At 63.5% G+C, this 54,666-nt stretch carries 61 protein-coding genes and 1 pseudogene (1 of these 62 running past the window's edge); 9 read left to right on the forward strand and 53 right to left on the reverse strand.

Annotated features, from left to right (window positions below; genetic code table 11):
- The 10 genes from shn_RS17890 to shn_RS17935 all read right to left on the reverse strand — a co-directional run.
- On the reverse strand, positions 1-530 hold the 5' portion of the coding sequence (locus tag shn_RS17890; RefSeq protein ID WP_064331610.1) for a cation-translocating P-type ATPase. Its footprint begins 1,636 nt before the window's first position; only the first 530 of its 2,166 coding nucleotides appear in the window; its start codon is at positions 528-530; its stop codon lies off the left edge, out of view.
- A 5-nt stretch (positions 531-535) separates the two neighbouring features.
- Complete coding sequence (locus tag shn_RS37080; protein ID WP_064331611.1) at positions 536-1,570, reverse strand: c-type cytochrome; 1,035 nt, start codon at positions 1,568-1,570, stop codon at positions 536-538.
- Positions 1,567-2,814 (reverse strand): c-type cytochrome, encoded by a 1,248-nt coding sequence (locus shn_RS35095; RefSeq protein WP_084438131.1) that lies wholly within the window; start codon positions 2,812-2,814, stop codon positions 1,567-1,569. The genes shn_RS37080 and shn_RS35095 overlap by 4 nt, the downstream gene beginning before the upstream one ends.
- Positions 2,811-3,431: a cbb3-type cytochrome c oxidase subunit II gene (locus shn_RS17905; protein WP_064331612.1), complete on the reverse strand. Its 621-nt coding sequence runs from the start codon at positions 3,429-3,431 to the stop codon at positions 2,811-2,813. Before shn_RS17905 ends, shn_RS35095 begins: the two co-directional genes overlap by 4 nt.
- Positions 3,428-5,002: a cbb3-type cytochrome c oxidase subunit I gene (locus tag shn_RS17910; protein ID WP_064331613.1), complete on the reverse strand. Its 1,575-nt coding sequence runs from the start codon at positions 5,000-5,002 to the stop codon at positions 3,428-3,430. Before shn_RS17910 ends, shn_RS17905 begins: the two co-directional genes overlap by 4 nt.
- Before the next feature lie 128 nt (positions 5,003-5,130).
- Positions 5,131-6,192 (reverse strand): GGDEF domain-containing protein, encoded by a 1,062-nt coding sequence (locus shn_RS17915; RefSeq protein WP_084438132.1) that lies wholly within the window; start codon positions 6,190-6,192, stop codon positions 5,131-5,133.
- Between the two features lie 185 nt (positions 6,193-6,377).
- Positions 6,378-7,589, reverse strand: coding sequence for an IS256 family transposase (locus tag shn_RS17920; RefSeq protein WP_064332381.1), 1,212 nt, complete (start codon positions 7,587-7,589; stop codon positions 6,378-6,380).
- 268 nt (positions 7,590-7,857) lie between these two features.
- Positions 7,858-8,769: a c-type cytochrome gene (locus tag shn_RS17925; RefSeq protein ID WP_064331615.1), complete on the reverse strand. Its 912-nt coding sequence runs from the start codon at positions 8,767-8,769 to the stop codon at positions 7,858-7,860.
- Complete coding sequence (locus tag shn_RS17930) at positions 8,766-10,106, reverse strand: cytochrome c (RefSeq protein WP_064332687.1); 1,341 nt, start codon at positions 10,104-10,106, stop codon at positions 8,766-8,768. The genes shn_RS17925 and shn_RS17930 overlap by 4 nt, the downstream gene beginning before the upstream one ends.
- Positions 10,107-10,201: 95 nt before the next feature.
- Positions 10,202-10,729, reverse strand: coding sequence for a thioredoxin family protein (locus shn_RS17935; RefSeq protein WP_064331616.1), 528 nt, complete (start codon positions 10,727-10,729; stop codon positions 10,202-10,204).
- Between the two features lie 125 nt (positions 10,730-10,854).
- Between shn_RS17935 and shn_RS17940 the strand changes: the two genes are divergently transcribed.
- On the forward strand, positions 10,855-11,562 hold the full coding sequence (locus shn_RS17940) for a L,D-transpeptidase (protein ID WP_064331617.1): 708 nt from the start codon (positions 10,855-10,857) through the stop codon (positions 11,560-11,562).
- Positions 11,563-11,572: 10 nt separating this feature from the next.
- A complete protein-coding gene (locus shn_RS17945) occupies positions 11,573-12,325 on the forward strand; it encodes an alpha/beta fold hydrolase (protein ID WP_168168927.1) in 753 nt (250 codons plus the stop codon).
- Here shn_RS17945 and shn_RS17950 read toward each other — a convergent pair.
- The 7 genes from shn_RS17950 to shn_RS17980 form a co-directional block, all read right to left on the reverse strand.
- Positions 12,277-12,966: a cyclopropane-fatty-acyl-phospholipid synthase family protein gene (locus shn_RS17950; RefSeq protein ID WP_064331619.1), complete on the reverse strand. Its 690-nt coding sequence runs from the start codon at positions 12,964-12,966 to the stop codon at positions 12,277-12,279. The genes shn_RS17945 and shn_RS17950 overlap by 49 nt on opposite strands.
- Positions 12,967-13,050: 84 nt before the next feature.
- Positions 13,051-13,710, reverse strand: coding sequence for a L,D-transpeptidase (locus shn_RS17955; RefSeq protein ID WP_064331620.1), 660 nt, complete (start codon positions 13,708-13,710; stop codon positions 13,051-13,053).
- Positions 13,711-13,813: 103 nt separating this feature from the next.
- On the reverse strand, positions 13,814-14,617 hold the full coding sequence (locus shn_RS17960; RefSeq protein ID WP_064331621.1) for a TlpA disulfide reductase family protein: 804 nt from the start codon (positions 14,615-14,617) through the stop codon (positions 13,814-13,816).
- The gene (gene dsbD, locus shn_RS17965; protein WP_245337323.1) at positions 14,614-16,446 is read right to left on the reverse strand and encodes a protein-disulfide reductase DsbD; all 1,833 of its coding nucleotides are present in this window, start codon (positions 16,444-16,446) and stop codon (positions 14,614-14,616) included. The genes shn_RS17960 and dsbD overlap by 4 nt, the downstream gene beginning before the upstream one ends.
- A gap of 157 nt (positions 16,447-16,603) precedes the next feature.
- Entirely contained in the window at positions 16,604-17,386 is a 783-nt protein-coding gene (dsbG, locus tag shn_RS17970; protein ID WP_064331623.1) for a thiol:disulfide interchange protein DsbG, read from the reverse strand.
- A 114-nt stretch (positions 17,387-17,500) separates the two neighbouring features.
- Positions 17,501-18,679, reverse strand: a complete 1,179-nt coding sequence (locus tag shn_RS17975) for a murein L,D-transpeptidase (protein WP_064331624.1) — start codon at positions 18,677-18,679, stop codon at positions 17,501-17,503.
- Entirely contained in the window at positions 18,679-19,278 is a 600-nt protein-coding gene (locus shn_RS17980) for a DsbA family protein (RefSeq protein WP_064331625.1), read from the reverse strand. Before shn_RS17980 ends, shn_RS17975 begins: the two co-directional genes overlap by 1 nt.
- Positions 19,279-19,414: 136 nt before the next feature.
- On the opposite strand from shn_RS17980, the gene lnt reads away from it, so the two are divergent.
- On the forward strand, positions 19,415-20,677 hold the full coding sequence (gene lnt / locus shn_RS17985) for an apolipoprotein N-acyltransferase (RefSeq protein ID WP_064331626.1): 1,263 nt from the start codon (positions 19,415-19,417) through the stop codon (positions 20,675-20,677).
- On the opposite strand, the pseudogene shn_RS35100 reads toward lnt, so the two are convergent.
- Positions 20,668-21,734, reverse strand: a pseudogene (locus shn_RS35100) (IS630 family transposase). The gene lnt and the pseudogene shn_RS35100 overlap by 10 nt on opposite strands.
- 139 nt (positions 21,735-21,873) lie before the next feature.
- On the opposite strand from shn_RS35100, the gene shn_RS35105 reads away from it, so the two are divergent.
- Entirely contained in the window at positions 21,874-22,116 is a 243-nt protein-coding gene (locus tag shn_RS35105) for a hypothetical protein (protein WP_245337420.1), read from the forward strand.
- Here the strand turns inward: shn_RS35105 and shn_RS18000 are convergent, their stop codons facing one another.
- A complete protein-coding gene (locus shn_RS18000) occupies positions 22,117-23,295 on the reverse strand; it encodes an aromatic amino acid transaminase (protein WP_245337421.1) in 1,179 nt (392 codons plus the stop codon).
- Positions 23,181-24,245, reverse strand: a complete 1,065-nt coding sequence (locus shn_RS35110; RefSeq protein ID WP_206362186.1) for a DMT family transporter — start codon at positions 24,243-24,245, stop codon at positions 23,181-23,183. Before shn_RS35110 ends, shn_RS18000 begins: the two co-directional genes overlap by 115 nt.
- Positions 24,246-24,359: 114 nt before the next feature.
- Here shn_RS35110 and shn_RS18005 point away from each other — a divergent pair, with 114 nt between their 5' ends.
- A complete protein-coding gene (locus shn_RS18005) occupies positions 24,360-24,824 on the forward strand; it encodes an Lrp/AsnC family transcriptional regulator (RefSeq protein ID WP_064331629.1) in 465 nt (154 codons plus the stop codon).
- A 41-nt stretch (positions 24,825-24,865) separates the two neighbouring features.
- On the opposite strand, the gene shn_RS18010 is transcribed toward shn_RS18005, so the two are convergent.
- From shn_RS18010 to blh, 5 genes are all read right to left on the reverse strand, one after another.
- On the reverse strand, positions 24,866-25,207 hold the full coding sequence (locus tag shn_RS18010) for a carboxymuconolactone decarboxylase family protein (RefSeq protein WP_064331630.1): 342 nt from the start codon (positions 25,205-25,207) through the stop codon (positions 24,866-24,868).
- Between the two features lie 71 nt (positions 25,208-25,278).
- A complete protein-coding gene (locus shn_RS18015; protein WP_064331631.1) occupies positions 25,279-26,058 on the reverse strand; it encodes a sulfite exporter TauE/SafE family protein in 780 nt (259 codons plus the stop codon).
- A 3-nt stretch (positions 26,059-26,061) separates the two neighbouring features.
- On the reverse strand, positions 26,062-26,490 hold the full coding sequence (locus shn_RS18020) for a YeeE/YedE family protein (protein WP_064331632.1): 429 nt from the start codon (positions 26,488-26,490) through the stop codon (positions 26,062-26,064).
- Positions 26,487-26,906, reverse strand: a complete 420-nt coding sequence (locus tag shn_RS18025; RefSeq protein WP_145926029.1) for a YeeE/YedE family protein — start codon at positions 26,904-26,906, stop codon at positions 26,487-26,489. Before shn_RS18025 ends, shn_RS18020 begins: the two co-directional genes overlap by 4 nt.
- Positions 26,906-28,207, reverse strand: coding sequence for a bifunctional sulfur transferase/dioxygenase Blh (blh, locus tag shn_RS18030; protein WP_064331634.1), 1,302 nt, complete (start codon positions 28,205-28,207; stop codon positions 26,906-26,908). Before blh ends, shn_RS18025 begins: the two co-directional genes overlap by 1 nt.
- An 83-nt stretch (positions 28,208-28,290) precedes the next feature.
- Here blh and shn_RS18035 point away from each other — a divergent pair, with 83 nt between their 5' ends.
- Complete coding sequence (locus shn_RS18035) at positions 28,291-29,535, forward strand: FAD/NAD(P)-binding oxidoreductase (protein WP_064331635.1); 1,245 nt, start codon at positions 28,291-28,293, stop codon at positions 29,533-29,535.
- A 13-nt stretch (positions 29,536-29,548) separates the two neighbouring features.
- Here shn_RS18035 and shn_RS18040 read toward each other — a convergent pair whose 3' ends face one another.
- On the reverse strand, positions 29,549-30,190 hold the full coding sequence (locus shn_RS18040; protein ID WP_064331636.1) for a DsbA family protein: 642 nt from the start codon (positions 30,188-30,190) through the stop codon (positions 29,549-29,551).
- Positions 30,191-30,324: 134 nt separating this feature from the next.
- Between shn_RS18040 and shn_RS18045 the strand changes: the two genes are divergently transcribed.
- The 3 genes from shn_RS18045 to shn_RS18060 are packed head-to-tail and all read left to right on the forward strand — an operon-like array spanning position 30,325 to position 33,375.
- Positions 30,325-30,990, forward strand: a complete 666-nt coding sequence (locus shn_RS18045; RefSeq protein WP_064332688.1) for a response regulator — start codon at positions 30,325-30,327, stop codon at positions 30,988-30,990.
- A complete protein-coding gene (locus shn_RS35115; protein ID WP_084438144.1) occupies positions 30,987-32,435 on the forward strand; it encodes an ATP-binding protein in 1,449 nt (482 codons plus the stop codon). The genes shn_RS18045 and shn_RS35115 overlap by 4 nt, the downstream gene beginning before the upstream one ends.
- Entirely contained in the window at positions 32,425-33,375 is a 951-nt protein-coding gene (locus tag shn_RS18060) for a LysR family transcriptional regulator (RefSeq protein ID WP_206362187.1), read from the forward strand. The genes shn_RS35115 and shn_RS18060 overlap by 11 nt, the downstream gene beginning before the upstream one ends.
- 53 nt (positions 33,376-33,428) lie before the next feature.
- Here shn_RS18060 and shn_RS18065 read toward each other — a convergent pair whose 3' ends face one another.
- From shn_RS18065 to shn_RS18190, 27 genes are all read right to left on the reverse strand, one after another.
- On the reverse strand, positions 33,429-33,647 hold the full coding sequence (locus shn_RS18065; RefSeq protein ID WP_064331640.1) for a DUF2274 domain-containing protein: 219 nt from the start codon (positions 33,645-33,647) through the stop codon (positions 33,429-33,431).
- Positions 33,648-33,649: 2 nt separating this feature from the next.
- Complete coding sequence (locus tag shn_RS18070; RefSeq protein ID WP_064331641.1) at positions 33,650-34,807, reverse strand: TrbI/VirB10 family protein; 1,158 nt, start codon at positions 34,805-34,807, stop codon at positions 33,650-33,652.
- On the reverse strand, positions 34,804-35,787 hold the full coding sequence (trbG, locus tag shn_RS18075; protein WP_064331642.1) for a P-type conjugative transfer protein TrbG: 984 nt from the start codon (positions 35,785-35,787) through the stop codon (positions 34,804-34,806). Before trbG ends, shn_RS18070 begins: the two co-directional genes overlap by 4 nt.
- Positions 35,784-36,473: a conjugal transfer protein TrbF gene (gene trbF / locus shn_RS18080; protein WP_064331643.1), complete on the reverse strand. Its 690-nt coding sequence runs from the start codon at positions 36,471-36,473 to the stop codon at positions 35,784-35,786. The genes trbG and trbF overlap by 4 nt, the downstream gene beginning before the upstream one ends.
- The gene (trbL, locus tag shn_RS18085) at positions 36,470-37,831 is read right to left on the reverse strand and encodes a P-type conjugative transfer protein TrbL (RefSeq protein ID WP_064331644.1); all 1,362 of its coding nucleotides are present in this window, start codon (positions 37,829-37,831) and stop codon (positions 36,470-36,472) included. The genes trbF and trbL overlap by 4 nt, the downstream gene beginning before the upstream one ends.
- Before the next feature lie 3 nt (positions 37,832-37,834).
- Entirely contained in the window at positions 37,835-38,122 is a 288-nt protein-coding gene (trbK-alt, locus tag shn_RS18090; RefSeq protein ID WP_064331645.1) for a putative entry exclusion protein TrbK-alt, read from the reverse strand.
- A gap of 20 nt (positions 38,123-38,142) precedes the next feature.
- Positions 38,143-38,907, reverse strand: a complete 765-nt coding sequence (trbJ, locus tag shn_RS18095) for a P-type conjugative transfer protein TrbJ (protein WP_064331646.1) — start codon at positions 38,905-38,907, stop codon at positions 38,143-38,145.
- Positions 38,904-41,360: a conjugal transfer protein TrbE gene (gene trbE, locus shn_RS18100; protein ID WP_064331647.1), complete on the reverse strand. Its 2,457-nt coding sequence runs from the start codon at positions 41,358-41,360 to the stop codon at positions 38,904-38,906. The genes trbJ and trbE overlap by 4 nt, the downstream gene beginning before the upstream one ends.
- Positions 41,361-41,374: 14 nt before the next feature.
- Positions 41,375-41,656, reverse strand: coding sequence for a VirB3 family type IV secretion system protein (locus shn_RS18105; RefSeq protein ID WP_064331648.1), 282 nt, complete (start codon positions 41,654-41,656; stop codon positions 41,375-41,377).
- Positions 41,656-42,066, reverse strand: a complete 411-nt coding sequence (locus tag shn_RS18110; protein WP_371328570.1) for a TrbC/VirB2 family protein — start codon at positions 42,064-42,066, stop codon at positions 41,656-41,658. The genes shn_RS18105 and shn_RS18110 overlap by 1 nt, the downstream gene beginning before the upstream one ends.
- Positions 42,063-43,043, reverse strand: coding sequence for a P-type conjugative transfer ATPase TrbB (gene trbB / locus shn_RS18115; protein ID WP_064331649.1), 981 nt, complete (start codon positions 43,041-43,043; stop codon positions 42,063-42,065). The genes shn_RS18110 and trbB overlap by 4 nt, the downstream gene beginning before the upstream one ends.
- A 189-nt stretch (positions 43,044-43,232) precedes the next feature.
- Positions 43,233-43,661 carry a hypothetical protein gene (locus tag shn_RS18120; RefSeq protein ID WP_064331650.1) on the reverse strand — a complete coding sequence of 143 codons (429 nt, stop codon included), beginning with the start codon at positions 43,659-43,661 and terminating at the stop codon, positions 43,233-43,235.
- Between the two features lie 5 nt (positions 43,662-43,666).
- Entirely contained in the window at positions 43,667-45,652 is a 1,986-nt protein-coding gene (locus tag shn_RS18125) for a conjugal transfer protein TraG (RefSeq protein ID WP_064331651.1), read from the reverse strand.
- A 24-nt stretch (positions 45,653-45,676) separates the two neighbouring features.
- Positions 45,677-47,416: a VirD2 family relaxase/mobilization nuclease gene (locus shn_RS18130; RefSeq protein WP_064331652.1), complete on the reverse strand. Its 1,740-nt coding sequence runs from the start codon at positions 47,414-47,416 to the stop codon at positions 45,677-45,679.
- A 243-nt stretch (positions 47,417-47,659) separates the two neighbouring features.
- Entirely contained in the window at positions 47,660-48,424 is a 765-nt protein-coding gene (locus shn_RS18135; RefSeq protein WP_064331653.1) for a lytic transglycosylase domain-containing protein, read from the reverse strand.
- Positions 48,425-48,760 (reverse strand): DUF736 domain-containing protein, encoded by a 336-nt coding sequence (locus shn_RS18140; RefSeq protein WP_064331654.1) that lies wholly within the window; start codon positions 48,758-48,760, stop codon positions 48,425-48,427. It lies immediately after the preceding gene.
- A gap of 45 nt (positions 48,761-48,805) precedes the next feature.
- The gene (locus tag shn_RS18145; protein ID WP_064331655.1) at positions 48,806-49,351 is read right to left on the reverse strand and encodes a S26 family signal peptidase; all 546 of its coding nucleotides are present in this window, start codon (positions 49,349-49,351) and stop codon (positions 48,806-48,808) included.
- On the reverse strand, positions 49,348-49,866 hold the full coding sequence (locus shn_RS18150) for a DUF2840 domain-containing protein (RefSeq protein WP_064331656.1): 519 nt from the start codon (positions 49,864-49,866) through the stop codon (positions 49,348-49,350). The genes shn_RS18145 and shn_RS18150 overlap by 4 nt, the downstream gene beginning before the upstream one ends.
- Positions 49,863-50,117 (reverse strand): hypothetical protein, encoded by a 255-nt coding sequence (locus shn_RS18155; protein WP_064331657.1) that lies wholly within the window; start codon positions 50,115-50,117, stop codon positions 49,863-49,865. Before shn_RS18155 ends, shn_RS18150 begins: the two co-directional genes overlap by 4 nt.
- On the reverse strand, positions 50,114-50,872 hold the full coding sequence (locus tag shn_RS18160) for a site-specific DNA-methyltransferase (RefSeq protein ID WP_064331658.1): 759 nt from the start codon (positions 50,870-50,872) through the stop codon (positions 50,114-50,116). Before shn_RS18160 ends, shn_RS18155 begins: the two co-directional genes overlap by 4 nt.
- Positions 50,869-51,522, reverse strand: a complete 654-nt coding sequence (gene parA / locus shn_RS18165) for a ParA family partition ATPase (protein ID WP_064331659.1) — start codon at positions 51,520-51,522, stop codon at positions 50,869-50,871. The genes shn_RS18160 and parA overlap by 4 nt, the downstream gene beginning before the upstream one ends.
- Positions 51,519-52,700, reverse strand: a complete 1,182-nt coding sequence (locus shn_RS18170; protein WP_064331660.1) for a replication initiator protein A — start codon at positions 52,698-52,700, stop codon at positions 51,519-51,521. Before shn_RS18170 ends, parA begins: the two co-directional genes overlap by 4 nt.
- A gap of 18 nt (positions 52,701-52,718) precedes the next feature.
- On the reverse strand, positions 52,719-53,000 hold the full coding sequence (locus tag shn_RS18175) for an AlpA family transcriptional regulator (RefSeq protein ID WP_064331661.1): 282 nt from the start codon (positions 52,998-53,000) through the stop codon (positions 52,719-52,721).
- A gap of 141 nt (positions 53,001-53,141) precedes the next feature.
- Positions 53,142-53,570: a DUF2285 domain-containing protein gene (locus shn_RS18180; RefSeq protein ID WP_064331662.1), complete on the reverse strand. Its 429-nt coding sequence runs from the start codon at positions 53,568-53,570 to the stop codon at positions 53,142-53,144.
- A 120-nt stretch (positions 53,571-53,690) separates the two neighbouring features.
- Entirely contained in the window at positions 53,691-54,020 is a 330-nt protein-coding gene (locus tag shn_RS37085; RefSeq protein WP_371328571.1) for a transcriptional regulator domain-containing protein, read from the reverse strand.
- The gene (locus shn_RS18185; protein ID WP_064331663.1) at positions 54,020-54,307 is read right to left on the reverse strand and encodes a DNA -binding domain-containing protein; all 288 of its coding nucleotides are present in this window, start codon (positions 54,305-54,307) and stop codon (positions 54,020-54,022) included. Before shn_RS18185 ends, shn_RS37085 begins: the two co-directional genes overlap by 1 nt.
- A gap of 89 nt (positions 54,308-54,396) precedes the next feature.
- Positions 54,397-54,654: a helix-turn-helix transcriptional regulator gene (locus shn_RS18190; protein WP_064331664.1), complete on the reverse strand. Its 258-nt coding sequence runs from the start codon at positions 54,652-54,654 to the stop codon at positions 54,397-54,399.
- Between the last annotated feature and the right edge of the window lie 12 nt (positions 54,655-54,666).

Raw genomic sequence — 54,666 nt, forward strand, 5'->3', positions numbered from 1 at the left:
GAGCCCGACGCGAGCGAGACAATGGAGAGAACGAAGGCGCCGCCGGCGCCGAGCGCGATCAGCAGGTCCATGCCGGGCGCGCGCAGGCGGATTGATCGAAACGCCATCCAGAAAATGCCGGCTCCTGCCCAGAAAACGACAGGCAGTGCCAGAAGGCCGGAGCCCAAAGCGATCCACCAGGCAACCACCGGATCGAGAACGGAAACATAGAGCACGACAGCGAGCGCCATCGACCACATGCCCGACATGACGGCGACGGCAAGGCGCAGAGACAGGCGGCTTATGTCGGCGGACAGGATCGCCGAGAGTTCCTCAGGCTTGTGACGATCGATCAGCCTATATCCGGCCCGTGATACAGCTTCGGCGATGTCGTCGACGGACAGCCGCTGCGCATCCCATTCGACCAGCATCGAAGCCGTGAGGTGATGCACCCCGACGGCGGTGACCCCTTCAAGCCGACCGATCTGGCGTTCCAGCCCGCGCGCGCACCCGCCGCAGGCCATGCCGCTGAGGCCGACGAGGCGACGCATAGCGTTCAGTCCACGGCGCCGACCGGGCGATCCGGATCCGGCGTGCCCACACCGAGCAGCACCCCGTTGACGGTCTGACCGTAGTAAATCTGATCGCCGTCGTGGTATTGCTTGCGTGTTTCCTCGATCGTCTTGCCCTTCTGGCGCGGGTCCTTTGGCCGCTCGAAACTGTCGATATAGGCCGCGACGTCCCAGGCCTCCTGATCGGTCAGGCGTCCGGGTTGCGACAGCGGCATGTTGTGCTTGATGAAGGCTGCGGCAGTGTCGATGCGTGCCATGCCCGCGCCCCAGTTGTAGGAATTCGCTCCCCAGAGAGGCGGGAAGACATAGCGCCCATTGATGTCCTTCTGACCCTGCCCGTCACCGCCATGGCAGACGGCGCAATTGGCGGCGAAGACCTGCGCGCCGCGTTCGGGGGAATAGCCGGCCTCGGTCTTGGCGACCTTGCCGAAGCCGACTCCTTCGAGCTCCTTGTTCGTCGGCGCGTTGGTCGCGAGCCAGAAGAAGTAGCTTTCAAGGTCGCGATAGATGTCGTCGCCATGCGGCGGTGGACCGCCCTTGACCGAATGCTGGGCGTTCATCGAATAGGTGAAGCAGCCCTGGACGCGGTCCTCCATGGTGTTGATCTGTTTGTTCTTGGACCGGTATTTCGGGTACTGAACCCAGGCGGCCCACATCGGCGCCGAGAAAGGTTGGCGGCCGGCGCCGAGATGGCAGTTGGAACAGGACAGGCCGTTGCCGACATATTGCGAGGCATTGGTCGAGGTGTTCATGAAGATTGCCTGCCCGCGGCGGACAGCCGCTCCGAACTGATCGTTCGGAATCTGCTCGTCTGTCGGAGGCTGGAAGAAGTCGGCGGTCGCGTGACCTTGCGTATCCTGCGCCGCCTGCCGACCTGGAATGAAGCCACTCTCATAGGCGAGCGCGCCGAGCGCGGCAACGATCAGGCCGGCGCCGGCCGCATGGATCCACATTCGCGCAACGCGCCCCTTTTGGGGATCGGCTGGTTTGGCTGGTGGGCTTTGTTCTGGCTCCGTCATGGCCGTTCTCCAATCCTGGCAATCTGGGCGTCTTCTCCTGCCGGCACGGGGGGAAGCGAGGCGAGATAGTCTGCGACCGCTCTGCGATCGGCATCGGACAGCGCTCGGGAAATCCGTCCCATCAGGTCGAGCGATGAATTGTTGCGATGTCCACCGACCCAGGCCGCGAGCTGGCTTGCCGTGTAGGAGGCGTGCTGGGCGGCGAGCGCTGGAAACTCCGGCGAGACCCCGAAGCCCGAGGGTCCGTGACAGGAGAAGCAGGCTGGCACGTTGCGGCTCCAGTCGCCGTGCAGCGCCAGCGCTTCGCCGCGCGCGAGATCGCCGCCGAGTTCCGGCTTGGCGTTCGAAGGTACGCGCAGGCCGGCATAATATTCGCCGAGCTGGCGCTTCTCTTCGTCGGTCAGCGACGCCACAACGATCTTCATGGATTCGTTCTGGCGACGTCCGCTATGGAAATCGTCGATTTGCTTGACGACGTAATCGGCGGGAAGGCCCGCAAGACGCGGGACGTTTTCCTTGCCCTGTCCGAGATCGCCGTGACAGCTCGCGCAGGCCCATTGCTCTCCGCGCCCTGTGAAGATCATCGCGGAGACCTCCGGGCTGAGCGAGACGGCGGTCTGCGCCACGAATGGCGGCTGGCTGCCGAGTGCGAGGCCGGAAGAGGACGCGATCTCCGCCCCACCTTTGAAGCTGCCCTTGTCCGCGATATCGCCACGCAGCTTGGCGACGGCCCCCGCTTCGATTGTCTCGGAGGACTTGCCGAAGCGGTGCGCCACATAGGTCGCGAGCTCGCCAACCTCGACATCGGTGAGGACGCTGGCGAAGCTCGGCATGTGGCCGTTGTAATTGTGGTCGCCGACGCGGATCGGTCCGTCGATGCCGCGCAGCAGGATCGTCGACACCAGCTCGGGGCCTTGCGCGACGAAGGCGGAGCCTGCGAGCGGTGGAATGGCGCCGCGCACGCCCATGCCATCTGCCTGGTGGCATGTCGAGCAGCGGGCGGTGAACAGCGCGGAGCCCGGTTCTGTGCCGCCGCCCGTTGCCACGCGGCTTTCCGCAATTCGTTCATCGCGCGCTGCAGCGACATCCTCGCGTGTATCGAAGAGCGTTGCGGCGCCCCAAATCCCGAGGCCGACGGCGATGGCGATCAGCGGCCACGGCATCTTGCCGTGAAGCTCGTAGGGTTCGAAATTCTCATCCGGCCGCCCGGCCTCGTCCTTGCGGGGAGATTTATCTACCGTCATTGCGCACCCTCCGGACGGTTGTAGCCGTCGTCGCGCAGGGCGTTGGCCGGCGCGGGATAGGTTCGGTCGAGGGATTGTAGGTAGGCCGTCAGGTCGAGCGCTTCCTGCTTGGCGATCACGACGCCGGATTTCGGCGCGTATTCCGATGGGAGGGCGACGACAACATCGCCGGGAGCGGCCGCGCTCTTCTCCTCGAACAGGAAGGGATAGGCCGGCATGATGCTCCAGTCGAAGATGGCACGCGGCTGATAGAGATGGGTCAGATGCCAGTCGCGCGAGGGAAGCCGCGCGCCAACATTGAGGAGGTCCGGTCCGGTCCGCATCGTGCCGAGCTGGTGCGGGCGGTCATAGGTGTAGTCGGCGGCGATCGCCGGCCGGCCCCAGCCGCGCACGCCGTCGGGCGCCTGGTCGGGCGAGCGAGGCTGCTGGCTGTGACAGTAGACGCAGCCGAGCGAGACATAGACCTCGCGCCCGCGCGATTGTTGCTCGGTATAGGGCTGTAGCTCCGGCGGGATGTCGTGCCGGCTGATCTGGATGCCGGGCGCGATGACGAGCATGAGGGTCGCGAAAGCGAGAATGCCGAGGGCCAGAACGGAAAGAGGAAGATAGCGGTTCATTCTGCGGGCGCCACCTTTACGGCTGCCGCTGCCCGGCGTGGAAGGAGGATCGCGGCGACGTTGATTGCGAACAGGATGTGGCCAAGCGTCATCAGGCTGCCGCCAACGCTGCGCGCCTCGAGATAGGGAATGGTGACAGTGACGCTATCTGCAAACGGCCGGGTCGCGTCGAGCATGGCAAGACCCTGGAGAACGCCGCCGATCGACAGCCCGAAGAAGTAGATCGCGAAGCCGACCACGATCAGCCAGAAATGTGCGTTGATCAGCGCGGGCCACTGGAATGCTCGCCCGGTCATGCGCGGGAGCATGTGATAGGCCGCGCCGAACATGACGATGGTCACGAAGGCATAGGCACCGAGATGGGCATGGCCGACGGTGTAATGGGTGAAGTGTGTGACGGTGTTGATGGAACGAAGAGCTTCGGTCGAGCCCTGGAAGGATGCCAGCGTGTACATGACCGCGCCGAAGGAGATGAAGCGTAGCGTTAGCGATTCCTTCAACGCCCACAGATTGCGAGCGACCGTGACATGCTGGTTGATTGCGACTGCGATCACCGGGATGAACATCATCACCGAATGGACGATTGACAGGGTCACAACCCAGGTGGGCACCGGTCCGCCAATCAGATGATGGATGCCCACCTGGCTGTAAAAGAGCGCAAGGCCCCAGAACCCAAGCAGTGATACCGAATAGGAATAGATCGGCTTCCCGATGATCTTCGGGATGAAATAGTAGGCTGTGCCGACACCGAGCGGCGTCAACCAGAGTCCCAGGACGTTATGGGCAAACCACCAGTTGACGGTGGCTTCCTCGACACCCGAATGGATGTAGGGGATGTTGGCGATGACGAAGAGACAGGGGAACCAGAGAATGCCGGCGAGGAAGTACCAGCCGGACACGTAGATGTGGTGCACCTGTCGTGCGATCGTCGTCTTGACCAGAGGGATGACGAAGAACACGCCGGCCAGCGCCAGGAGCATGTCGAGCTGCCAGGGGATCTCCAGCCACTCTTCGCCGTCAGTCCAGCCGTTGGCGATGGCGAGCGCGCCGAGACAGACGGCAATGTTCCAGAGGATCGCGCCGATGATAGGCAGCCGGGGTGCGCGCAATGGCGTGTGGAAGATGCGTGGCAGGATCCAGATCATCGAGGCTACGCCCATCTGCGAGAGCCAGCCGTAGATGACGAGATTGAGATGCAGGGTGCGGACACGGCCGAAGGTGAGCGGCGCATAGGCCGAAAGCCAGTCAGGCCAGTGCAGCTTGAGCGAGGCGATCAGGCCGAAGGTCGAGCCGATGATGAGCCAGAAGGTCGCCGCGACAAGCAGCACGGTAACGGGCATGGTGGAAATGCGATCAATGCCGGAGGTGGCCGCGTCGAAGTAATGGCGCCTGGCAGGTGAATGTTCGGCATCGGGACTGTCGAGGTGACCCTCGTCGCCGTCCGCGAAGATGACCTTCGCGTCGTCCTGATCGAGCTTGAGCTGCCGGTTGCTGATTGCCCAGATCAGGAAGGCGAGCGCGAGCAGCGACACGGCGAAGCTCAACGCCAACAACAGTCCCATAGTCACCATGCGCTATCCCTCCCGCTTGCGTCCTGGCTCTTGCGGCAGGCACACAGGGTTCAGCGCTCGGAAACCAACCTTAAGGCAAACTTAAGAAACTCTTCGGACTTGTGAAAAGCGACGCCGAGGCGCGGGATTCAGTTCGTTGCCACGAGCTCGTCGCTGCGCGCGGTCGACCGGCGATGCCAGTTTGCTCTTGTATTGATCCCGGCGAACAGCGGCAGCTCCGCCTGTTCCGATGCGCTGGAAAGCACGCCATGGCTGACGCTGTCCTTGCCGCTGCGCTTCACGGCATACATCAGTCGATCGACACGCCTCATCACTTCTTTCAGCGACGTGTCGACACAGGGCGGGATAACGAGCGCGCCCATGCTGCAGGTGGCATCGATGCTGGTGGCGAAAAGCGCTGCCGCCAGTTGCGCATGGAGCGTTTCTGCCCGGTCTTCCGGGGATTCGTTCGGCTCGAGGGGCATCAGAATGGTGAACTCATCGCCTCCCATCCGTCCAAAACAGTCGTGCTTGCGAAGGAGCGAAAGGGTTGACGCGCCCAATGCTTCCAGTACGCGATCGCCAGCGTCATGCCCGTAGCGGTCGTTGATAGCCTTGAAACCGTCGAGGTCGAGATAGAGCAGCAGCAGCCTCTGGTGTTCGCCGGCAGCGCGCAGGATCATCCGCTCCGCTCTCTGTTCGAACGCCAACCGATTATAGGCGCCGGTTTTCCCATCGCGGCGGGCCAGGAAGTGTTCGCGATCGAAGTTGCAACGAAAGCTGGAGACGATGGCGGCGAGCACCGGGAGCGTCAACAGTTGAAGCGCCAGGTTGCCGAGCGCCAATGCTTTGCCTGGCCCCCACCAGCTCAGGCATATGGCCATCGAGGTCGCAGCCGCGGCGAGCGAGAGAACGATGCCCGCCCGCAGTCCCAGCCTCCAGCTGACGAGGCAGACGGGGATCATGTAAAGCGGCGCGATATGCAGACCGCTCGAATGAAGCAGATAGCCTGACACAGCGATCGAAACGAACGTGAGAGCGGTCACGGCCCACACGCCCCTGATGCTAAGATTATCGACGTGATGGGCGAGAGAAAGAAGCGTTCGGCACGCCTTCTGTTCCGGTGTGGCTCGCTGATGATGCTTCAAAACTTCATGTCCTCCGACGTCTTCAAATACGATGCGCATCCCAAAAAGCTGATGTGACAGCATGCTGGCTGGCAGCGGAGAGAATGACGTGGGTCAACAAAAGTTCGAATGGCATCAAGTCTGACGGCAGCGATTCGGCCGTTATCAGAACTGATGCTCGTTGTACCCTATGCACTTAGGTCGTCTGCTGAATATGATAGCGTCCGTCAAGATGGTGTAATTTCGGGTGTGGCCCCGGGCTGTCATGATCAGGCGGCTCTGGGTGTAATCTGAAGTGTGGTTTCCTCCTCGATTGTTGGTGGATTTATCTCGGCCATCGCCTCGACCTGCATGTATCGGCTGAGGAGTTGCCATTCGTCGTTGGCTTCGAGCAGGACCGCGCCGATGAGGCGGACGATGCTGTCCTCGTTGGGGAAGATGCCGACGACATCGGCGCGACGCTTCACTTCCTTGTTCAGCCGCTCCAGCGGGTTGGTGGAATGCAATTTGGTACGGTGCTGCGCCGGGAAGGCCATGTAGGCCAACACATCGGCCTCGGCATTGTCCATGAAGGTGCCGAGCTTGGGCCATCTGGCGCGGAGTTGGTCGGCGACATGCCGCCATGTCTGCACGGCGCTGTCGTGGTCGGGCTGGATGAAAGCCTGCCGGATCGCGGCGGCGACCATGGTGTGCTGGCCCTTGGGAACGTAGGCAAGCGCGTTGCGCATCGCATGAACGCGGCACCTCTGCCATGTCGCGCTGAGGATGCGGGTGATGGCGGCCTTCAGCCCCTCATGAGCGTCGGAGATGACCAGCTTGACGCCGGTGAGACCCCGGCGCACCAGATCGCGCAGGAAGCTCGTCCAGAACGGCTCGGCTTCGGAAGGGCCGATGTGCAGGCCGACGATCTCCCTCTTTCCGTCCGTATTGACGGCCACCGCGATTATCGCCGCCACCGAGACGATGCGCCCGCCCTCGCGCACCTTCAGATAGGTCGCGTCGAGCCAGAGATAAGGCCAGTCGCCCGAAAGCGGGCGCTTGAGGAAGGCGTTCACCCGCTCATCGATGTCCTTGCAGAGCTTGGAAACGGAGGATTTGGAAATCCCCGTCATGCCCATCGCCTGCACCAGCTCATCGACCTTGCGCGTCGAAACGCCGTTGATCCATGCCTCCTGGATCACGGCCACCAGTGCCTTCTCCACCATCTTCCTCGGCTCCAGAAAGCCGGGGAAATAGGCCCCTTGCCGCATCTTCGGTATCTTCAGGTTCAGCGTGCCGAGCCGGGTGTCGAGCGAGCGGTCGCGGTAGCCGTTGCGCCAGGTCTGGCGGCCATCGCCCCGCTCATAGCGGCCAGCGCCGATCAGGCCGTCCACGTCGGCCTCCATGATCAGTTGCAGCACGCTTTCGGCAATGGCCCGCAGAAAATCGCTGTCGCCACTCTTCGCGGCAAGCTCGGCAAGGGGTAATCTATCGTCGGTCATCGGAGTTCCTTTCGGCAGGTTGAAGTCGAACAACTCCACCTTATCCGACAGGCCCGGTGACCACCCGGCGCTCGGCAAAAGCGGCAGCGCATTCTCCACCGCAATTTCCACTCAATGCGCCCCCGAAATTACACCACGAACGTGGACGCTACCCTGAATATCGCCGCGCGAGCGATTTCCTTTTAACAGATGAGTGTTAACCTTCGTGACAGCGGATCAGTAAAATTTGAGCGACATGGACGGGGCGGTCGCCCAAGCGCTGATCCGCTCAATATCTCGCATCTTTCGGCTTCTTCACGCCCTTCCAGTCGTTGACCTTGCCCGCGAAATCCGGCCGCGGCATGTGGGTGAAGAATTCCGCCACGTCGACGGCATCCTGATCCGAGAGCACCCCGCCGGCTCCGAGCGGCGCCTCCAGGTGCATGGCAGGCGGCATGGCGTATTTGACGAATTGCGCCGCCTTGTAGGTGCGGGCAAGGCCGGCGCCGATATTGAACGATTCATCACCCCAAAGCGGCGGGAAGATGTAGTCTCCGACCTGATCCTTCATCCCCTGGCCGTTGGCCCCATGGCAGGAGGCGCACTGGGCGGCGTAGATCGTCCTGCCCCTCTCGGGATCGGGCACGAGGCTCTCGTCAATCGGTCCGGCGTTGCGCACCGCTGTCTTGTCGCCTTTCGCAACATCCTGGCGCAGCCAGTCCATATAGGTGAGCATGGCGTGCATCTCGGTGCTGTCGGGATCGAGCGGCTTGCCGTTCATCGAGCGCTGGAAGCAGCCGTTGATGCGCATGGTGAGATCGACCTCGCGATTGGCGCGAGGGTTGAAGGACGGATAGCTGTTGGTCGTGTTGATGTAGGGATTTGCGTCGGACAGCTTTCCCTGGGCCATGTGGCACGAATTGCAGTTGAGACCGTTTCCGACATTGACTGGCAGCAGGCGCGCGGTCTCATTGAGAAGCCGCTTTCCGAGAAGGATAGCTTCGGCGTTCGGCTGCGCTGCGATCGCGCTGTCTGCCGGAATTCGATAGTCGCCGATCCGCTTGTTATTTGCATCCAGGACCGCGATCGCGTCCACGGCCGGCGCGTCCAGCGTCGGTTCGTGCAGGAACGCGAATGCTCCTGCTGTGGCAGCGAGCGCCACGATGGCAGCTCCGGTCAGGATAAGGGAGCGCTTGTTCATTTTTGTTCTCCCGGCACGTAGTGTTTCGGCTTGCGCGCAATCTCGTGGCGCATGCGCGAGATGTCGGCTTCGGTGATCTCGCTGCCGTGATTGCCCCAGCCGTTGCGGATGAAGTTCAGGACGTCGGCGACCTCCCGGTTGGTCAGGCTGGCGAAACCCGGCATCGTAAAGGCCATCGTGTCGTGCGGGGTCTTCGGCATGCGCCCGCCGGCAAGCGTCACCTGGATGAGCGAGCTTGGATCGTCAGCGAACACCATCGAGTTGCCGGCGAGCGCCGGATAGATGCGTGGTGCGCCCTTGCCGTCCATGCGGTGGCAGATTGCGCAATGCTCGACATAGGAGGTCGCGCCCGGTGCGCTGAAATCGCCGGCCCTGAGCGGCGCGGTGGTGAGATCCTCATTCGGCTGCCATGTCGGGCTTCGGTCGTCGCGAGCTTTCAGGGATTTCAGATAGGTCGCGATCGCCGTGAGGTCCTCGTTCGAAAGGTGCTGCGTCGAGTGCTCGACGACATCAGACATCGAGCCGAAGGCCGCGGTCTTGTCGTTGCGTCCGGTTTTCAGGAAGTCGACGATCTCGGCGGTCGTCCATGTCGACAGGCCGGTGTCCTCGCTGCGCAGGTTTTTCGCATACCAGCCCTCGAGGACCGAGCCCGAGAGAAAGCGACTGTTGGCGCCGTCGAAAAGCGCCGTCTCCTGGAACGCGATACCGCGCGGGGTATGGCAGGCGCCACAATGAGCGAGCCCCTCGACCAGATAGGCTCCACGCTCAAGCTGCGGATCCGCGGCCGTCGTGGTGAAGTCGCGTGGCTGAGCGAAGGCGAGCTGCCACCAGGCGAGCGGCCAGCGCATACTGAGCGGCCACGGCATGGTCGTCGGCTGGTTGTCCTGCCGGACTGCCTGGACGCTCGACATGAAGTAGGCGTAGAGCGCCTTGATGTCGTCATCGCGCACGACGGCATAGGACACATATGGCATGGCCGGATAGAGATGCGTGCCGTCCGGTCGGACCCCCTTGCGAACCGCCCGCTCGAAGTCCCCGTAGCTGTAGCCGCCGATCCCGGTTTCCTTTTCCGGGGTGATGTTGGTGGAATAGATGGTGCCCATGGGAGTCTGCATGCCAAGCCCGCCGGCGAACGGTTTGCCGCCGGGGGCGGTGTGACAGGCGATGCAGTCTCCAGCATGGGCGAGATATTCGCCCTTCTGAATCAGCGTCGCATCCGTGATATCGACGGACGCTTCGGTTTTCGGCTTGAACCAATAGGGTGTTGAAAGGGCGATGGCGTAGGACAGGCCAAGCCCGCATACACCGGCAAAAGCGAGTTTGAGTAATAGTTTCACGGCAGATTCCACGACTTTCTTTAATTATGTAACTATCCTGACTCTTCATCATGTCGCCTTGATTTCAATCAATGAGAGTTGGGCCGCTTCAGCGGCTATGCGAACGGGCGCAGGCGTCGAATGAGATCGCGTGCGGTCACGGACCCGACCGATCGGGTGCCGCTGTATTCGCGACCGCTCTCGGTCTGGATCACGAACAGGGTCGGCGGTCCGTCGGCGCGCAGGTGTCTTAGGAGCTCACGGCTCGTCTGATCCATTCGGGTGACGTCGACCTTGATCAGCGCGATCCGCTGCATCGCCCGCTGGACACCGGGATCGGGAAGGATCTTCCGGTCGATCGTCTTGCAGACGGCGCACCACTCCGCTCCGATGTCGACAAGCGCTGCCTGGTAGTGCGGGGACAATCGCGCCAGGGCCTCACGAAATTCACGGAGATTCGTGACTATCAAAGGCGCGGCGTTTGCGTTGGCAGACAGGGTGCCGACCGTCGCCATGGATAGCGCGCCGATGAGGAACTGGCGCCGCGTTGCAGTTCCTTCAACTCGCCATGGGACGCCTTGCCGGCTGGGTGGTATCTCGGCCCGGTTGAGGCCGGTGACGTATTTCCACTTCGTATGAGGCATGCGGGTTTCTCCGTTGTCGACGGCAACGGGAAGCTCCGGCCTTAAGGCAGGCTTAAGGTGGGGTTGTGATTTCGGCCCTCTGAACTGAATGAATTCAGAAGGTTGAGAGACAATTGACGAATACCATGTTTATCGGCCCGATGGGCCGACGCGCGTTCATGCTGGGTGCCAGCGCCTTTACTTTGGCCGGCTGCGTTTCGACCGGCCAAACCGTTCCGACGATGGCGCCTGTCGCTGCGATCGAGCCGGAACCTGTGGTCCCGCTCATGTACGCGGCGCTGCCGAACGAGCAATTTCCGATCCCCGAAGTCGATGTCTCCAAGGTCAACCAGAAATGGTGGCGAACCGAGGTAGACTATCCGACCGGCGAAAAGGTAGGGACGGTCGTCGTCGATACACCAAACCGTTATCTGTATCATGTCAGATCGAACGGTCAGGCGACCCGGTATGGTGTGGGCGTCGGACGTGATGGGTTCGCCTGGGCCGGTCAGGGGCACATCGCGTACAAGCGCGAATGGCCTCGTTGGCGTCCGCCCAACGAAATGGTCGCGCGCCAGCCTGAGCTCGAGCCGTATAGCATCGACAATGGCGGCATGCCTCCCGGCTTGAACAACCCGCTCGGCTCCCGGGCGCTTTATATTCATGAAGGAAACCGCGATACGATCTATCGCATCCATGGGACTCCTGAATTCTCAACCATAGGGAAGTCGGTGTCCTCCGGTTGCATCCGCATGCTCAATCAGGATGTCATTCATCTCGCCGACAACGTCCGCGACGGCAGCGCTATTGTGGTCATCCCTGATCCCTCGATGTCGCATTTGCTGGTTGGATAGCGGGGGTCAGGTGCCGAACGAAGTCGTCAGCTATGAAGTCGAGATGCGTGGGTATGTGCTGCACGCGAGCTACTTCGGGCCTCGGGATCGATCGGCGTTGCTGTTGCACGGCGGCGGCAACACTGCTTCCGCGGACATATTGCCGCTTCGCGTCGATCTCGCCGAGCGGGGAATTGGCACATTGGCATTGGATCATCGGGGCCATGGCCTGACTGGCGGCGACGTGCAGGAGAGCTCGCTTGCGCTGAGGGTCGAAGAAGCGCGAGCAGCGATCGAGGCGATCCAGCCGAGCGATCTGCTCGGTGCGATTTCCATGAGCATGGGAGGCTATGTCGCCGTCAGCTTGTCGCAAACCGTCTCGCTGAAAGCCTTGGTCATGATCGCGCCGGCGATGTACGACGGCCAGGCGTTTGCGGTGCCCTTCGGTCCGGCATTTTCCGGCATCATCCGGCGCCACGAGAGCTGGCGCGACAGCGACGCCTTCGACATCCTGAGAGGCTTTGCAGGGCGGGTGCTGATCGTTGCGGGCCAAGAGGATCGAACGATCCCGCCCGGCGTGATCGAGGCTTGCGCGGACGCAATGCCTCGTGGCCGCTCCGCCCTGATCTCGCTGCCCGGCGTCGATCACTTCGTGATGAGCCGCCTGCGGGAGGTGCCGGCCGCTCGTCTGGCCAGGATCCTGGATCGGATGGCTGTGGCTCTTCTGGGAGACGATCAGCGGTTTGCGACCGCGACATCCGCATCGGGTCGTGCGGAAGCCTGAGCGGCAACACGAGGATCGGCGTGCTCGGCCCCAATCGTCGGTAACGGAAGGGCATCGTGCATTGCCTTTTCGGCAACGAGATCGATCAGCGCCGACATTCCGGAATGCCCCGCACCTTCCTCGATCACGCTGTCATGCGCGCGAAGATGGCGGATTTCCCAATGCCCGAACGATCGGATCAACAGATCCTGTGTATAGAGATGGTCGGCATGCGGCGGGCCTCCGGTGCCATAGCCCTGCATGATCAGGAGCCCGCCCGGCTTCAGGCAGGTGTGAAACCCTTCGAACATCTTGCGGCGCAGTTCGGGCGGCGCGAACTGCACGAAGATCGCGACCACGAGGTCGTAGGTCTCGGGCTCCCACTCCCATTGGGCGAGATCGGCGAGCACGGTCTGCAAGGTGACGCCGCGACGGCGGGCGAGCTCGCGTGCCTTGGCAAGACCGACCGTCGAGGCGTCGATCGACACGACGTCGAGGCCATGCTCGGCGAGCCAGACACCGTTACGCCCCTCTCCGTCGGCGACCGCCAACACCTTCATGCCCGGTTTCAGCCGAAAGGCCTGAGAGGCGAGAAATGCATTTGGCTCGGTCCCGAAGAGATAATCTTCCCGCTCGAACCTGCGATCCCAGTTGTTCTCCATGACAATCGTCCCGGTGATTTGGACGGCTTCCGGCCCGAGGAGCCGGAAGCCTGTTCTTGTTGACCATGCAGCTTTTCGGCACAGCTAGATCACGACAACCTTCGATCCAGTCGGTACGCGGCGATAGAGATCGATGACGTCCTGATTCATCATGCGGATGCAACCGGAAGAAACAGCATGCCCGATCGTTTCCGGCTGGTTTGTGCCGTGAATGCGGAATAGTGTGTCCTTGCCGTTCTTGAAGAGATAGAGCGCGCGGGCGCCGAGCGGATTGTTGGCTCCGCCCTGCATGCCGCCGGACCATTGGGCATATTTTTCCGGCTCGCGCCGGATCATGTCCGGAGTCGGCGTCCACTTCGGCCATTCCTGCTTCCAGGCGATATTGGCCGTGCCCGAGAACTCCATTCCCTCCCGGCCGACGCCAACACCGTAACGCATCGCCTTCCCGCCTTCCTGAACGAGATAGACGAAGCGGTTCTTCGTATCGACCACGATCGTCCCCGGCGGCTCGCTCGTGCGATAGTTCACCTGCTGTCGGAGGTTCTTCGGATCGACGCGGGAAGTGTCGATCGCAGCGACCGGAAACCTCTCATTGGTCTGGGCGGCGTAAGCGGCCGTCGCCGGCCGGCTGCGTTCAAGCTGCTGGGTAACCGCGGTTGTTGGCGTCGTGGTCGTGGTGCAGCCGGCTGCGGCCAGGCTGAGCAGTAAGGCGGAAAACGCGCCGCTCGTCTTTTGTAGATTCATATGGATTCACGCATCGTTGTCCGCGCTCCGGTCAGGCAGGCGGATGGTTCAGGTTCGGGGTTAAGGGAACGGGCTGCCCGCCATCGGATTGGGCAGGCAGGCATCATGTCGAGCCTCCAAGCCTCTCGATGGCGGCGTTGAGCGCCTCGCGCGAGATCTCGCCCATATGCATCGAGGCGAGCGTCCCGTCGGCTCTGAGGAAGAGGGTGATGGGAAGTCCCATGCTTCCGTAGTGACGGGGGATCTGCATCGACTGGTCGAGCAGGACGCGATCGAGCTTGAGGTTTTCTTTTGCGAGATAGGCGCGAATCGTTTCCGAGCCTTCGCCCTGATTGACGAACAGGAAGGCGACGTCGTCGCGGCTTGCAGCGACTTCCGCCAGCAGCGGCATTTCCCTGCGGCATGGCGGGCACCAGCTCGCCCAGAGATTGACGACAGCGGGTTTGCCGATCACGTCGCTCACCGCAAGAGGCGGGCCATCCATCTGCTGGAGCGCCATGGTCGGCGCAGGCTGTCCGAGCGTAGCCTGGGTCAATTGTGTCACGCCGACCCAAAGCACGAGGCTGAGGCCGAGAGCTCCTGCGGCAGCAAGCCCGGCCTTGAGCGAGCGGATGAAGAACGCGCTGACGATCATCACTCCGACAAAGCCGGCGATCGGCTGAAAGCCGCCCTGCCAGAAGGCAAAGACTCGCAATGGCTCGCCGGCAAAGCTCTGCCAGTGCAGCGCGACATGGCCGAGACGGGCCGCGACCAGGCCGCCGATCAGCGCCCATGTCGACCATCGTCCAATGATGGGGTCGACGCGGCGCGCGAGGATCGACGTCGCGATCGTGAAGGTGAAGATGCCGAGAATGGCGGCGAATTGCTCCGAGGCGAAGACGAAAGGCCCGATCGCGATGGCGTTCATCGCATGGTTCCCGTCTTCTCGGCCCCAACCTGCCCAACAGAGGCCTGCAGGGTCGCCTTGGTCACGTCTCCCACAAGCCGCGTTCCGGCCGCCTCCCGCCCTTCGGGATCGACGAAGATCATCGTTGGAGGTCCGACCACCTGAAGGCCCTGCATGATCTCGCGCTGCTCCGGCGTGTTGCCGCTGACATCGAGCTTGATGAGGTTGAAGCGGGCGAGCGTGGACTGGATGGCGGGATCGGACAGCACGCTGCGATCTATGACGGCGCAGGTGACGCACCAGTCCGCGGTGACGTAGAGCAGGCTCGGTTTGCCGTTCCGATCCGCGATCTCCGTTTGAAGCTCGGCGGGCGTGCCTGCGCTGCGGAAGGCCAGCGCTTCCGAGGTGCTGGAGCTGCCGCCTGTTCCGGCAACGAGATTGCCTAGCGGCCGGAAGGGATCGCCGGCGCCGCTAGCCGCCCCCACAGCCAGCACGACACCGTAGAGCGCGGCAACGATGCCGGCAGCCTTCGCCGCCCGGCGCCGTCCTGGAGTATCCGGCCCGATCGAATCGAAGGCCCCGAGCCAGACCGCCATGCCGATCGCGAACAAGGCCCAGAGCGCAAGGCCCGCTTCTGCCGGGATGATGCGCGAGACCATCCAGATGGCAGTCGCCACGAAGACGAACCCGAAAGCCTGACGGACCACCGTCATCCACGCCCCCGCCTTGGGGAGCGCTTTCGGGCCGAGCGTGCCGAAGGCGATCAGGGGAATGCCCTTGCCAAGGCCAAGCGCGAAAAGGGATGCCGCACCGAGCGCGACGTCGCCGGTCTGCGCGATATAGATCAGGGCACCGGCGAGCGGCGCGGTGACGCAAGGTCCGACGATCAGTGCCGAGGTGAACCCGAGCAGCCCGGCCGAGGCGAGCGAACCGCGATTGCCCTGACCGAGCCGGCCAATCGCATTGACCCAGGCCGATGGCAGTTGCAGCTCGAACAGGCCGAACATGGATAAGGCCAGCACGGCGAAGAGGGCGGAGACTGCGCCGATGGCGAGCGGAGACTGAAGCGCCATCTGCAAATTCTGCCCGGACCAGGCCGCAGCCACGCCAAGCAGGCCGAACGCGCTCGCCATCGCCAGCACGTAGGCAAGCGACAGGGTAAACCCCCTGAGCGCCGTGACCGACTCACCCTGTCGCGCGATCGCGCCTGCGAGGATCGGGTACATAGGGAAGACGCAAGGCGTGAAGGCGAGCAACACGCCAAACAGCATGAAGCTTGCCAGAACCATTGCGACGCCACCGTCCTTCAGCAGCGAACCGATCATACCGCCATTGTCGGCAGCGATGGCGATGCCGGTGTCGTTCCCCGTCGCGGGCGTCGTGGCCGCCGGCGTCGTCCACTCGCTCGCCTGTGTCGCCGGGGCGCGTTCTTCGGGATCGGTTACGGCAAGCGTCGTCGCATCGACATGGCGCACGATCGGCGGATAGCAGATGCCGTGGTCCTGACATCCCTGATAGTGGACTTCAAGCGGTCCGGACGTCGATGCGTCAAGGGGAATCACGGCGGCGACATGATCGTGGTAGACAGTCGAGGGGCCGAAGGTCGGGTCGTCCTTACTCTGCCCGTTTCCCTGAAGGTCCGGCGCCGTGAGATCCGACCCGCCGCGCGTGAAGCTGATCTTGTCCTGATAAAGGTAGTATCCCGACGCGATCGTCCATCGTATCTGCACGCGACCGTCGTCTTGCCGGCTCGCCGAGAGCTTGAACGCCTGATCGACCGGAAGCGGCATTCCGCCTGAAGACGTCACTTGCGCCGATGCGGGCGTGATCGACAGCGCTGCAAGCGCCATGATCATGGCCGCGAGAATGACAGACCAGACAGTTCTTGAAGGCAATGCACGGCTCCCGCTTGACGTTATCACGGCGGGAGAGGTCCGATCGGCAGCTTAAGGCAGACTTAAGGACATCTGTATTCGTTGAATGTGCGAAACCTGCCGGCTGAAACGCCTAGAGCGGCCCGAAAAGCGCTTCCAGGGCGTCTCCTCGGGGTGCCCCGCTCTGGAGGATCAGTTCGCCATCGGTGCCTTGCGCGACGAGGCCGGGCGTACCGCTGAAGCCCAACCGCCTCATCAGCTCGACATTGCTGTTGAGCTTGGCATTCGTCTCCGGCGATATTTTCGCCAGCGGAGCAATCCCGCCGGAGCCATGGTTCATCTCGTTTTGCGTCAGGGCGGCTTGCGGATCGGCGGCTTCGATGATCGCGGCTGCCTTTGCGGCCGAGTCGGCGCGGATCACGCCGACCATGACATGTCGGATCTGCACCTTGCCGGCCTCGACCCATGGCCGCGCCGAGCGCCATAGCTCGTTGCAGAAAGGGCAATTGGCGTCGGTAAATGCGTAGACGACGCGCTCCGCATTCGGCTTGCCGTCCTGAACCCAGGCCGCGGCTTCCAGCGCTCCCCAGGCCTCGCGTTGCATGGGCTCGCTCGTTGCCTGCTTCAACGCGGCGTCAGCGACAGACTTGCCCTTTGCATCGATCAGGGTGCCGATCAGCGCATAATTGGCGTCGGGCATGATGTAGACGGCGAGCGGCTGCGTGCCCGAGCTCGCGGCATAGGCTTGCAATCCGCCCGGCACCTCCAGGGGGCCATGAATGGTCAGGCCCTGGCTCTTGAGCGATTCGAGGATCGCTTCGGAGCTGCTTGCCGTCCCTGACGAGGTCGTTCCAGTATTTTCGTTGCAGCCGGCGAGCATCGTTGCGAGCGCAATGGCGGGTAGAAGCTTTTTCATTCCTGACGCACCAGTCGATATTTTAGAGATCTTCATGTTTGCTGCCTTTTTGCCTGCAAGCTTAAGGCAGCATTAAGCGCCGCCGCTGCGTTCGCTACGGCGCGACCTTCACCGTCACGAGCCGTCCACCAGAGAGTAGATGTCTTTCCTGAACTGCGCCGGGCCGGCCGGAACGCCCCATGCCGTGATGTAGACGAAATGGACCGGAACCGGACTGGCGATCGCGACGTCCCGGCGCTGACCGTTTGTCAGGAATTCCGCGACGGTCTCGGAAGACCAGCCCGGCGTCTCCTTGAGGAGCCAGGTCACGAATTCCGGAATACGCTGGACCCTGACGCAGCCGGATGAATGAAAGCGGCTGGCGTCACCGAACAGGCCGGGGTCGGGCGTGTCGTGAAGATAGACCGAATGTTGATTGGCGAAGTTGATGCGGACGCGCCCGAGAGCATTGCGGCTCCCCGGCTCCTGCCGGAACATGTAGTTTGTCGCCTCGTCGGTGCTCCAGTCGATGCTCGACGGTGACACCTCTTTCCAATCGCCGGTGTAGATTCGCATTCCCATGCGGGTCAGGTAATCGGGGTCGCGGCGGATGATCGGAATGAGGTCGCGGCGGATGATGCTTTTCGGCACATGCCAATAGGGATTGAAGTTGACCTCGTGGATATTGCTCGAAAGCAGCGGTGTCGCGCGATTGGGCTGACCGACGACGGCCGATTGGCGCAGGACGACCGCGCCGTCCTCGACCATCTCGATCTGCGCCGAGGGAACGTTGACAGTAACCTGGCGGCGATCGTCGACCAAAGCGGCCTGCAATCTGGGAATATTCGCATCGAGGCTTCGCGCCCTGTCTGCCGCCGGAAGGTTGAGTGCTTCGTAGGTAGCGGTGCCCGCAACGCCGTCGACGGTCAGACCATGCCGCGCCTGAAACCTGCGAATGGCAGCGTCGACGAAACTGTCGACGACGCTGCCCGCGCCATATTGCGGCGCGAGGTCACCGGTCACAGCGAGCCGTTGGCGCAGCCAGGAGACTTCGTTGCCCTGCGCGCCAAGGGAAAGCCGTTGCGTGAACGGATAGGCAGGCCATCCCCCTTCAGCCGCCCAGCGGGCATAGGTTTCGGAAGCAATCCGCGTCGCATGCAATGTCGTCGCCGAAAGCAGCGGCGTTTCGACCTCCTGCAGGCCATCCATACGGGCGCTTGCCGTGTCGAAGGCGCCGTCCCAGGCGCGAGCGGGCGCGGCAGCGAAGGTTGCGGATGCCAGCCCGCCTATCAGAAGAGAGCGTCGGTCCAGCATCACGTCCGTTTCCCCCTCGCTTCGAGAACGGCCTGGGCGAGGCCTGTTCGATCGAGCACGCCGCCGTAGATCTTCGAGCCGATGGCGAAGGAGGGCGTGCCGGCCAGGCCAAATGCCTTGGCCATGCGATCGTTGCGCGACAAGGTGTCGGCCACCGCTTCCGGTGAGTGAGCTGGCGCAAGCCCTTTGACACTGGCGTCCTCGAGCACTTCGAGGATGTCGTTCTCGGTGAGCCGTCCTTCCGTATCCATCAGCGCCTCGTGGGCGCGGCCGTAGTCCTGCGGATCGAGGGCCAGAACACGCTCGGCTGCGAACCGCGACGCTTCGCCGAAAATCGGCCAGTCGCGCATCATGAGGCGCAGATTGCCGTCCTCGCTGACGAACTTCTTGAGCTCGGGATAGGTGCTCTTGCAATACGGGCATTGATAGTCGAAAAACTCGACGATCGTGACGTCACCATCCGGATTGCCGAGCACTGGTGTCACCGGATCGGAAAATACTTCCTCACGGGATGGTTGCTGGGCAGCGACGCGCGTGAAGGTCGCGGGGATCGACAAGACCGCGGCGGTCGAAATCAGAAAACGTCGTCGTGACTGCATTCATTCGGTCCTCTGTTAGTTTTCGGACCGAAACGCAGTCGCAAGCTTAAGCTAGCCTTAAGTAGGCGGATCGACGGCTCCCACCCATCGAACATTGATGATGTCGGGAGAGTGTCATCCGTCGAGGACGCATTGCATGATTGGTCGATTGGCCGGCATCGGTACGCGGCGCGCCGGCTTGCCGATGCGCGGCCTTGTCGCCATCATTCTCGGAGTTGCGACGTCAACCGCTTTTGAGCCTTGGGCCGTCTGGTACGCCATGCCGCTCGGAGTATGCTGCCTCATCTGGCTGCTGCATAACAGCGGGACGTGGCGCGACGTGATGCTCTGCGCGACCGCTTTCGGTTTCGGCCAGGCGTTTCCCGCTCTGCGCTGGATCGTAGATGCGTTCGGCTTCCAGGCAGCGCTGCCGCCTGCGATGGGTTGGCTGGCCGTGGCGCTGCTTGCAGGATATCTCGCGCTCTACTGGAGCCTTGCGGCCATGGCCGCTTGGTTCCTTGGGCGATCCGATCCGTTCCGCTTTGCAGTCGCATTTGCTGCGGCCTTCACCATCGCCGAATGGCTGCGTGGCACAGTCCTGACGGGATTTCCCTGGAATCCGATCGGCGTGATCTGGCTGAACGTGCCACCTGTCGCCAGCAACGCGGCGATCGTCGGCACGCTCGGATTGTCGGGTCTGACGATCCTGCTATCCGGGCTTTTGATGCCGCCGGCTCTGCGCGATGGCCGGGCTCGCGGATTGGCGGGCGTCGTGCTGATGATGGCGATAGCCGGCGCGAGCATGTCGTCCACTCAACCACCGCCTGACACGACAACACCTATTGTCGTCGTCCAGCCCAATATCTCGCAGGATCAGAAGTGGCGTCCGGAGGAGGCCGTCGACCATCTTTACCGGCATATGGCGCTTTCGGGGACCAATGCGGAGCCTGGTCGCATGCGTCTGGTGTTCTGGCCGGAAACGGCGATCACGGCGGAACTGGACGGGGATCCGCGAACACGACGGCTGATCGCCAGCGTGCTCGGCGAAAAGGATCTTCTGTTCGTCGGCGCTATCGGCGCGGCCCGCCGTCCAGACGGAGGTGTGAGCGGCGCCACCAACAGCGTGTTCGTCATCGGCTCCCAAGGAGAAATACGCGGCAGGTATGACAAGCGGCATCTCGTGCCTTTCGGAGAGTACGTACCGGTGCCGCACCTGCTTGAGGCGCTCGGCCTGTCGCGCTTTGCGGCCGGCAGTGGGCCATTCATCTCGGGTTCGGGCTCCCGTTCACTGGAAATGGAAGGTCTGACCGCAGGCGTGGACATCTGCTATGAGATCATCTTTGCAGGCGCGGTTGCCGACTCACACCTGCGACCGCAATTCCTCTTCAACCCCTCTAATACCAACGGCCCTCATGCCTGACCGATGTGCGCCCATTCGCGCATCCCGATGGATGTGATGGTCCTGGGCTGATCGACGAGGCGGTTCCATGCGTCGCAGGCGGCGTCGATGATGTCGCCGTAGGTGTCGAAGACGCGGTTTGAGAGCCAGTTGGCGCGGAGATACTGCCAGATGTTCTCGACCGGGTTTAGTTCGGGCGAGCGCGAGGGCAGGAAGATCAGCGAGATGTTTTTCGGCACGGCGAGCCTGGTCGTCGTGTGCCATCCGGCGCGATCGAGCAGCAGGACGGCATGGGCGCCCTTTGCGACCGTCCTGGCGATCTCGTCGAGATGGGCCTGCATGGCGTGCGTATCGGCGAAGGGCATGGCGAGCGCGGCGCCGACGCCCCGTGCCGGGCAGATCGCCCCGAACAGATAGGCGCTCTCGTAGCGCTGATCGGCGGGCTGACGCGGCCTGGTTCCGCGCCTGGCCCATTGCCGGACCAGGCCGTTCTTCTGGCCGATGCGGGCCTCGTCCTGGAACCAGAGTTCGATCGGCTTGCGCTTCGGCAGATGGGCGAGATGGGCCTTCAGCGTCGCCGCGAAGTTTTTTTGAACGCTTCGATCACGCGCGCGTCCTGCGCCGGGTGGTGCGGGCGCGCGCTGATATGGGAGAAGCCGATCTGCTTCAAAATCTTGCCGATCGTGCGCTCGTGATAATCGACGCCGAAGCGCGCGCGGACGACCTTCTGCAGATCGATGCGCCGCCAGCGCACCACCCCATCGACGGCCCGGTCGGGGCCGGTCTCGACGATGGTCGCCAAGGCGGCGAGCTAATCAGTCGAGAGCCTGGGCGGATGCCCCTTCGAGCGGATGTCCTTCAGCCCGTCGGGGCCGCTTTCGTTGAACCGGTGAACCCAGTCGCGCAGCGTCTGGCGATCCATGCCGCCGATCCGCGCGGCCTGCTCCCGATCCATCCCATCGAGAACCGCCGCCAGAGACAGAAGCCGTCGGCTCTGGTTGGCGTGCCGCGACCCCGCCGCGAGCCGTCGCAGGTCGAGGGCCGAGTAGTCCATTCGAAGCTTCACCGCAGCAGCCATGGCGCGAATCCTCCTCGCATCCATGGAATCAGCGAAACAAGCCGCCGGAAAGACCCCGTGAGTCAGCCTCACCGGCCGTTGGTATAACGACGCGTGGTTCGGTGAAGCCGGCCCGCCTCAGCATCTTGCTCAGGCCCGTCTGCGCGCAATCGAAGAAGGGCTCCCCGTGATACGGGCTACGACGAATGGGATCTCCGCAGTCATCCGCGCTGACGGCAGTCTCGCGGCGAGCTCGCCGTGGCGAACGGCCGGGCGGATTGCGACCGTTCTTCCTTCCCAGGCGCCCCCGACCATATTTTCGACATGGGGCAGAATTCTACCGCTGACCGCTGCGATGCTAACGTTTGCGGCCCTCATGCTGGCATGGCGCTTCGGCGATTGATCACGCGGCCAGGCGCGTATCGGACACGTCGATCAAAGCCAGCGCGAGCCGCTCGACCTGCCCGGGATGCAGGCCGGCGATATTGATACGACCGCTCTGGGTCCCATAAATCGCGAATTCATCGCGCAGGCGCGTCATCGCTTCAGACGATACAGGCAGAAGCGAGAACATGCCCTTATGCCGGCGAAGCGACTGAAAGCGTTCAGGCGCTCCAAGCCTTTCAAGGGTGTCGGCGAGCAGGGTGCGGATCGAGAGCACCCGTAGCCGCATCGCCTCGAGCTCTGCGTGCCAGGAGGAAGGATCGTCAAAGAGCATGGTCGCAATAGCTGCGCCATATTCCGGAGGCATCGAGTAATTGCTACGGGTAAGACGTTCGAGCGTCCCGGGAACCGACTTGAGCAGCGAGGCATTGGCGCCGATCACGCTCGCCGACCCTGTCCGCTCGCAATAAAGCCCCATATTCTTGGAGCAGCTTGCCGCAACCAACACGGTCTCGTTTGCATCGACCACACGGCGCAGACCGCTCGCGTCCTCCTCAAGCCCATCGCCAAAACCCTGGTAGGCGATGTCGACCAGCGGAACGAGACCCTTCTTCGCGCATAGATCGCTGATGGCACCCCATGCTTCCACGGGCATGTCGATCCCGCTTGGATTGTGGCAGCAGCCATGGAGGATGACGACATCTCCGGATTTGGCGGACCCCAGGTCATCCAACACGGCCTCGATGTCCAAGCCGCGCTGGGTTTCCTTCCATCTGTAGGATGCGACGTGAAGGCGCGCGGCTTCCATGATCGGGCGGTGGTTCACGTAGCCAGGGTCGGAGGACCAGACGGTCGCCTCGGGGCTGGCTTTCGCAATGAAGTCGGCAAGCACACGCAAGGCTCCGGTCCCGGCCACCGTCTGCATCGTGTATTGGCGTTCGAGGCGGGCAGGATCGTCACCGAGGAGCAGCCGCGCCATTCCCTCGCAGAAAGCCACGTTCCCTCGTAGAGAGCGGTAAGCTTTCGAAATCCCCTGCTCGGCCAATTTTCGTTCCGCGGCCTGAACCGCAGAAAAGACCGGCGTCATGCCAGCTTCGTCGCGGTAGACGCCGACGATAAGGTCGATCTTATCCGGACGCTGGTCCTGTCGAACGGCAGTGGTGAGACCCCAAAGAGGATCGGGCGGCAGTATTGGCAGAGCAGAGAGCATGGCGAAAAAACCTTCAGATCAGGGCGATTGGCGATGATGACGCCGACGGTGATGGCGGCCACGCCAAGACCGATGGCCGGTGTCAGAGCTTCGCCGAGAAGAGGGACAGCGCCGATCGTAGCGAGTGCCGGGGCAAGCGAGCCGATCACCGCGCTTCGCGCGGGACCCAGGCGGGAAATGGCGGCGGCATATGTCAGGCTGGCCACGACGCCGACGCCAAGACCCTGCACGAGAAGGAAAGGCAATGCATCGGCAAAGCTGAAATGGCCAAGATGCGTGGTCACCGCGCCCGCCGAGAGTAGCGCCAGGAGCACCGCGAACGATGGCAGCGTGAGCAGCAGGGTGCAGCCGACGGCGTCCAGCCGGGTACGCCTCAGGCCGATCGTATAGGCCGCCCACAGGAGGCTGCCGATCAGTAACAGCGTGGCTCCTTTCCAGATGTTGCCATGGCTGGACTGCGAGTGCGCGGCCACGAGGGCGATGACACCTAATGCGATAACGAGAAGTCCGCTTCGCTGGCGAGGAGAAATCCTCGTTCTGTTCAAGAGGTAGCCAAGCAACGCGACCGACACCGGAACGGTGCCGGCGATGAGTGCGCCGACATGCGCAGCCGAGGTTTCGGCTCCACCCGCAGCGGCGATCCAAAAGAAAGGCAGGCCAGCACCTGCCAGCACCATCAGCGCGTCGCTCCAACGAATGGAGCGTAGGGCGCGCCATCGCGCGGGGAGCATTGGCAACAGGAGTAATGTGGGAATCCCGAACCGGATCAATGCGACGTCAGCGGTCGCAAGGGGAGAAGCTCCAATGGCCCGGATGGACAGGGCAAAGCCGGCCCAGACCGTCACCGCCACAGCGATGGCGAGATAGCCGACGACCATCTCCGACTTCACGGGCTTCAATGGCGATAGTTCATCTTCTTTCAAGGCTGCGACAGACATTAGCGGGCGTTCCATGTTTCCAGCAGAATGGCATGGCGCCAAAGGCGGTTTCTTGCTATTTCTGCCCGCTGGAAGCTTATTTGTGGCAGCATCTGCCAGTGCTGGAGTAAATTCATGGACGAGAAGGATCGCCAGATTATCGCCGCGCTCCAGGACAACGGACGGCTCACAAACCAGGAGCTGTCGGAGAAGGTGAACCTGTCACCTTCCCCTTGCCTGAGACGTTTGCGCATCCTCGAAGACGAGGGCGTCATTCGTGGGTACACAGCTTTGGTGGACGAAGTGGCCTACGGCCTTCCGATCACGGCGTTCGTCAGGATCAGGATCGAGCGCCACCGTCAGGACGTGGTCAAAGCTTTTGAGCAACGCATCCGCGACATCGACGCGATCGTCGATTGCTATGTCATGACCGGCGATGCCGACTATCTCCTGCGCGTCCTCGTCGAAAGCTTGCAGGATTACGAGAATTTCGTGCGTTCCAGGCTGCACATGATCGAGGGTATCGCTTCCATCGACACCAGCTTTGCCTATGGTGTCGTCAAGCGATCCGCACGATTTCCAAAAGCGTCACAGGGGTAGTTGTTCCGCAGCACGTCCATTCAGCAATCGGCAAAGTATCTCTATTTTGCAAGTTGATCACAGGCCTCAAGGGCCTGGGCGGCGTACATGACGGACGGTCCTGCTCCCATATAGACAGCCATGGCCAAGGTCTCGCTGATCTGTTCACGGCTCGCGCCAGATTTGACTGCACCTTCGGCATGGTAAGCGATGCAAGGCTGGCACCGCGTCGCGACGCCAATGGCGAGCGCAATCAACTCCTTCGTTGTCTGGTCGAGCGCTTGCCCACCATGGGCCGCCCGTGACATGTCGCTGAAAGCCTTCATCACATCGGGCGCATCCTGCCGGAGGGACTTTACGCCGCCATTCATGTTCTCAATGAGTTTCTTCCAGTCTTCGATCATAGCCATCTCCTGTGTTAAATCTGTGCTGCGCAGTTCCAAACCGCTGAGCGCTGCGAAAATACGAAATTAAATCACGTCATGAAGGTGCCAGCGCTGCGGTAAAGCACATAGGCCGCGACAACAAAGATCAGGCCCGCGAAAATCCGGTTCAGGGTGTTCTTGCCGGTCGACAGGCGATTGGCGAGCATCATGCCGGCGATACCGCCTGCAATCCCTCCCGCAATAAACTCAAAGGCAATGGGCCAATCGACGAGGCCGGAAGCGGCATAGTTGAGCGCGGTGGCAAGCCCGAAGCTGCCGACCGCCAGGAGTGAAGAGCCGATTGCATTGATCATCGGCATGCCGGTTGCCAGAATGAGTGCGGGTACGATCAGGAAGCCGCCGCCAATCCCGAAGAAGCCGGATGCCGACCCGGCGGCAAATGCGACGGCGGCCGTGATGAGGCAGGTACGCAGATCCGCAGGACGCTCCAGAGCGGCGCCGGGCTTACGCGGTCGCAGCATCAGGATGCCGACGAGGATCATCAGCAGGCCAAACAAGAAAAGCAGCCGCTGACCGTCGACGAGTTTGCCGAGAGTCGAGCCGGCAAACGCACCGAGCGTTCCGACCCCGGCGAAGACGATCGCGCAGCGCCAGCGGACATTGCCGCTCTTCGCATGGCCGATGAGATTGGCAAAGGCGTTGACGGAAACAGCAAGCGCGCTGGTCCCTATGGCGATATGCGGTTGGGTCACTCCGACCACGTAGAGCAGCAACGGCGTGGCCAGGATCGAGCCGCCGCCGCCGACGAGACCGAGGGAAAAGCCGACGAGGGCGCCCGAAGCGAGCGCCGGGCCGATATTGGCAAGCATGGCTTACCCCTTGCCGGCCAGGAATCGATCATGGGTGACCATTCCGATGAACATGGCGACGGCGAAGATGACTGCGGGGAGCAGGCCAAGCGAGAGTGACGCAATCGCAGGACCCGGGCAGAACCCGGCCAAACCCCACCCGACGCCGAAAATCGCCGAGCCGATGATGAGCGGACTGTCGATGCGGGTCTTGGTCGGCAGATGGAGCTGTGAGTCGAGCAGCGGCTTGTTGATCGCAAAGGCGATCCTGTAACCGATGAAGGCGACGACGACGCCCGCGCCGAGAACGAATATCAGGCTCGGGTCCCAGGCGCCTGTGATGTCGAGGAAGGCCTTCACCTTGGCAGGATTGAGGAGGCCGGAAATGGCGAGGCCGAGCCCGAAGAGCAGGCCGGCGGCAAGACTGGTCAGGATACGCAGCATAGCGGTCATAGCCAGCCTCCGAGCCGCATCGCGAGAACGGTGAGGACCGCCGTCACAAGAAACGTAATCACAGCAGCGAAGGACCGGGGCGACAGCCGGGCCAGGCCCGAAATGCCATGTCCGGAGGTGCAGCCGGAGCCCATGCGCGTACCGAAGCCGACGAGCAGACCAGCGACGATCAAAAGCGGCCAGGACGCAGTCACCACGACCTGCGGCGCATTGCCGAACATGGTGAGGTAGGTCAGCGGGCCGAGAAGAAGGCCGGCGACGAAGGCAATGTCATGGCCGAAGCGCTCGCCGCGATGGCCGAGCAGCCCGCCGACGATGCCGCTGATTCCGGCGATGCGGCCATTGAGCAGCATGAGGAGGCTGGCCGAAAGGCCGATCAGTGCGCCGCCGGCCACGGGAGCGAGATAGGCGTCCATCACCATACTGCCCTCTCAAGCGCGTTGAGCGGAATTTTCAGGTAACGCTTGCCGTTATCTTCGGGTTCGGGAAGCTGGCCGCCGTTGATGTTCACCTGCAACGCATGCAGGATGAGCTTCGGCATCGGCAGGGTCGCGTCGCGCTCCTTGCGCAGTTTGACGAAGCTCTCCTCGGTCTGACCGGCAATGTGCGGATTGAACTTCTTCTGCTCGCCGACCGTGCTCTCCCACCGCGGCTGGCGGCCGTCAGGCTGGTAGTCGTGACCGGTGAAGACTCGGGTCTCGTCCGAAAGGGCGAGAATGTCCTGAATGGACTTCCAGAGCGCTTTTGCGCTGCCGCCAGGGAAATCCGCGCGTGCAGTTCCAGAGTCCGGCATGAACAGGGTGTCGTGGACGAAAGCTGCGTCGCCGATGACATAGGTGATCGAGGCGAGCGTGTGTCCCGGCGAGAACATCACTCTCGCGTCGAGCGCGCCGACCTTGAAGGTATCGTCCGCGAAGAATAACCGGTCCCACTGATGACCATCGGCGGGAAAATCCGGCCAGTTGTAGATTCCCTTCCACAGTTTCTGCACATCGACGACATGCGCGCCGATCGCTGTTGGAGCTCGGGTCTTCTCCTTGAGGTAGCAGGCGGCGGAGAAGTGGTCGGCATGGGGGTGGGTGTCGAGGATCCATTCGACGTTAAGGCCCCGCTCCTTGATGTAGGCGAGGATTCTGTCGGCCTGCGCGGTACTGGTCGATCCGGACTTCTCGTCATAATCGAGTACCGGGTCGATGATCGCGCATTTCTTCGTCGCGGGGTCGGTGACGACATATTGAATGCTGCCGGTCCGCTCTTCGTAAAACCCTTTGACCTCCGGCTTGCCGACGTGCCGATGGGCGGCCAGCCAGTCACGGGCATTGTCGGGCGCAATGCCTAGCTTACCGGCGACGGCTATCAGCTTGTCGTCGCTGAACCCTTCGACGTCGGCATCTCCGGCCAACACCCACATATAGAAGGAGCGCGCACCGGATCGGCAGTGGGCGAGCACCGGACCGTCGGAGGCGACGATCGTCTCCGCGAAGCGCCGCACGTCTTCCGGCCGCATATTGCTGCTGGTTACCGGGATGAAGACATAGTCGAGACCTGCCGCTCTGGCCGCCTCTTCTTCTGCCGCCGATCCAGGCTGCGAACTTTCCTCGCCATCCGGTCGATTGTTGATGATCGTCTTGAACCCACTACGGGCAAGTTCGGCAAAGTCCTCGGGCTGAAGCTGCCCCGCGACGGAAAATTTCTGCGTGACCGGTATCGGTTTCATGGGACGGCTCCTTGACGCTTGTCAATATGAATTACATACTTACATAAAACCAGATATGTAATTCTGCAAGTGGGAGGAATGCCATGGAAGCCGCTCAAGCACTGAATCTGAAACACAGGATCGTTATTGTCGGCGGCGGGGCAGCCGGCATCACAGTGGCGGCCGAGCTCAAGCGCCATGATGCGAAGCTGGACGTTGCGATCGTCGAGCCTTCCGACTCGCATTCCTATCAGCCTGGCTGGACAATGGTCGGCGTGGGCGTCTTTACGCGCCGGCAAACCGAACGCGAGGAGCGAACGCTGATCCCAAAGGGCGTGACGTGGATCAAGGCGGCGGTCAGCGCCTTCGACCCCGACAACAACCTTGTCAGGCTGAGTGATGGTCGATCGCTCGGATACGACTATCTCGTCGCCTGCCCCGGTCTGAAAATCGACTGGGACGCGATCCAGGGGCTGAAGGAAACGCTGGGCAAGAATGGCGTGTGCAGCAACTACCGCGCAGACACGGCCGAATACACATGGCGCCTCATCCAGGAGTTTCAGGGCGGGACGGCGCTGTTCTCCCAGCCGGCGATGCCGATCAAATGCGCCGGTGCGCCCCAGAAGATCATGTACATGATGGCCGATCATCTGCGCCGGCGCGGCAGGCTCGACAGTTCGACGCTGAAATTCTGCCTCGCCGGAGACGCGCTGTTCGGCGTTCCCTTCTTCGTTCCTCCCCTGCAAAAAGCCGTCGACGATTACGGGATCGACGTCTGCTACCGGCACAACCTGATCGCCATCAACGGTCCGGCGAAAGCGGCGCTGTTTTCCGTCACCGACAAGGAGGGTGTGTCGCGCGACGTCGAGATGCGCTTCGACATGATCCATGTCGTCCCGCCGCAGACGGGACTCGATGTCGTGCGGGAAAGCCCGCTGGCCAATGCGGCGGGCTGGATCGAGGTCGATCCGGCAACGCTGCGCCACGCCCGCTATCCGAACGTGTTCTCGCTCGGCGATGCGGCGTCGACCTCGAATGCCAAGACGGCGGCAGCCGTCCGGCTCCAGTCCCCCGTCGTGGTTGCCAATCTGTTGGCCGCCATGCAGGACAAGGCCTTGCCCAAGACATATGACGGTTACGGGTCCTGCCCGCTAACGGTGGCGCTCGGCAAGATCGTGCTTGCCGAGTTTGCCTATGGCGGCAAGGTGACGCCGAGTTTTCCGCTCGATCCCCGCGTGCCCCGCAAGAGCATGTGGTACTTGAAAACGAAGCTCCTGCCCTGGCTGTACTGGTCTCATATGCTGAAGGGCGGCACGATCGACATCAGGCATCGTGAGCGAGGCTGGTGAGACCGTGGCCCTCTCACTTGCCTTCCGCCTGCTTCTTACGTGCGTCCGACACGACCTGCTTGAACCCCTGATAGTCCAGCGTCGACGTCTGGAACGGTCCGACGAGGTAGGCTGGCGTGCCCGAGAAGCCGATGGCGTCGGCCTGAGCCATATTTCGCTGGATGATGGTTTGAATCTCCGTCGACCTATTTTTCATGTCGGCATCCAGGCGAGCCATATCGAGTCCGGCTGCCTGAAGTCCCTGCCGCATCTTGTCTTTGGGAACGCCCACGCCGGGGATCCCCATCAGGGCGTGATGCGCGACATCGTATTTGCCCTGATATTTGGCAGCGAGCGCCATCATGGCCCCATCGATCGAAGTTGGACGGATGACAGGCCAGTCTTTGTAGACGAGCCTGATCTTGCCATCCTCCTTGACGATGCGGTCGAGGTCGGGGGCGGACTTTTTGCAGAATGGGCAATTGTAGTCGAGGAAGGCGACGATCGTCACGTCGCCTTTGGGATTGCCAGCCGTCGGTGCGGCAGGGTCGTTGAGAATCATCTCCTTGGAGACGTCATCGGCCGCCTGCGCAAACGACGCGCGACCTATGAGAGGAATGGTCAATACGGCGCCGCCGATGGCAAGCACGGCGTCGCGGCGCGTGATAGCTGGCATGTAGGATCTCCTTTTGGCCTCGGATCTGACAGGACGAAGCCTGTGCGGCCTGCGATCCACGCCCGCCACCTTAAGGCTGGCTTAAGGTGGGCACCGGATTTCCATTGTTCTGTAGCATCCGGGGTATTGTGCGCATGAGAGTATTGTTGGTCGAAGACGACGCGGTGTTGATGAACGGCTTGCAGGTTGGGCTGGGTCTGGCCGGCTTCACCGTGGACGCCGTCGCCACTTGCGCCGATGCTTCGGCCGCCTTGCGCAGTTCCGCTTTCGACGCGATCGTTCTCGACCTGATGCTACCAGATGGATCGGGGCTGGACGTTCTCGGCGAGATCCGTGGGCGTCAGGTCGCAACGCCGGTGCTGCTGCTGACTGCGCGTGACAGCGTGCCCGACCGCATCGCCGGGCTGGATGCCGGCGCGGACGACTATCTCGGCAAGCCGTTTGATCTGAACGAAGTCGCTGCGAGGCTGCGCGCCCTGACGAGGCGGGGTAACGGGGGCGGGTCTGCCTGTAGGGTCTGGCGGGACCTTCGCCTGGAGCCTTCTACCATGGCAGTCTCGAAATGTGGGGAGGCAGTCCGCCTTTCGCGCCGCGAGTTCTCCATCCTGCACGCCTTGATGGATCGGCCCGGCCAGATCCTGTCAAAATCGCAGCTCGAAGAAAGGCTCTACGGCTGGCAGGAGGATGTGGAGAGTAACACGATCGAGGTTCACATCCACAATCTCAGGCAGAAGCTCGGCCCCGGTATCATCGAGACAGTGCGAGGGGTGGGTTACAAGCTCGCGGAGGATAGTGCATGAGGTCGATCCGCAGCCGGCTGTTCATGATTCTGATGATCACCACTGGCGTCATCTGGATGTCGGCGATCGTCTGGATTTATCTTAGCACGCGTCACGAGGTCGAGAGGGTTCTCGACGCGCGCCTGATCGAAGCGGCGCGCATGGTCAGCTCGCTGATCACCAGCCAGGAGATCGACCCAAAGCGAGCCGCGCAGATACCGACTGTCGAGCCGGCGCTCCACGCTTCCTACGACCGTCAGCTCTCGTGCCAGATTTGGGCGCTTGACGGAACATTGGTCGGGCGCTCCGACGCGGCGCCCGCAACACCTTTGACAGATGGCAGGGATGGATTTTCCGAGACCCTTATCGGAGGCGAAACTTGGCGCGTCTATGCGGTGGTCAACACCGATCTCGGCATGCGAGTCCTCGTCGGAGACAATATGCGCGTTCGAGATCGGCTGGTGGCCGATGTGATCCGGGGTCTGGCACTGCCTGCATTGCTGATCTTGCCGATCCTAGCCGGGCTGATTTGGCTGAGCGTCAGGAAAGGTCTCGGTCCCCTCAACAACATGGCTCACGCGCTGGAGACGCGGTCCGCCTCCGATCTAAGCGCCCTACCGGATGTCGACACGCCTTCCGAGATCAAGCCGGTCATCCGCTCGCTCAACGGTCTCTTCGGGCGGGTGCATGCGGCCCGAGAACGGGAGCGCGATTTTACAGCCTTCGCAGCGCATGAGCTGCGTACGCCGATCGCCGGATTGAAGACCCAGGCGCAGGTGGCGCTCGGGAGCGAGGATCCGGGCATTCGTTCGAACGCCCTGCGTCAGATAGTGGTCGGCGTGGACCGGACGTCTCGGCTGATGCGACAGCTTACCGACCTGACGAATGCCGAAAGGGGCGAGACCGACAGCGACAATCAACGTGTCAATTTGGGCAAATTGGCCAGCCGACTGGCAGATGATATCCGCCAGCACTACCCGGGCGCCGCGCTCATCGAGATCGACGAAAAACTACATGACATAGATCTTGATATCGATCCGTCAGTGTTCATGCTTGCGGCGCGGAATCTCATGGAAAATGCCGTTCTGCATTCCCGCGTTGAAAGCCCTGTCCATTGTGGAGTGCGGCTTGAAGGCGACGGCGTCGCACTGACGATCGATGACAGCGGACCGGGAATACCTGAAGACGAACTGCCCAAGGTTTGCGAGAGGTTCTATCGCGGTCGCAACAAGACCGCGATGGGAAGTGGCCTTGGGCTCGCGATCGCCGACCTCGCGGCGAAGCGGCTCGGCGGGAGCCTGTCCCTGAAAAACCGTCCAGAGGGAGGCTTCCGCGCGGAGCTGCATCTCAACGCCGCTCCGATTTCGACAACGCCCCACGGCGAGTTCCGCCACAACGACGGCGAGCTATCGACCCTCCCGGTTATGGCGGATGCGCAGGGGGATAGGCTCGCTCATGAGAGATAGGCTCGCGAAGCGCCACGAGGCAATCGATGTACGCCATCTCTGCTACTTCGTGGCAGCAGCCGAGCAGGGCAGCTTTAGAAAAGCCGGTGCGGCTTCAGGGGTACAGGAATCGGCGATCAGCCGATCTATACGAGACCTCGAAGATCAGGTTGGCGCCTCACTGTTCCATCGGCGTAGCAGCGGCGTCACCCTCACTTACGCTGGGCAGCGCTTTCTTCCTCAGGCGCGTCGCATTCTTCGGGATATCGGTCACAGCGTCGAGGACGTAGCGAGGATCGGGCGTGTAGAGAACGGACTGCTTAAGATCGGAATATTCTCGTCCCTAGCGTCAGGCTTTCTGGCGGATCTGCTGCTCGCTTACGACAGCGCCCATGCGAAGGTCCATATAGAGTTCATCGAAGGAAATCCTGACGAACATATCGCAGCGGTGCGTCAAATCCAGATCGACGTCGCGTTCCTGACCGGCACACGGGTCTGGCCGGGGTGTGAAACAGACCAGCTTTGGTTCGAACGGGTGTTTGTCGTGCTTCCCGAAGGGCATGCGCTTTCTGAGAAGACGGTGGTGGGCTGGAGTGACCTCACCATGGAGCAATTTATCGTCAGTGATGTCGCACCCGGCCCTGAGATTCACGACTACCTCGTAAAGCGACTTGCTGATCTGGGTCATCATCCGTACATACAGCCTCAGTCAGTCGGGAGAGATAATCTTCTCTCGCTCGTGGCTGTTGGACGTGGACTGACGGTCGTCAGTGAAGCGATGGCGGCAGCACGGCTTCCGGGGATCACCTACCGACCCATTGTCGATGAAATTCTTCCTTTCAGCGCGATTTGGTCTGCTAGGAATGATAACCCGGCATTTCGCAGCTTGCTGAGCATGGCAAGGAAGATGTCGAAATCAGCGATAGCCTACACGATGCTGGTGCTCGCTCTGCCGATTTGAACTGTTGTTCCAAATAGCGCTCGGTCATGCTTCCATATCTCAATTATCTTCTTCTAGGGCAGACGCCGCGCTTTGGCGAACCCACGATCGGTTGCGATGAACCTATCAAGCATTGGAACGATCAAGCGTACCGGATCAGCGACAGATTGGCCCGACTCCCGCGCCAGGACTTCAGCATAAGCGACTAGATCACGGTGGAGCTGTGCGGGCAGCTCCACCGTGACTTTGACGGGCTTATCGTCGGCGATCGGTCCAAGTTTCAGCTTTGCCATAGTCAGCCTCTGTAGGGTTCGAGGACGAGATCGCGCGTGACGATAACGCGAACGGGGAAGCCCGGCCGGATGGTCAACGTCGGTGCGACCTGTAATTGACGCCGGACGATCTGCTGACCGGCGTCGTTTATGGTGTCCTGTGCGCCGTCGCGGATAGCGCGGACCAGGCGGTCCTCATCGCTGACCGCCAGTTCCGTGCCGACCGCGAGCAGTGTGGAAAGACCGGCCGCCTTGGCGAGATCCCACCAGTGATAATCGACACCATCCTCGAGACCGGCATATCCCTGCGTGTCGGCGCCCGGTTGACGTTCGAGGACGATTGACCGGCCGTTCGGGAAGATCAGTCGGTTCCAGACCAACAGAACTCGCCTTTGGCCGAACTGCACATTGTTATCGTATTGACCGATGATCCTCGTCCCCTGCGGAACAAGCAGGCTGCGACCGGTCGGACTGTCGTAGATGTTTTCCGTCACCTGGGCCGTGATTTGGCCTGGAAGATCGGAGCGTATCCCGGTGATGAGCGCTGCCGGGATAACCGCGCCGGCCTGGAGCACGAACGGGGAAGCGGGAGCCATGACGCGATCCGACGAGGTTGTACGGCGGTCGACCGGCCCATTGAGGAAGGCGTTCTGTCGATCCTGGGCGGTTTGCTGGCCTGCTTGACCCGCAAGGCCGGCGAGATCGACACCGGGAATGCCGGGTGTGGCAGAACCTCCCGGCGCCGCCGGGGTCATGCCCGGCTGGGTCTGAAAGAAGACTCGCGACGTGCGCGCGGCCTCCTCTTCCGCAATGCGGCGTTGTTCGGCTTCGTCGACGGTCGGCGTCGTGATCGTCGGAGGAACGACGGGCTGGCCGCGATTCTGCGCGTCGAGAATAGGTCGTCCGAGATCGCCTGGTAAGGGCGGGCCGAGAACAGGCCCTGTGTAGTCCCGCGGCAATCCGGCGAGACCATCTGCGGTCTGGCGGTTGGCGGTCGAATAAAGCTCCTCCCCGTCGCGGCCGGCGTTCCGGGTCTGGAGTGCGTAAATCAGCGCGCCGCCTATACCGACCAAAGCGACGGCGGTGACGCTCGCAAGCACCTTGCGCGACAGCCGAGTTACGCGCGGCGGCTCCGCCCGCAGGCGCATCGGAGCCCTCGTATTGCTGTTTTCCTCGCTCATGACGCGGGCCTCCCGTCGGTACGGACAATCCTCACCGTTTGCTGCTTGTCACCGCTGCCGAGGCGCAATTCGGCCGCGCCGAACAGACGATCGACGATCAGGATGTGTCGGTGGACGCGGGTGTTGGCGATTTGGGCCTCTCCCTCCGGCCCGATCACGAAGATCGGCGGCATCTCGCCTTGGACGATGCCTCGCGGAAACTCGATGTAGACGCGCCGGCCGTCGTCATAGACGGAGACGGGCTTCCAGGGCGGGTTGCCGCCGCTCAGGCCATAGCGGTAGTTGCGGGAGGCGACGGCTGGAATGACCGGGGTCGCGGGGATGGTCTGGCCCTGTCCGCCTCTTGGCTGCGGGTATGACCACGCCACCGAAGGCATATAGGGCTTAGCGCCTGAGCGCAGTTCGATCATGTAGACGCGGCGATCGGTCGTTACGACAAGGTTCGTCGATATGTCGGCGCGGCTCGGTTTCACGAGGATGTGGACACGTCGGGTCGTGCCGCTGCCGCTCTCGGTGTCGCCGATGATCCAGCGCGCGGTATCGCCGGCCGCGATCGGGCCGGCTCCGGTCAGGCTCTCGCCCGGCTCCAGCGCGATGTTTGTGATCTGCCCTGGCGCAGCATAGACCTGATAGAGAGCGCCTTCCGACCACGGGTAGACCTGGATGGCGTTGAAATAGCCCTCCCGGCGCGGCTGCACGCGAGCGGCGGCATTGGCGTTTTCGACGCGGGCGGTGGGCGTGCCGGCGGCCGTACCCCCTTTCGCCGGTGTCCAGCCCGGAGGGATATGGATCGGGCGCGGCCGATCGTCGGTGACAGCCACGGGCACGGCCGGCAACGCTGGCACATCGCGATCGTAGCTGATCTCCGGCGGCTTCTGTGGCGTCGCGCAGCCGGCCAACGTAGTGGCGGAAAGAAGCAGAACCGGAAGCACGGATTTACGGAAAGCCGGAATGCCGGGGTTGCGGAAAGCCGATTTCATTGGCTCATCTCCCGCGACCAGTTGATGGCGTTGACATAGATTCCCAGCGGATTGACCTTTATCCGGTCGGCATCGCGCGGAGGCTGGATCACGATGGTCAGGATCGCAGTCCATCGTTCGGTTCTGGAGAGCTGGCCATTCTCGAAATGCCGCTCCGTCCAAGCGACACGGAAGCTGTCGGGCGATGCCCGAATGACGCTGGAGACCTCGACGGCGATCTGCTGCTTGCCGACTTTGGTGAACGGGTCGTTGGCGCGGGCGTAGTCATTCAGTGCCGCGGCGCCGCGATCCGTCGTCCATTCGTAAGCTCGGAGCCAGTTCTGCCGGACGATGATCGGGTCGGCCGGAATGCTCCGCGTTTGTTCGATGAAGCGCGCGAGGTGCCAGGCGACTTGCGGATCGGTCGGGCGGAAATCAGCGGTGGCGGGCGCGACCGCCTGCGCCTGGCCGAGATTGTCCACCTGAACAACCCATGGCACGACGGTTCCACGCGCCGACTGGTAGACCAGGGCGGCGCCAAATCCGGCGGAGAGGATCAGAGAGCCGAACGCCATATAGCGCCAGTTTCGGGCCTGCACGCGAGCCGAGCCGATGCGCTCGTCCCAGACTTGCGCAGCTTTTTGATAAGGCGTCTCCGGTTGGGGTGTTTTACCGTAGTGAACGGCGGGCCTTTTGAAGAGATTCATGAGCGATCACTTTCAGAGAGATTTACGGATGCGCCGGACCCGTGGCTGTCGCCGGAACGGACGGCATGCGCGGCGGCGCTGACGCCGTGGGAGGCATGGCGACCGCGCTTCATGCGCTGAGCCCATGCGGGGGGCTGGTCAGTCGTTGTGGCGGGCGCGACGGAAGAAGGCTCCGCCTCGCCGCCTACCGACCCCATCGTGGATGTGCCGCCGGTGGCATCGAAGCCGGCGCGGGCGCCGTCGGAGAAGCTGGATTTCATGCTCTCGGACGCGCGCGAAGCCGCTCGACGTAAAGGCGACGTGGCGGCCGATCCGGCAGCGCGCGCAACACCGCCGACGCCGGACGCCACACCCGAAGCGCCGGACTGTCCCATGGAGCCGAGCGTGTAAGCCGACGATGCCGCTCCGGCCGCCGCAGCTCCACCACGGGCGACCGCGGCTCCGCCGGAGAGAAGCGCTGCGCCGCCTCTCGCGGCAAGCATAGCGCCGCCCCCGGCGGCCAGCGCCGCGCCGCCCACGGCGAGACCGGTGCCGACCGCAGCGCCAGCGCCAAGCTGCGGGCCGCCGCTGACGAGACCAGACGCGATGCCGGGTCCAAAGATTCCGAGGCCGACGAGTGAGAGCGCGGCGAGCACGACCGCCATGGCGTCGTCGATGCTCGGGGTCTGGCCACCGAAGCCTTGGGTGAACTGGCTGAACAGCGTCGAACCGATGCCGACGATGACGGCGAGAACGAGGACCTTGATGCCGCTGGAGATCACGTTGCCAAGCACGCGCTCGGCCATGAACGCGGTCTTCCCGAAGAGGCCGAACGGGATCAGCACGAAGCCCGCCAACGTGCTCAATTTAAACTCGATCAGAGTCACGAACAGTTGGACGCTGAGAATAAAGAATGCGAGGATGACGAGCGCCCAGGCAAAGAGCAGGCAGGCGATCTGGATGAAATTCTCGAAGAACGCAATCCAGCCCATCAGATCGGAGATGGATTCGAGCAGCGGCCGTGCCGCGTCGAGACCGGTCTGCGCCACCTTGCCGGGGCGGAGGAGATCCTGTGCGGTGAAGCCGGTCCCGGAGGCTTTTAGACCGAGACCCGAGAAGCTGTCGAAGACGATCTTCGCGAGATTGTTCCAATTGGATATTAAGTAGGCGAACACTCCGACAAACAAAGTCTTTTTGACCAAGCGTGCGATGATGTCGTCATCGGCGCCCCAGCTCCAGAACAGAGCCGCGAGCGTTACGTCGATGACGATCAGCGTGGTCGCAACGAATGTCACCTCGCCGCTGAGCAGACCGAAGCCGCTGTCGATGTATTGGGTGAATGTCCCAAGAAAGCTGTCGATTACCCCCGAGCCACCCATGAATCACCGCCTGTCGCTTGAGGACGGCGATACCGGAGCAATCGGACGGCCGAGGAATCGATCGCGTGTCTCGGCCCAGACGCGCAGGCATTCGGCGTCACTCGCGGCCTGCTGACCAAGCTGCTGGCACCGGCGTTGGCCCTCGCGCAGCGGGTCGCGCGCGGGCTCGATGATGCGCGCCGACGGTCCCGCCGGCGCGTCGTCCTTGCGAGTCATCTCCACGACCGCCGCCGTGATGGCGACCGCGACGAATATGACAGCGCCCAGCCGGGCCAGCATCTTGCTGTCCATGACAGTGCTCCTTTCTGGCCTCAGTTGCCGTTGAACATCCGCGCGCTGCCGGGCTGATACCCGGAGCCGGGCGTCAGAAACCGGCGGCGCTGTTCGCGCCCCTGTTCGGCGGCGGCGGTGCGCTCGGCTTCGGTCAGCGCGCCCGATCGGCCGTTGGCGGCGAGCAGCGCGACCAGATCAGAAAGCTGCTGCGACTGGAGGGCGAGGAGCTGGTTGCCGGCTTGCGTCGCCTGAAGCGCGCCGGTCGCGCCCTGGCTCTGGTTCACCAGTTCGCTCATCTGCGTGCGGTTGGTGTCGATGTTGCCGACGACGCCGGCCTGTACGCGCATCGCGTCCTGCAAGCTGCCGACGGTGTTCTGCCAGCGGGTACGCGCGGCGGTGACGAGATGCTGGTCGCTCGCCGACATCGAGACACTGCCGTATTGCTGCTGGAACACCTGATCGATGTTCTGCACGTCGAAGGCGATGTTCTGCGCCTGCTTCAGGAGCTGCTGGGTCTTCTGAACGTTCTGCTGAAGCGTCTGGAGCGAGGAGAACGGCAGGTTCGCAAGGTTCTTCGCCTGGTTGATGAGCATGGTCGCCTCGTTTTGAAGCGAGGTGATCTGGTGGTTGATCTGCTCCAGAGTGCGCGCCGCCGTCAGCACATTCTGCGCGTAGTTGGTGGGGTCGTAGACGATCCTCCAGGCATATGCAGGCGAGATTGCGAGTGGCGAGACCGCGAGTGGCATGGCCAGCATGGTCGCGGCGAGAACCACGGAGGATTTGCGAAGTAGATGGATGCTCATGGCTGAAGCTCCTTTCCGGTTTTGGGGATGAGCGTTGGGAAATTCGGGAGCAGGTCGATCGCCCAACCGACCTCGCGGGCCTCGAGCCAGGCGGCGAGGAAGCCCTCGCGGCCATGGTCGGCGACAAGGTTGGCAATCAGGGTCTGATCCGACTTCGAGGATGCGGCACAGAGCGCGAGACCGAGTTCGCTCAGGCCGAGCTCGAACAGCCGGTTCCCGCGGCGAGACTGGCAGTAATAGTCCCGCTTCGGCGTCGCCCGCGCGAGGATCTCGATCTGCCGGTCGTTGAGTCCGAACCGCCGGTAGATTGTCGTGATCTGCGGTTCGATAGCGCGTTCGTTCGGCAAGAGCAGTCGCGTAGGGCAGCTCTCGATGATCGCCGGAGCAATGTCCGAATTATCGATATCGGACAGCGATTGCGTGGCAAAGATGACCGAGGCGTTCTTCTTTCTCAGTGTCTTCAGCCATTCACGGAGCTGGCCAGCAAATCCCTCGTCATCGAGGGCAAGCCAGCCCTCGTCGATGATGAGCAGCGTCGGGCGGCCGTCGAGCCTATCGCCGATACGATGGAATAGGTAAGCGAGGACAGCGGGTGCCGCGCCAGTGCCGACAAGGCCCTCGATCTCGAACGCCTGCACGTCGGCTGAGCCGAGGTGTTCGGTCTCCGCGTCAAGCAGCCGCCCATACGGGCCGCCGACGCAATAGGGACGAAGCGCCTGCTTCAGATCGTTCGACTGGAGCAGAACGTGGAGGCCCGTGATCGTCCGCTCATCCATCGGCGCGGAGGCAAGCGAGGTGAGCGCGGTCCAGATATGCTCCTTTGCTTCGGGCGTGATCGTGATGCCCTCGCGGGAGAGGATCGCGACGATCCAGTCGGCGGCCCAGGCGCGCTCGTATGTGTCGTGAATGAGGGCGAGCGGCTGAAGCGATACGGAGACGTCCGAACCTTCGGTGAGACCGCCGCCGAGATCATGCCAATCACCGCCCATGGCGAGTGCGGCTGCCCGGATCGAGCCGCCGAAATCGAAAGCAAAGACCTGGCTGCGCGCGTAGCGACGGAACTGCAAGGCCATAAGGGCAAGCAGCACGGACTTGCCCGCACCGGTCGGGCCGACGACCAGGGTATGACCGACGTCGCCCACATGCAGAGACAACCGGAACGGGGTCGAGCCTTCGGTCTTGCCATAGAGCAAGGGGGGCGCATCGAAGTGCTCGTCCCGTTCCGGCCCCGCCCACACGGCGCTCAGGGGGATCATGTGGGCAAGATTGAGTGTCGAGATCGGCGGCTGGCGGACGTTGGCGTAGGCATGGCCGGGCAAGCTGCCGAGCCATGCGTCCACGGCGTTGACGGTCTCGATCATGGCGGTGAAGTCGCGACCCTGGATAACCTTCTCGACCAGCCGCAATTTCTCGTCGGCAAGGCGTGGGTCGGCGTCCCAGACGGTGATGGTCGCGGTGACGTAGGCCAGCCCCGCCACGTCGGCGCCGAGCTCCTGAAGGGCGAGATCGGCGTCCGCCGCCTTGTTCGCCGCGTCGGTATCAACGAGCACGGACTGCTCGTTGGTCATCACCTCCTTGAGGATTGCGGCAATCGACTTTCGCTTGGCGAACCACTGCCGACGAATCTTCGTTAGGAGTTTCGTCGCGTCGGTCTTGTCGAGCAGGATCGCCCGCGTCGACCAGCGATATGGGAAGGCCAGCCGGTTGAGGTCGTCCAGCAATCCAGGCGTTGTTGCCGTCGGGAATCCGATGATGGTCAGCACGCGCAGATTCTGCTCGCCAAGGCGCGGCTCCAGCCCGCCGGTCAGCGGCTGGTCAGCCAGAAGCGCGTCGAGGTAGACCGGCGCTTCGGGGACGCGGACGCGATGGCGCTTCGTAGAGATCGTCGAATGCAGGTAGGTCAGGGTCTCGCCGTCATCGAGCCAGCGGCAGGACGGCATGAAGCCGTCGAGAAGCGCCAGCACGCGGTCGGTGCGGTCGGAAAAGGCCCGTAGGATCTCATGCGGGTCGATGCCCGAACGTTCGCGGCCTTCGTACAGCCATGCCTCGGTGCGCGCGGCTTCCTCCGCCGGCGGAAGAAACAGGAAGGTCAGGAAGTAGCTCGACACAAAATGCGCGCCCGCTTCCTCGAAATCGGCCTTTCGTTCGGCGTCGACCAGACCAGATGCCTGATCGGGAAAGCTACTGTCCGGATAGGTGCCGGCCTCGTGGCGCTGCGCCTCGACGAAGATGCTCCAGCCCAATCCAAGTCGACGGAAGGCGTTGTTGATGCGGCTGGCGACGGCGACCAACTCGGCCGCGACAGCGGAATCGAGATCGGGACCCCGAAACCGGGCAGTGCGCTGGAACGAACCGTCCTTGTTGAGCACGACGCCGGGAGCAACGAGAGCGACCCAGGGCAGATAGTCGGCGAGACGCGACGCTGATCGGCGATATTCGGCAAGGTTCATCATCGACGGCGCCTCCCTCAAACCGCAAGATGGCCAGGGATGCGAAGGTGCCTGCGGCCGACCTCCACAAAGAGCGGATCGCGGCGGGCGGCCCACACGGCAATGAAGTGGCCGATCGCCCAGATGGCGAGCCCGACCAGCCAGAGCCGCAGGCCGAGGCCGACCGCGCCGGCGAGCGTGCCGTTCATGATGGCGATCGACCGCGGGGCGCCGCCGAGCAGAATGTGCTCGGTCAGGGCGCGGTGGACGGGAACCGTGTAACCCGGCACGGCGTCCAGTTGCTCGAACGCGGCTGGCATCAGATGAGCGCCCCGCCGCCAAACGAGAAGAACGACAGGAAGAAGCTTGACGCGGCAAACGCGATGCTCAAGCCGAAGACGATCTGGATCAACCTGCGAAATCCGCCACTCGTATCGCCGAAGGCGAGCGCGAGGCCGGTGGCGATGATGATGATCACGGAGACTATTTTTGCGACCGGCCCTTCGATCGACTGGAGGATTTGTTGAAGCGGCTGCTCCCACGGCATTGACGAGCCGGAGGCGAAAGCCGGCGGCGTAGCGGCCAGCATCATGATGGTGATGAGCGCGGTCGACGCGGCAAGGCGCTTCCGGTCGCTGCGCAGGATCGTGCCGGACGGCGCGTCTGCCGGACGCCGTAGGGTCGATAGGATCGACAGCTTCAACACATTCGGAATGACAGGCGACATCATTCTGTTTCTCCATTCGGGGTGGTTGCGGGGGTGATGCAGTAGTCGCCGTCGGGGCCGAGCCCTTCGACGCGTGCGAGTTCGGCCAGCCGGCGCGACGAGCCGCGCCCAGCGAGGACGGCAACGATGTCGATGGTCTCGGCGATCAGCGCTCGGGGAACGGTGACGACGGCTTCCTGGATGAGCTGCTCGAGACGGCGCAACGCGCCGATGCCGGAGCCGGCGTGGATCGTACCGATGCCGCCGGGATGGCCAGTGCCCCAAGCCTTCAGGAGGTCGAGGGCTTCGGAACCGCGTACTTCGCCGATCGGAATACGGTCGGGCCGCAGGCGCAGCGAGGACCGGACGAGATCGGAGAGCGTCGCCACGCCGTCCTTCGTCCGCATGGCGACGAGGTTTGGCGCGGCGCATTGCAGCTCGCGCGTGTCCTCGATGATGACGACGCGATCCGCGCCCTTGGCGACTTCGGCAAGAAGCGCGTTCGTCAATGTGGTTTTGCCGGTGCTGGTGCCGCCGGCGACGAGGATATTGGCGCGGGATGCGACAGCCGTTCGCAGCATTGCGGCGTGATCGGCCGTCATGATCTCGGCCGCCACGTAGTCATCGAGTGTGAAAACGGCGACCGCGGGCTTGCGGATGGCGAAAGCGGGCGACGCGACGACGGGAGGCAGCAAGCCTTCAAATCGCTCGCCCGTTTCGGGCAGTTCGGCAGACACGCGAGGGGAGCGCGCATGCACTTCGGCGCCGACATGGTGAGCGACGAGGCGCACGATGCGTTCACCATCGGCGGCCGTCATCGTCTCGCCCGTATCGGCCAGTCCTTCGGAAAGGCGATCCACCCAGATGCGGCCGTCGGGGTTCAGCATGACCTCGACCACGGCCGGTTCTTCCAGAAACCGGGCGACGGCGGGTCCGAGCGCGGTGCGCAGCATGCGAGCGCCGCGCTGAATCGCTTCCTGTCTCTGGTAAGTGGATGCCATATCGTCCCCATTTCTCGTGGGGACGCGACAGATGCCCCCGGATCGGGGATGATTAAAAGAGCCCGAAATCGGACCGATTCAACAAGTTTCGGTCGTAGTAGTAGCGTGGCGAGCAAATACAGGGGAACGGCGGTCCCGCCCTATCCTTGAACTTGTCGGCGTCACTCCCAGATGCCGCGCGCGAGAACGTCACGGACCCGATTCGGGGACATCCTCGGAAATCTCCTGACGCAGCTTCGGCCCCTGCGCCAAGCGCCGACCCAGGGCCGTGATGAACGCCTCATAACGCTCGCTGGATTTGGCTCGCGCCGCTTGGGCCGCCGGCTCCGGCAATGCGGGCGTCGTGGTGATCCAGAACCTGATGAACACCGCCAGCGTCTCGACAGCGATGCCGACATCGCGTTCGAGGCGGGTCATGCGACGGTCAAGCTGGTCGAGGCGTTTTGAAATGATCGCCTCTCGCCGTTCGGCATCGTCCGGCGATAGAAATGACGCGATCGCGGCTTCGGCGACTATGGATTGTGACTGATCCCGACGCGCGGCGAAATCCGCGAGGGTCTTCTCGACTTCCGGGTCCAGATAGATCGTGGTCTTTTTCTTTTTTCTGCGACTGGTCATGGCGACTACAGCTCCATGCCGTCGTTGGGATCAAGCGAGACTTGGCGGGCGATGCCCTGCATCTGCCGGATCATGCGCCGGTTGCGCACGGCCTCCTCCTCGGCGTCATCCGGAAGGTCGATCTCGAATTCGTTTTCGATGGGCGCCTTCTTCTCGACCGGCTTCGCGCGGCTGAGCTCAGGTTGCAGCCGCCGTTCGGAGTCCGTCGGGTCGTCATTGTCGGATCGATCTGTTGCTTGCCCGTTCACCACGTCCGGTCGCGGCGGGACCGGCAGGCCGCTCCAGTCATCCGGGCCGGTCCGATCGGGCCGCTTCAGGTCGGCCGGGGAAAGCAGGCGCTCGCGGAAGCGGGCATCCTCATAGTAACGCGCCTTCTTCGCCTGGATCGGCGGAATACCGGCAACCATGATGATCTCGTCGGTCGGCGGAAGCTGCATGATCTCGCCGGGCGTGAGCAACTGTCGGGCGGTTTCAGAGCGGGACACCATCAGATGGCCGAGCCAGGGCGATAGGCGGTGCCCGGCATAGTTCTTCATCGCTTTCATCTCGGTGGAGGTGCCGAGGGCATCGCTCACCCTTTTCGCGGTCCTTTCGTCGTTCGTCGCAAAGCTGACGCGGACGTGGCAGTTGTCGAGGATCGAATTGTTCGGCCCGTAGGCTTTCTCGATCTGGTTCAGCGATTGCGCGATCAGGAAGGATTTCAGCCCGTACCCCGCCATGAAGGCCAGCGCGGTCTCGAAGAAATCCAGTCGTCCGAGCGCCGGAAACTCGTCCAGCATGAGCAGGAGGCGGTGCCGGCTTCCCCCGGCCTGAAGATCCTCGGTCAGGCGGCGGCCGATCTGATTGAGCAGCAGTCGGATCAGCGGCTTGGTGCGGTTGATATCAGAGGGCGGCACGACGAGGTAGAGCGTCGTCGGTCTCTCGCCGCCCACGATGTCACGGATCCGCCAATCGCATCGGCGCGTCACCTCCGCCACCACCGGGTCGCGGTACAGGCCAAGAAACGACATGGCCGTGGAAAGCACGCCCGAGCGCTCGTTGTCGGATTTGTTGAGAAGCTCGCGCGCGGCACTGGCGACGACGGGGTGCGGGCCGACCTCGCTGAGATGCGCGGTCTTCATCATGGCGCGCAACGTCGACTCCACCGGCCGTTTCGGATCGGACAGAAAGTTCGCCACGCCGGCAAGCGTCTTTTCCGGCTCGGCATAGAGGACATGCAGGATCGCGCCGACGAGAAGCGAATGGCTGGTTTTTTCCCAGTGGTTCCGTTTGTCGAGCGAGCCTTCGGGATCGACCAGGATGTCGGCGATGTTCTGGACGTCGCGCACCTCCCATTCGCCGCGGCGGACCTCGAGCAGCGGATTGTAGGCCGAGGATTTGGGGTTCGTCGGGTCGAACAGCAGCACTCGGCCATGGCGCGAACGGAAGCCCGATGTGAGCTGCCAGTTTTCGCCCTTGATATCGTGGACGATGGCCGAGCCCGGCCAGGTCAGGAGCGAGGGTACGACTAGGCCGACGCCCTTGCCCGAGCGGGTCGGCGCAAAGCACAGCACATGCTCCGGCCCGTCATGGCGCAGATATTCGCGCTCGTAGCGGCCGAGCACGACGCCGTCGGGATTGAGCAGGCCGGCAGCCTTGACCTCGGTCTTCTCGGCCCATCGCGCGGACCCATAGGTCGCAACATTCTTCGCCTCTCGCGCTCGCCAGACCGACATGCCGATGGCGACCGCGATGGCAATGAACCCGCCCGAGGCCGCAATCATCCCGCCGGTCGCGAAGATGCTGGGCGCGTAGGCGTCGTAGAAGTACCACCACCACATGATGGCCGGCGGCGGGTAAACCGGCATGCCGAACAGGTTGAACCAGGCCGGCCCGAGCTGCGCCTGAAACCCGAGGCTCCACGCGACATACTGGGTCGCGCCCCATGTGGTCGAGATGATGATGAGGAAGACGATCGTGATCTGTCCCCAAAGGATTTTGGTCGCGGACATGGCGATGCTCCTTTCCGGTCGAGGTTAGAGGCCGAGCCCACGCTTGCGGCCGAAGTCCCAATCGACGCCGCCATCGTCGCGGGAGACGCCGGAGACGTGGCGGCCGATCTGTTTTTCGAGAGAGGGCGACCAGGGCACGAGCTGAAAGCCCAGGCCGTCGTCGATCATGGCGAAGCGACCGGAGGCGAGCGCGAGGCGCTGGCGATAGACGCCGGCGACATACTCGCCGGAGCCGGCGCGGTTGAACGCCGTGCCGGTCTCGGCCGCGAGCTTCTCGCCAAGCGCGCTGACCTCGCGGTCCCGCAATGTGTTGAGCAGCCTGCGGGCGAAGACGACGCGCCTGCCCTGCCGCTCCGCCAAGCCCTCGTCGATCAGGAGCTCGGCCCGTTGCTCCAGAGCGTGCTGCACCTCGGCGCCGAAACCGCCCTCCGACAGCGCAATCGGTTCGCGCGCGACCGATTGTCGATCGAGCCAGGTAGCGCCGGCGGCGTTCACCTGAGCGTGGATATCCAGATCGGAGCGGACGGCGAGCGCGACGCGGCGTTGTCCTTCCCCATCCTCCCAGGCACGCAGCTCGACGATCGAGCCGGTCGGGCTGTCGCCGGCAGCGTCGAGATGCGGCAGCTTGATATGGTGGGTGCGGCCGTCGACGCCATCGACCACGGCATAGGCGGTGCCCTTGAGCTCGTCATCGAGGCCGCGCTCGACCAGGCGACCGACAACGGGGACGTCGAGGCTCTCGCCGGCGAGCACATAGCTTGCGGAGCCGCGCTCGATGCCGCGCTCAGTGAGCGCGCGGTGCATGCGCTTGATGATGTCGCCACGCTCGCCGAGCTCGCGCAGGACTGTCTCGGCCTCCGGCCTGATGAACCACTGCGAATGACCGACCTGGCCGGCGACGCCAAGGACTTCGAGAGTCCGGAGCCGACCGACCTTCAGGGCGTGGAATTCGTCCGGCTGTCGATCGGCATGCGGCGCAAGATCGATGATGCCGGACTTGCCCGCATCACGGACAAGCTGCCGATCGAGCTGGGTCCAGCGTTCGGCTTCGACCTGCCGCTCGAGATTGCGGGTGATGTCGAGGTCGGTGCGCTGTCCAAGCTCCTGAGTGACGAGGTCAGCCGCGCGGGCGCGCATCCCCTCCTTGATGTAGTCACGCGAGATGACGAGGTCCTGGCCGTCGTCGGTGCGGCCGCGCAGGATAATATGGACATGGGGATTGTCGGTGTTCCAGTGGTCCACGGCCACCCAGTCGAGCCTAGTGCCGAGATCCTTTTCCATCTGGCCCATTAGTTCGCGCGTGTAGGACTTGAGGTCGGCCATGTCGGGCGCGTCCTCCGGCGAGACGATGAAGCGGAAATGATGCCGGTCCGGTTCGCATCGCTCCGCGAAGGCGCCGACCTCCATGTCGTCCTTCTCAGGGCCGAACATCCGCGCCTTCTCTCCGTCCCGGGTCACCCCGTCGCGGCGCAGATAGTTGAGGTGGGCGCCGAGCGGTGCGGACCGGGCCGAATGGCGAACCACCCTGGTCTTGATGACGACGATGCGCGAGCGCCCGGTCAGCAGGCGATTGGCCTGTATGCTGGCGCGCTGGCCGCGGCCGAAGCGGGAGCGTTTGCCCGAAGAGATCTTGCCGGAACGCGAAACGCGGCCGCCAGCCTTCTGTGCGGCAGCGAGCGCCTGCGCGACGAAGGGCCGAGCTTGCTGAGCGCGGGTAGAGCGAATGCGCCCCGGACGGATGCGGAACTCGCGGTCATCGGCCATGGCGAGACCCCGCGCCGTGCGAAACAGCTAGGAAAATCAGGAAGATGGGCGCGCAGCGCACGGTGCGCGTGAGCGCCGCACGGTGCGGAACGCGCCGAAAACATGAACAAAAGCAACCGACCGACCGAAGCGCACCGTGCGCCTTTTTATCTCGCCATCGTCCGGTTGTTGCGCCTGCCCCCACTCTCCGCGCTCTCCATGACACGCCAGAGCACGATGGGATGCGATTTGCCGCGGGGCCGCTCATGGCCGGTCCCCAGCGGCATTCCGGGCGACGAACAGGCCTTCCGGCTGTGCGGCGACAAGCATCTGCGGTGTCGCCGAGACGGGTGAAAGGGCGTCGTCCGACGACCGATCCTGAGACGTGGAATTGACAGGTGAAGCACCGAAATCACGCCCGACGAAGATCGCCGCCTCGCGCCAATCGAGCGGCCGGGCGACCGCCGAACCGCTCTTCGAAGGGCGCTCGCCGCGCAGCGCGGGCGCGAGCGAAGCGACATAAGCCCGCGTTTCGGCGGGCAGCGCTCGGCCCTTCGAACGATGCTCATCGTAGCGCGCCGGGCCGGCATTGTAGGCCGCGAGCATGGCGGCGATGTCGCCGTAGCGATCCCACATCTCGCGCAGGTACGCAGTACCCGCGAGGATGTTGTCGCGCGGATCGTAAGGATTGCGGCCGAGGCCGTGGCGGATGCGAAGCTCGGCCCAGGTGTCCGGCATGACCTGCATCAGACCCATCGCACCGGCCGAGGAGACGGCCCGCACGTCGCCCGCGCTCTCGGCGCGCATGACGGCGACGATCCATGCTGACGGAATGCCGAAGCGGCGCGATGCCTCGGCGATATGCGCCGCATGCGGATGCGCGGCGACGGTGCTCGTAGGCGACACGCTTTGCGCCAGAACCGTCGGCGTTGCGGCTGGGGTGAAGAGCAGGCCGGAAAGGAGAAGGAGCGCTGAGCGCCGGACGGTGGAAAAACGTCCGGCGCAGGCGCGGTTTCGGGGCGTCGCCATTCAGTCCTCCTGCCGCCTTTTGGAGGGCTGGACGGTGGTGAGCACCCAGGCAGAACCGTCGTCACCGGCGCGGAAGAGATTTGCGCGAAACGTGCCGCCGAGTAGCGGGCTGTAGATCGTGATCGAGACGAACTCGCCGGCCCGTTCGCCCACATGTATCCAGCCCGCGCCGATATCGAGGCCGTCTTCGTCACCGAGCAGGACGCGGTATTTCGGGGCGTTCTCGGTCTCCGAGGATTCGGCAGGAACGAGGGTCATTTCCTCTTTGATGCCGAGCGTTCGGAACTCGCCTTCGAAGCCAGCTTCCGTGCGCGTGAACTGTCCGATCTGGGCCATGGTCATCGTCTCCTGTGCTGCGGTGGGATTACGAAGGACGCGCGCTCACCGCGTCGGCGCGCGCCAGACGAAGCGACCATCGCCGTCCTCGTCGGTGAAAAGCGGGGTGGCCCGGCCGATCACCGCGGAGGCGGGAAACGGGCCGAAGTAGCGGCCGTCGAGGCTGTCGGCGGCTTCGAGGTTCATGAGGAAAAGTTCGCCGCCGCCGATCACGCCGCAGCCCCGCCAGATCGGCAGGTCGCGGCCACGGCTGTCGCGGTCGCGGGCCTCGCCGAGCGGAACGTCGTCAACCGTGATGGCGCGACCGTCGCGGCAAACGCGCTGTCCCGGTAGGCCGACGACGTGCTTGAGGATCGGCACGTCGCGGCCGACATAACCGCGTTCGACCATAAAGGAGGCGAATGGCTCGGGCGGCATGACGGCGACAAGATCCGGCACCTCGATCCGCCCGGTCGGCGAGACCGTGTAGAAGCCGACCGGCGCGCTCGCCGTCGCGTTCCAGATGAGTTTCAGCGGCATCGGCGTGGCGCTAGCCGCGGCGATGCCGAGCACGGCGACGGCCGTCGCCGCGAGGTAGCCGAGCCGCGTCATCGCCCGATCTCCCGCCGCCGAAGCCAGGCTTGATGGCGCTCGGCCGTGTACGGGCGCGGCATCTCGCCGGCATTCATCCAGTGCGCGACGTGCCGCCAGTGATCGGGATCGGCGTCCGCGGGATCAATGCCGAGTGCCTCGATGCCGTCGACATGGCGAAGCACGTCCTCGACCTTCGGCCAGCTTTCGATCTTCAGCAGGATGTCGCCGCCGGGACGCACGAAGGGCAGCGTCTGGAACGGCTCACCGCGGTCGACCGCGCGCACGATGTCCAGGCGCGAGATGATCGTTCCGTACTCATTCGCCGCCCAGCGGACGAGGCAGAAGATCGTGCCGGGCGCGAAGCCGACCACCCTGTGGCGGCGGTCGAGCTTCTGCTCGTAGCTTTCGCGGCCGAACCTGATCCAGTTCTCGATGCGCTTCTCGATCCAGGTGAGTTCGACGAGCGTGGTGAACGCGGCTGGACCGTCCGGCAACGGACGGCCGCCGATGCGGAGCGCCGCATTGCCGGTCATGGTGAGTCTCCTTGGGTGTCGGGGAATTCGCGCTCGAACAGCTCGCGCAGCATGTCGGCGACGGTGACGGCGCGGCTGAAGGCGGCGATCTTGATCCTGCCGCGCAGCTCAGGCGTGATGTCGATGGTGAGCCGGGCCGTGAAGGTCGCGGCTGCGCCATTGCGTGGCGGAGGCGTGTCCCCCGCTTTGATCCAACCGTCCGCATCGGCGGGGCGCTGCGCGAAGCCGCGCTTTTCGGCGGGGGCCGTCATGACGCGCCTCCGTCATGGAACGGCAGCACGGTGGCGATGCGGTCGCGGGCGCGGTCGGCCATCGTGGGGTCGATCTCGCAGCCGATATAGCGCCTGCCGGAGAGCCGGCAGGCTTCGCCGCCGGAACCCGAGCCGGCGAACCAATCGCCGACCAGGCCGCCTTCCGGGCAGCTCGTGCGGATAAGGATTTCGAGGAGCGCCGACGGCTTTTCAGTCGGGTGGATCGCGCGGCCGTGGCAGTTGCGCAGGTAGATGACCGACCGCATGAGGCGCGGCCCGCCGTCGTGGCTGACATAGTGGCCAGCATCAATCTGGCCGGTATGGGGCGGACGCTGCTTGCGTCGCACGGTCCGGGCTGTCGCGTCGGGCGTGGTCTGGACGTCGTTGTAGATGTCGCGCCAGGGCGTCTCGGCCGGATAGAACTGGACGGCCAGTTCATGCACGCGCTTGAAGCGGTCCGCATGGAAGCCGGTGCCGTTCTGCTTCTCCCAGACAATCTCCTGGGCGAGCCGCAGGCCAGCGTCGGCGAAGCGGTCGGCGGTTGCCATGAAGCTGCGCAGCGAACCGAAGACCCACATCGAGCCGGTTGGGGCAAGCGCCCCGCGCGCGAGTGCCAGCCAGCCCTCGACGCGGCGATCCCAGGCGAGCGATGTGTCCCCGTAAGGGGGATCGGCGAGGATCATGTCGAACGGGCCGCGCGCCGGCATGCGATCGCGGCAGTCTCCGGACAATATGATTTCGGGAAGAACTGTCATGGCGCGGTCTTCCCGATGCGAAGACGCTCGACCTCGGCCGCCAGCGCCGCGATCTCGCGCGCGGCGGGCGAACGCCGATCGATGTCCGAGGCGAGCCGCCCGGTCTGCGCGGCGTCAGCGAAGACGACGCGCTGGCCGATCGTTGTGGCGAGCACCGGCGGATCGTGGTCGGCCAGGGTCTCGGCGGTCTCGCGAGCGATGACAGTGCGGGCGCCGCAGCGGTTCAGCACGAAACGGGCGCCGAGTTGGGGCCGGTAGATGCGCGCCTCCGCCAGGAGCGCCAGCATCTCGGCGGAGGCCCAGCCATCGAGCGGCGACGGCTGCACCGGGATCAGCACGACGTCGGCGGCGAGCAGCGCGGAGCGCATGAGGCCGGCGACACGCGGCGGGCCATCGATGACAACGTGGTCGACGTCACGCGCGAGTTCGGGTGCTTCGCGGTGCAGTGTATCGCGTGCGAGACCGACGACGCCGAAGGCGCGCGGCAGGCCCTCGCGCGAGCGTTGCTGCGACCAGTCGAGCGCCGAGCCCTGCGGGTCGGCGTCGATCAGGGTCACGCGCTTACCGCGCATCGCCAACTCGCCGGCGAGATGGAGGGCGAGCGTCGTCTTGCCGACGCCGCCCTTCTGGTTGAGGAGAGCGACGATCATCGGCGTCCTCCCGGCGGATCGAGAGGAAGACGGGGCGTCTCGGGATCGATGGATGGAGAGGTTTCAACGCGGCGGCTTGCAGCCGTCTGTAGTGGCTCGGCCGGCGCGATTGGCGCGCTTTTCCTGGCGGTAACGCTGAGGCTTCTGGCGGCGTCGCGGATGAGGTTTTCCACATCGCGCGCGCGCTCTTCAAGGTTAGAGTCTATGTTAGACTCTAAGTTAAGGGCGCGATTTCGTGTGGAATTTCCGTGCGTTAAACCCTGTTTGGGTTCCTGATAGCACGAGCCTCGGGTTCCCGATAGCACGATAGTCCGGGTTCCCGATAGCACGAGGCCGTCCACAGCCTGTCCACAGGCGGGCAGCGGCTCGAAAGCGAGCAGTGCGCGGCCGCCAATTTCGGTTTCGAGGAACAGGGTGTAGCCGGGCAGCGGCTGGCGCCGGATGATGTCGCGCAGCTCGAAGGCGAAGCGCTTGAATGGCGACAAGCTGCCTGATTTCTGGTGAAGGTGCTGGAAGTCGAAGCGCCAGCCGGCGCGCTGGCGGCCACCGTGCTTGCGCACCAGGCGGTAAAGCCAGCGGTCGAGACCGCCCGTCAGGTCGAAATAGGTCCGGTCGATGGTCAGCACGAGCGCATCGTCGAGGACGGCCTGATAGAACCAGTCCGGCACGATCAGCTCGATGCCTTCGGGGCGGCCGTTGCGGTCGGTGCGCTCCTGCCACTCGTTGATCCACGAGAAGCGATGACGGCGGCCTTCGGCAGGCTGGCGGATCGAGGTGGAAACCGTCGTCGACTGCAGACGGTCGAGCGCGGCTTTGAGGCGCTGATAGTCGCGTGAGCTCGTGCCCCGGCCGACATAGGTGAGGATTTCATAGGGCGTGGCGGCCATCAGCCGCGAGGTACGAAGCCCATTATCGCGGGCTTCGACGATCTGGCTCGCCGCCCAGATCAGGATGTCGGCGTCCCAGATCGTGGCCATGCCGTGATCGGGGACCGCCTCCACCCGGATCGTCACGTTGCCGGCGGCGAAATCGATCGGCGCGACGCGATGGGTCTTGGAAAGGGAGAAGAAGGGATAGGCCATGAGATCCTGCGCGTCTCGTGGCGCGAAGTCGCCGGGAAGCGCCCGGAACAGATCGAGCTGCCCGCGCTCCGAAAGGGATCGACGCCGCACCGCCATGAAAGAAGCCAGCCGCGGTCAACGGGCGTAGCGGCCGACCTGCGGCGCGGACGAAATGGCGTGGCGCTTCGCCGGCAGCACAGAGCCGCGCGGATCGGAGGTCGACGTCACCGCGCCGCGAGCCGCCCAGGTTTCGAGGTCGTCGATTGCGTAGACGACGCGGCCACCGAGCTTGCGGTAGGCGGGACCGGTCCCGTAGGTCCGGTGCTTTTCGAGGGTGCGGGCCGAGAGGCTGAGAAATTCGGCCGCTTCCTTAGTGCGCAGGAAGCGCGGCGGGAGAACGACGGGTTCGTGTGGCATGGATCGGGCCTCCGTGGTGTTGGGGACGGCCGTCGCGGATCAGCGACGGGCAACGACCACGGTGGCGGAGGAGAGCCGGCGAGTTGCAGGGCGAAGTCGGGGGGTATCGAATTCGCCCACCATGCGCGGGGCGAGACCGGGCTAGGATTGGCGACGATGACGAAGGAGCTTTCGATAGCCGCCCGCGACCATGGCGCGGGCGTCCCGCAGGAGCGCCTTGATGGCGTGGCGGGCGGACGACGCCTGCCAGTCGTCGCGGCCGAGATGGTCGATGTGAAAAATGACCTCGGCGATTTCCTGCTGCGTCGCGCCGGCGCGATAGCCGTCGAAGGCGCGCAGCATCCGGCGCTGGCGGGCGCGTTGCTGACGTGTCAGTCGCGTGTCGGGCGGAATGGCGCGGCCGTGCAAGGCCGAGAGAAGTCGATAGACCGCTTCGATCCGGTCGAAGCCGTCTATGCCGAGGGGTATGGCGGCGACAGCAACCGTCTGCCCGTCATTGGCGCAGTCGATGATCTGGAGACGCTGCCCGTTTCCGAGAGCAAAGCGAAACGCTGTGTCATCTTCGCCCATCGGCGGATAGCGGCGCCATGGCTCGGGGGAGCACCTGCGAGACTAGCGTCGAGGTCAGGCGGGGCCTCGGTCAATACGACGACGCTCGTGTCTTCCTGCGTGAGCCAGAAAACGGGAGCGTCAGGAGGCGGTGTCAGGGGGTCGACGGGGAAATCGTAACCCCCACCGCCGCCGAATTTGCTCGGTGAGCGGCGTGTGGGTTCCGCGGCCAGAGGCCGAAGCCTCGAAGTCTGCATCATAGGCGTCGTTGCGGCGGAGCCATTCCCAGGCCAGATCGGATGCGGTCAATCTATCCAGGTGCTCATACCCCGAGGAACGCCAGGTCGATGCGTCAGGTGTCATCGCTGATCCTCCCAAGTTTCTGTCTAAATCTTTGGAGGGTTCACGATTCCCGTTTGGGTTGATCTGGGGAAGTCGGTCGCACATCAATAGGTGATGCGTTTCGCGCATCACCTATTGATGTGCGACTTCTGCTGGCTTTCACGGACCAGTTCGCGATAGCCGTGCTCGGTCATCCAACGGGCGCGAGCGAGATGCGCGTCGTGGATCAAGCGGCAGCGCTTCGGATCACGATCGGGATCGAGGCCAAACAGGATGTGCACTGCCTCACGCCAGTCAGCGCCGTCGCGCTCGGCATCAAGCAATCGCATATAGAGCTTCATGTGCTCACGATCATAAGATGTGAGTGTCTCGCTGAACGGTGGTTCTTCCAGAAACGTCTGCGTTGCCTGCCCCATCGAGCTCACCTATTCACGCGCGCCATATTCGTTCACTATTTCCCACGGGAAATAGCTGCATTTTATGACAAGGCTTGGCAACCGCGCGATCAACGCTGCTGCTTGGGAGTGTCGGCCCCGTCGTTCAGGAGAAGCACCCCTTTTCCCTTGTCGGTCGAAAGGAGAACGATCCCCGCTGCCTCGAGCGCTCGTCGAACCTGGTCGCGCGTCACCTCGTGCGTCCCCAATCCGCTGTCGGATTCGAGGCGCTTGAGCGCGGTCAATGCTACCCGGGCCTCGTCAGCGAGCGTCTCCTGTGTCCAACCCAGCAACGCGCGTGCGGCCCGTGATTGTCGGGCGGTGATCATGCATGATCACCT

This window comes from Shinella sp. HZN7, assembly GCF_001652565.1.
Classification (GTDB): domain Bacteria; phylum Pseudomonadota; class Alphaproteobacteria; order Rhizobiales; family Rhizobiaceae; genus Shinella; species Shinella granuli.

Coding starts and splice junctions, on each gene's coding strand:
- shn_RS37080 (WP_064331611.1), bottom strand. CDS start 1,570: ATGACGGAGCCAGAACAAAGCCCACCAGCCAAACCAGCCGATCCCCAA.
- shn_RS35095 (WP_084438131.1), bottom strand. CDS start 2,814: ATGACGGTAGATAAATCTCCCCGCAAGGACGAGGCCGGGCGGCCGGAT.
- shn_RS17905 (WP_064331612.1), bottom strand. CDS start 3,431: ATGAACCGCTATCTTCCTCTTTCCGTTCTGGCCCTCGGCATTCTCGCT.
- shn_RS17910 (WP_064331613.1), bottom strand. CDS start 5,002: ATGGTGACTATGGGACTGTTGTTGGCGTTGAGCTTCGCCGTGTCGCTG.
- shn_RS17915 (WP_084438132.1), bottom strand. CDS start 6,192: ATGCTGTCACATCAGCTTTTTGGGATGCGCATCGTATTTGAAGACGTC.
- shn_RS17920 (WP_064332381.1), bottom strand. CDS start 7,589: ATGACCGACGATAGATTACCCCTTGCCGAGCTTGCCGCGAAGAGTGGC.
- shn_RS17925 (WP_064331615.1), bottom strand. CDS start 8,769: ATGAACAAGCGCTCCCTTATCCTGACCGGAGCTGCCATCGTGGCGCTC.
- shn_RS17935 (WP_064331616.1), bottom strand. CDS start 10,729: ATGCCTCATACGAAGTGGAAATACGTCACCGGCCTCAACCGGGCCGAG.
- shn_RS17940 (WP_064331617.1), top strand. CDS start 10,855: ATGTTTATCGGCCCGATGGGCCGACGCGCGTTCATGCTGGGTGCCAGC.
- shn_RS17950 (WP_064331619.1), bottom strand. CDS start 12,966: ATGGAGAACAACTGGGATCGCAGGTTCGAGCGGGAAGATTATCTCTTC.
- shn_RS17955 (WP_064331620.1), bottom strand. CDS start 13,710: ATGAATCTACAAAAGACGAGCGGCGCGTTTTCCGCCTTACTGCTCAGC.
- shn_RS17960 (WP_064331621.1), bottom strand. CDS start 14,617: ATGAACGCCATCGCGATCGGGCCTTTCGTCTTCGCCTCGGAGCAATTC.
- dsbD (WP_245337323.1), bottom strand. CDS start 16,446: ATGGCGCTTGCAGCGCTGTCGATCACGCCCGCATCGGCGCAAGTGACG.
- dsbG (WP_064331623.1), bottom strand. CDS start 17,386: ATGAAAAAGCTTCTACCCGCCATTGCGCTCGCAACGATGCTCGCCGGC.
- shn_RS17975 (WP_064331624.1), bottom strand. CDS start 18,679: ATGCTGGACCGACGCTCTCTTCTGATAGGCGGGCTGGCATCCGCAACC.
- shn_RS17980 (WP_064331625.1), bottom strand. CDS start 19,278: ATGCAGTCACGACGACGTTTTCTGATTTCGACCGCCGCGGTCTTGTCG.
- lnt (WP_064331626.1), top strand. CDS start 19,415: ATGATTGGTCGATTGGCCGGCATCGGTACGCGGCGCGCCGGCTTGCCG.
- shn_RS35110 (WP_206362186.1), bottom strand. CDS start 24,245: ATGTCTGTCGCAGCCTTGAAAGAAGATGAACTATCGCCATTGAAGCCC.
- shn_RS18005 (WP_064331629.1), top strand. CDS start 24,360: ATGGACGAGAAGGATCGCCAGATTATCGCCGCGCTCCAGGACAACGGA.
- shn_RS18010 (WP_064331630.1), bottom strand. CDS start 25,207: ATGATCGAAGACTGGAAGAAACTCATTGAGAACATGAATGGCGGCGTA.
- shn_RS18015 (WP_064331631.1), bottom strand. CDS start 26,058: ATGCTTGCCAATATCGGCCCGGCGCTCGCTTCGGGCGCCCTCGTCGGC.
- shn_RS18020 (WP_064331632.1), bottom strand. CDS start 26,490: ATGACCGCTATGCTGCGTATCCTGACCAGTCTTGCCGCCGGCCTGCTC.
- shn_RS18025 (WP_145926029.1), bottom strand. CDS start 26,906: ATGGACGCCTATCTCGCTCCCGTGGCCGGCGGCGCACTGATCGGCCTT.
- blh (WP_064331634.1), bottom strand. CDS start 28,207: ATGAAACCGATACCGGTCACGCAGAAATTTTCCGTCGCGGGGCAGCTT.
- shn_RS18035 (WP_064331635.1), top strand. CDS start 28,291: ATGGAAGCCGCTCAAGCACTGAATCTGAAACACAGGATCGTTATTGTC.
- shn_RS18040 (WP_064331636.1), bottom strand. CDS start 30,190: ATGCCAGCTATCACGCGCCGCGACGCCGTGCTTGCCATCGGCGGCGCC.
- shn_RS18045 (WP_064332688.1), top strand. CDS start 30,325: ATGAGAGTATTGTTGGTCGAAGACGACGCGGTGTTGATGAACGGCTTG.
- shn_RS35115 (WP_084438144.1), top strand. CDS start 30,987: ATGAGGTCGATCCGCAGCCGGCTGTTCATGATTCTGATGATCACCACT.
- shn_RS18060 (WP_206362187.1), top strand. CDS start 32,425: ATGAGAGATAGGCTCGCGAAGCGCCACGAGGCAATCGATGTACGCCAT.
- shn_RS18065 (WP_064331640.1), bottom strand. CDS start 33,647: ATGGCAAAGCTGAAACTTGGACCGATCGCCGACGATAAGCCCGTCAAA.
- shn_RS18070 (WP_064331641.1), bottom strand. CDS start 34,807: ATGAGCGAGGAAAACAGCAATACGAGGGCTCCGATGCGCCTGCGGGCG.
- trbG (WP_064331642.1), bottom strand. CDS start 35,787: ATGAAATCGGCTTTCCGCAACCCCGGCATTCCGGCTTTCCGTAAATCC.
- trbF (WP_064331643.1), bottom strand. CDS start 36,473: ATGAATCTCTTCAAAAGGCCCGCCGTTCACTACGGTAAAACACCCCAA.
- trbL (WP_064331644.1), bottom strand. CDS start 37,831: ATGGGTGGCTCGGGGGTAATCGACAGCTTTCTTGGGACATTCACCCAA.
- trbK-alt (WP_064331645.1), bottom strand. CDS start 38,122: ATGGACAGCAAGATGCTGGCCCGGCTGGGCGCTGTCATATTCGTCGCG.
- trbJ (WP_064331646.1), bottom strand. CDS start 38,907: ATGAGCATCCATCTACTTCGCAAATCCTCCGTGGTTCTCGCCGCGACC.
- trbE (WP_064331647.1), bottom strand. CDS start 41,360: ATGATGAACCTTGCCGAATATCGCCGATCAGCGTCGCGTCTCGCCGAC.
- shn_RS18105 (WP_064331648.1), bottom strand. CDS start 41,656: ATGCCAGCCGCGTTCGAGCAACTGGACGCCGTGCCGGGTTACACGGTT.
- shn_RS18110 (WP_371328570.1), bottom strand. CDS start 42,066: ATGATGTCGCCTGTCATTCCGAATGTGTTGAAGCTGTCGATCCTATCG.
- trbB (WP_064331649.1), bottom strand. CDS start 43,043: ATGGCATCCACTTACCAGAGACAGGAAGCGATTCAGCGCGGCGCTCGC.
- shn_RS18120 (WP_064331650.1), bottom strand. CDS start 43,661: ATGACCAGTCGCAGAAAAAAGAAAAAGACCACGATCTATCTGGACCCG.
- shn_RS18125 (WP_064331651.1), bottom strand. CDS start 45,652: ATGTCCGCGACCAAAATCCTTTGGGGACAGATCACGATCGTCTTCCTC.
- shn_RS18130 (WP_064331652.1), bottom strand. CDS start 47,416: ATGGCCGATGACCGCGAGTTCCGCATCCGTCCGGGGCGCATTCGCTCT.
- shn_RS18135 (WP_064331653.1), bottom strand. CDS start 48,424: ATGGCGACGCCCCGAAACCGCGCCTGCGCCGGACGTTTTTCCACCGTC.
- shn_RS18140 (WP_064331654.1), bottom strand. CDS start 48,760: ATGGCCCAGATCGGACAGTTCACGCGCACGGAAGCTGGCTTCGAAGGC.
- shn_RS18145 (WP_064331655.1), bottom strand. CDS start 49,351: ATGACGCGGCTCGGCTACCTCGCGGCGACGGCCGTCGCCGTGCTCGGC.
- shn_RS18150 (WP_064331656.1), bottom strand. CDS start 49,866: ATGACCGGCAATGCGGCGCTCCGCATCGGCGGCCGTCCGTTGCCGGAC.
- shn_RS18155 (WP_064331657.1), bottom strand. CDS start 50,117: ATGACGGCCCCCGCCGAAAAGCGCGGCTTCGCGCAGCGCCCCGCCGAT.
- shn_RS18160 (WP_064331658.1), bottom strand. CDS start 50,872: ATGACAGTTCTTCCCGAAATCATATTGTCCGGAGACTGCCGCGATCGC.
- parA (WP_064331659.1), bottom strand. CDS start 51,522: ATGATCGTCGCTCTCCTCAACCAGAAGGGCGGCGTCGGCAAGACGACG.
- shn_RS18170 (WP_064331660.1), bottom strand. CDS start 52,700: ATGGCGGTGCGGCGTCGATCCCTTTCGGAGCGCGGGCAGCTCGATCTG.
- shn_RS18175 (WP_064331661.1), bottom strand. CDS start 53,000: ATGCCACACGAACCCGTCGTTCTCCCGCCGCGCTTCCTGCGCACTAAG.
- shn_RS18180 (WP_064331662.1), bottom strand. CDS start 53,570: ATGGGCGAAGATGACACAGCGTTTCGCTTTGCTCTCGGAAACGGGCAG.
- shn_RS37085 (WP_371328571.1), bottom strand. CDS start 54,020: ATGCGCGAAACGCATCACCTATTGATGTGCGACCGACTTCCCCAGATC.
- shn_RS18185 (WP_064331663.1), bottom strand. CDS start 54,307: ATGGGGCAGGCAACGCAGACGTTTCTGGAAGAACCACCGTTCAGCGAG.
- shn_RS18190 (WP_064331664.1), bottom strand. CDS start 54,654: ATGATCACCGCCCGACAATCACGGGCCGCACGCGCGTTGCTGGGTTGG.